Annotated in this window: 39 protein-coding genes and 1 pseudogene; 29 read left to right on the top strand and 11 right to left on the bottom strand. The window is 67.2% G+C overall.

The window, feature by feature from the left end; all coding sequences use genetic code 11:
* Window positions 1–67 precede the first annotated feature (67 nt).
* Window positions 68–928 carry a pyridoxal kinase PdxY gene (gene pdxY, locus C7H84_RS20270; RefSeq protein ID WP_121860468.1) on the bottom strand — a complete coding sequence of 287 codons (861 nt, stop codon included), beginning with the start codon at window positions 926–928 and terminating at the stop codon, window positions 68–70.
* A gap of 27 nt (window positions 929–955) precedes the next feature.
* Window positions 956–1,180 (bottom strand): hypothetical protein, encoded by a 225-nt coding sequence (locus C7H84_RS20265; protein WP_162999332.1) that lies wholly within the window; start codon window positions 1,178–1,180, stop codon window positions 956–958.
* Between C7H84_RS20265 and C7H84_RS20260 the strand changes: the two genes are divergently transcribed.
* A complete protein-coding gene (locus tag C7H84_RS20260; RefSeq protein WP_121860466.1) occupies window positions 1,164–2,225 on the top strand; it encodes an alpha/beta hydrolase in 1,062 nt (353 codons plus the stop codon). The two genes, C7H84_RS20265 and C7H84_RS20260, sit on opposite strands and share 17 nt — an antisense overlap.
* A 45-nt stretch (window positions 2,226–2,270) precedes the next feature.
* Here C7H84_RS20260 and C7H84_RS20255 read toward each other — a convergent pair whose 3' ends face one another.
* On the bottom strand, window positions 2,271–3,269 hold the full coding sequence (locus C7H84_RS20255) for an LLM class flavin-dependent oxidoreductase (RefSeq protein ID WP_121860705.1): 999 nt from the start codon (window positions 3,267–3,269) through the stop codon (window positions 2,271–2,273).
* Between the two features lie 641 nt (window positions 3,270–3,910).
* Between C7H84_RS20255 and hpnI the strand changes: the two genes are divergently transcribed.
* The 16 genes from hpnI to C7H84_RS20160 all read left to right on the top strand — a co-directional run bounded on the left by hpnI (window position 3,911) and on the right by C7H84_RS20160 (window position 22,178).
* Complete coding sequence (gene hpnI, locus C7H84_RS20250) at window positions 3,911–5,086, top strand: bacteriohopanetetrol glucosamine biosynthesis glycosyltransferase HpnI (RefSeq protein WP_121860465.1); 1,176 nt, start codon at window positions 3,911–3,913, stop codon at window positions 5,084–5,086.
* Window positions 5,087–5,258: 172 nt separating this feature from the next.
* Window positions 5,259–6,701, top strand: coding sequence for a hopanoid biosynthesis associated radical SAM protein HpnJ (gene hpnJ, locus C7H84_RS20245; RefSeq protein ID WP_346428388.1), 1,443 nt, complete (start codon window positions 5,259–5,261; stop codon window positions 6,699–6,701).
* A 3-nt stretch (window positions 6,702–6,704) separates the two neighbouring features.
* A complete protein-coding gene (gene hpnK, locus C7H84_RS20240; RefSeq protein WP_121860463.1) occupies window positions 6,705–7,589 on the top strand; it encodes a hopanoid biosynthesis-associated protein HpnK in 885 nt (294 codons plus the stop codon).
* Entirely contained in the window at window positions 7,586–8,629 is a 1,044-nt protein-coding gene (locus C7H84_RS20235) for a lysylphosphatidylglycerol synthase domain-containing protein (protein ID WP_121860462.1), read from the top strand. Before hpnK ends, C7H84_RS20235 begins: the two co-directional genes overlap by 4 nt.
* Before the next feature lie 87 nt (window positions 8,630–8,716).
* The gene (locus C7H84_RS20230) at window positions 8,717–9,274 is read left to right on the top strand and encodes a hypothetical protein (protein ID WP_121860461.1); all 558 of its coding nucleotides are present in this window, start codon (window positions 8,717–8,719) and stop codon (window positions 9,272–9,274) included.
* Between the two features lie 266 nt (window positions 9,275–9,540).
* Window positions 9,541–10,230, top strand: a complete 690-nt coding sequence (hisQ, locus tag C7H84_RS20225) for a histidine ABC transporter permease HisQ (RefSeq protein ID WP_121860460.1) — start codon at window positions 9,541–9,543, stop codon at window positions 10,228–10,230.
* Window positions 10,227–10,940: an ABC transporter permease gene (locus C7H84_RS20220; RefSeq protein ID WP_060109908.1), complete on the top strand. Its 714-nt coding sequence runs from the start codon at window positions 10,227–10,229 to the stop codon at window positions 10,938–10,940. The genes hisQ and C7H84_RS20220 overlap by 4 nt, the downstream gene beginning before the upstream one ends.
* Before the next feature lie 20 nt (window positions 10,941–10,960).
* On the top strand, window positions 10,961–11,767 hold the full coding sequence (locus tag C7H84_RS20215; RefSeq protein WP_121860459.1) for an ABC transporter ATP-binding protein: 807 nt from the start codon (window positions 10,961–10,963) through the stop codon (window positions 11,765–11,767).
* Window positions 11,768–11,788: 21 nt separating this feature from the next.
* Window positions 11,789–12,829: a GlxA family transcriptional regulator gene (locus C7H84_RS20210; protein WP_121860458.1), complete on the top strand. Its 1,041-nt coding sequence runs from the start codon at window positions 11,789–11,791 to the stop codon at window positions 12,827–12,829.
* 960 nt (window positions 12,830–13,789) lie between these two features.
* Complete coding sequence (locus tag C7H84_RS20195; protein WP_121860457.1) at window positions 13,790–15,022, top strand: aspartate aminotransferase family protein; 1,233 nt, start codon at window positions 13,790–13,792, stop codon at window positions 15,020–15,022.
* A 30-nt stretch (window positions 15,023–15,052) separates the two neighbouring features.
* Complete coding sequence (gene aruF, locus C7H84_RS20190) at window positions 15,053–16,105, top strand: arginine/ornithine succinyltransferase subunit alpha (RefSeq protein WP_121860456.1); 1,053 nt, start codon at window positions 15,053–15,055, stop codon at window positions 16,103–16,105.
* Window positions 16,102–17,133 (top strand): arginine N-succinyltransferase, encoded by a 1,032-nt coding sequence (gene astA / locus C7H84_RS20185; RefSeq protein ID WP_121860455.1) that lies wholly within the window; start codon window positions 16,102–16,104, stop codon window positions 17,131–17,133. Before aruF ends, astA begins: the two co-directional genes overlap by 4 nt.
* A gap of 7 nt (window positions 17,134–17,140) precedes the next feature.
* Window positions 17,141–18,604, top strand: coding sequence for a succinylglutamate-semialdehyde dehydrogenase (astD, locus tag C7H84_RS20180; RefSeq protein ID WP_121860454.1), 1,464 nt, complete (start codon window positions 17,141–17,143; stop codon window positions 18,602–18,604).
* 14 nt (window positions 18,605–18,618) lie between these two features.
* Window positions 18,619–19,959, top strand: a complete 1,341-nt coding sequence (gene astB / locus C7H84_RS20175; RefSeq protein WP_121860453.1) for an N-succinylarginine dihydrolase — start codon at window positions 18,619–18,621, stop codon at window positions 19,957–19,959.
* Between the two features lie 7 nt (window positions 19,960–19,966).
* Window positions 19,967–21,028: a succinylglutamate desuccinylase gene (gene astE, locus C7H84_RS20170; protein ID WP_205611445.1), complete on the top strand. Its 1,062-nt coding sequence runs from the start codon at window positions 19,967–19,969 to the stop codon at window positions 21,026–21,028.
* Window positions 21,029–21,383: 355 nt separating this feature from the next.
* Complete coding sequence (locus C7H84_RS20160) at window positions 21,384–22,178, top strand: ABC transporter substrate-binding protein (RefSeq protein ID WP_121860450.1); 795 nt, start codon at window positions 21,384–21,386, stop codon at window positions 22,176–22,178.
* A gap of 133 nt (window positions 22,179–22,311) precedes the next feature.
* Here C7H84_RS20160 and C7H84_RS20155 read toward each other — a convergent pair whose 3' ends face one another.
* Together C7H84_RS20155 and cdpA are read right to left on the bottom strand one after the other, a co-directional pair.
* Window positions 22,312–23,829 (bottom strand): HDOD domain-containing protein, encoded by a 1,518-nt coding sequence (locus tag C7H84_RS20155; RefSeq protein ID WP_121860449.1) that lies wholly within the window; start codon window positions 23,827–23,829, stop codon window positions 22,312–22,314.
* A gap of 27 nt (window positions 23,830–23,856) precedes the next feature.
* Complete coding sequence (cdpA, locus tag C7H84_RS20150; protein ID WP_205611444.1) at window positions 23,857–25,596, bottom strand: cyclic di-GMP phosphodiesterase CdpA; 1,740 nt, start codon at window positions 25,594–25,596, stop codon at window positions 23,857–23,859.
* A gap of 276 nt (window positions 25,597–25,872) precedes the next feature.
* Between cdpA and C7H84_RS20145 the strand changes: the two genes are divergently transcribed.
* Window positions 25,873–26,424 (top strand): peroxiredoxin, encoded by a 552-nt coding sequence (locus C7H84_RS20145; protein WP_121860447.1) that lies wholly within the window; start codon window positions 25,873–25,875, stop codon window positions 26,422–26,424.
* Window positions 26,425–26,526: 102 nt separating this feature from the next.
* Here C7H84_RS20145 and C7H84_RS20140 read toward each other — a convergent pair whose 3' ends face one another.
* Window positions 26,527–27,156, bottom strand: a complete 630-nt coding sequence (locus C7H84_RS20140) for an NAD(P)H-binding protein (protein ID WP_121860446.1) — start codon at window positions 27,154–27,156, stop codon at window positions 26,527–26,529.
* 260 nt (window positions 27,157–27,416) lie between these two features.
* On the opposite strand from C7H84_RS20140, the gene C7H84_RS20135 reads away from it, so the two are divergent.
* The gene (locus tag C7H84_RS20135) at window positions 27,417–28,979 is read left to right on the top strand and encodes an NYN domain-containing protein (protein ID WP_121860445.1); all 1,563 of its coding nucleotides are present in this window, start codon (window positions 27,417–27,419) and stop codon (window positions 28,977–28,979) included.
* Between the two features lie 131 nt (window positions 28,980–29,110).
* Here C7H84_RS20135 and C7H84_RS20130 read toward each other — a convergent pair whose 3' ends face one another.
* From C7H84_RS20130 to C7H84_RS20110, 5 genes are all read right to left on the bottom strand, one after another.
* On the bottom strand, window positions 29,111–29,494 hold the full coding sequence (locus C7H84_RS20130; RefSeq protein ID WP_121860444.1) for a VOC family protein: 384 nt from the start codon (window positions 29,492–29,494) through the stop codon (window positions 29,111–29,113).
* Between the two features lie 294 nt (window positions 29,495–29,788).
* On the bottom strand, window positions 29,789–33,097 hold the full coding sequence (locus tag C7H84_RS20125) for an efflux RND transporter permease subunit (RefSeq protein WP_121860443.1): 3,309 nt from the start codon (window positions 33,095–33,097) through the stop codon (window positions 29,789–29,791).
* 3 nt (window positions 33,098–33,100) lie between these two features.
* A complete protein-coding gene (locus C7H84_RS20120; RefSeq protein ID WP_121860442.1) occupies window positions 33,101–36,220 on the bottom strand; it encodes an MdtB/MuxB family multidrug efflux RND transporter permease subunit in 3,120 nt (1,039 codons plus the stop codon).
* 15 nt (window positions 36,221–36,235) lie between these two features.
* On the bottom strand, window positions 36,236–37,639 hold the full coding sequence (locus tag C7H84_RS20115; RefSeq protein WP_121860441.1) for an MdtA/MuxA family multidrug efflux RND transporter periplasmic adaptor subunit: 1,404 nt from the start codon (window positions 37,637–37,639) through the stop codon (window positions 36,236–36,238).
* A 278-nt stretch (window positions 37,640–37,917) separates the two neighbouring features.
* A complete protein-coding gene (locus tag C7H84_RS20110) occupies window positions 37,918–38,742 on the bottom strand; it encodes an IclR family transcriptional regulator (RefSeq protein WP_121860440.1) in 825 nt (274 codons plus the stop codon).
* Window positions 38,743–39,473: 731 nt separating this feature from the next.
* Here C7H84_RS20110 and C7H84_RS20105 point away from each other — a divergent pair.
* From C7H84_RS20105 to C7H84_RS20060, 10 genes and pseudogenes are all read left to right on the top strand, one after another.
* A complete protein-coding gene (locus C7H84_RS20105; protein ID WP_121860439.1) occupies window positions 39,474–41,042 on the top strand; it encodes a multicopper oxidase family protein in 1,569 nt (522 codons plus the stop codon).
* An 85-nt stretch (window positions 41,043–41,127) separates the two neighbouring features.
* A complete protein-coding gene (locus tag C7H84_RS20100; protein ID WP_240462064.1) occupies window positions 41,128–42,660 on the top strand; it encodes a multicopper oxidase family protein in 1,533 nt (510 codons plus the stop codon).
* A 17-nt stretch (window positions 42,661–42,677) separates the two neighbouring features.
* Window positions 42,678–50,948, top strand: a complete 8,271-nt coding sequence (locus tag C7H84_RS20095; protein WP_162999331.1) for an Ig-like domain-containing protein — start codon at window positions 42,678–42,680, stop codon at window positions 50,946–50,948.
* A 14-nt stretch (window positions 50,949–50,962) separates the two neighbouring features.
* Entirely contained in the window at window positions 50,963–51,469 is a 507-nt protein-coding gene (locus C7H84_RS20090) for a hypothetical protein (protein WP_121860437.1), read from the top strand.
* Window positions 51,470–51,511: 42 nt separating this feature from the next.
* Window positions 51,512–52,336: an outer membrane lipoprotein-sorting protein gene (locus C7H84_RS20085; RefSeq protein WP_240462060.1), complete on the top strand. Its 825-nt coding sequence runs from the start codon at window positions 51,512–51,514 to the stop codon at window positions 52,334–52,336.
* 26 nt (window positions 52,337–52,362) lie between these two features.
* Entirely contained in the window at window positions 52,363–53,181 is an 819-nt protein-coding gene (locus C7H84_RS20080; RefSeq protein ID WP_121860436.1) for a hypothetical protein, read from the top strand.
* Window positions 53,178–54,905: a cytochrome c gene (locus C7H84_RS20075; RefSeq protein WP_121860435.1), complete on the top strand. Its 1,728-nt coding sequence runs from the start codon at window positions 53,178–53,180 to the stop codon at window positions 54,903–54,905. The genes C7H84_RS20080 and C7H84_RS20075 overlap by 4 nt, the downstream gene beginning before the upstream one ends.
* 149 nt (window positions 54,906–55,054) lie before the next feature.
* Window positions 55,055–56,440, top strand: a complete 1,386-nt coding sequence (locus tag C7H84_RS20070) for a cytochrome C (RefSeq protein ID WP_162999330.1) — start codon at window positions 55,055–55,057, stop codon at window positions 56,438–56,440.
* Between the two features lie 70 nt (window positions 56,441–56,510).
* A complete protein-coding gene (locus tag C7H84_RS20065; RefSeq protein ID WP_121860434.1) occupies window positions 56,511–57,182 on the top strand; it encodes a c-type cytochrome in 672 nt (223 codons plus the stop codon).
* A 162-nt stretch (window positions 57,183–57,344) separates the two neighbouring features.
* Window positions 57,345–57,671: pseudogene (locus tag C7H84_RS20060) on the top strand (hypothetical protein); the annotation flags it as partial.

Raw genomic sequence — 57,671 nt, 5'->3', positions numbered from 1 at the left:
CGCACACCGGCGACGTAGCGGCGATACGGGGCATCAGGGGCGATGCGTACGACGGTTTGCGATTGCGTCAGGCGTCGGTCACCCACGCGCCGAACCATTCGCTCGGCCGCGCGATTTCGTCCTGCGCGGCGACGAGCTCGAGCTCGTAGCGGCGCGCATCATAGGTGGCCTTCACGACCGCGTGCACGGCCGCGAGCGTGTGCTCGAACGCGCCGCGCACCGAGTCGCCGCGCAGCCGGCGCGCGACGAAAATCGCGCTGGTGAGATCGCCGACGCCGACCGGATGGCGCGGAAACGCATATAGCGGGCGCTGGCCGATCCACGCTTCGGTTTCGGTGACGGCGAGCATGTTGAAGCGGTCGGCCGGACTGTTGCGGTCGTGCAGGTGCTTGACGAGGATGACCTGCGGGCCGCGCCGGATCAGCGCGCGGCACGCTTCGACGGCTTCGGCGACGGTCTCGATGCGCCGCCCGGCGAGCTTCTGCAGCTCGGTGTGGTTCGGCGACATGCCGTCCGCGAGCGCCGGCATCTCCTGGACGATGAATTCCTCGACGCCGGGCTCGGGCCGGATCCCGCCTGTCTGGCCCAGCGCCGGATCGCAGAAGTACCATGCGTTCGGGTTCATCGCCTTCACCGAACGCACGATCTCGACCGTCGCGCGCGCCTGCGCCGGCGAGCCGACGAAGCCGGACAGCACCGCGTCGCAGCGCTTGAGCGCGCCGATCGCGGCGACGCCGTCGACGAGCTGCTCCATCTTCGCGGCGTCGATCGCGCTGCCGGCCCAGTTGCCGTACTGCATGTGGTTCGACAGCTGGACGGTATTGAGCGGCCAGACGTTGACGCCGAGGCGCTGCATCGGGAACACGGCCGCGCTGTTGCCGGCGTGTCCGTAGATCACGTGCGACTGAATGCTGAGGACGTTTTTCATGGATGGCCGCCTGCAGGCGTTTCAGGGTCACGTCACACGATACCCGAGTTCGTCGCGCGCGCGGAAGTCGCGCGGCCGTCGAGTGTTGCGCGCCGTCGTCAGCCCGACCGCGTAGAATCGCGGGGGCGCGAGGCCGTCCGGGAGCCCGTATGCCGGGAGCCCGTACGCCGGCTGCCCGTACGCCGGCTGCCCGTATGCCGACTGCCAGCGTGCTTCTCCCATTACCGTGATCGCCATGCCTTCGATTTGCAAGATGTTGTCCCTCGTGCGCGTCGCCATGCTCGGCGCAGGCGTCGCCGTTGCATGCGCGACCTCCGTCGTGGCCGCGGCCCCGGCGCCGGCCGGCAACGACGGGCCCGCATACGGCCCGCGCCTGGAAGGCTTCGACTATCCGGAGCCGGTGCACCGCTACGCGTTCGTGTCGCAGCGCGAAACCCTCGAGATGACGTACATGGACGTGCAGCCCGTGCACCCGAACGGCCGCACCGTCGTGCTGCTGCACGGGAAGAACTTTTGCGCGGCGACCTGGGAAGACACGATCGGCGTGCTGAGCCGCGCCGGCTATCGCGTGGTCGCGCCGGACCAGATCGGTTTCTGCAAGTCGTCGAAGCCCGAGCGCTACCAGTACAGCTTCCAGCAGCTCGCGCGCAACACGCATGCGCTGCTCGAGTCGATCGGCGTGAAAGCGGCGACGATCGTCGGCCATTCGACGGGCGGGATGCTCGCGATGCGCTACGCGCTGATGTACCCGAAGGCGACCGACCAGCTCGTGCTGGTGAACCCGATCGGCCTTGAAGACTGGAAAGCGCTCGGCGTGCCGCCGCTGTCGGTCGACCACTGGTATGCGCGCGAGCTGAAGACCACCGCGGACGGAATCCGCCGCTACGAGCAGGCGACCTACTACGCGGGCAAGTGGGCGCCATCGTACGAGCGGTGGGTACAGATGCTGGCCGGCATGTATCGCGGCCCGGGCCGCGACGCGGTCGCGTGGAACTCGGCGCTGATCTACGACATGATCCTCACGCAGCCGGTGGTCTACGAACTCGGCGCAATCCGCGTGCCGACGCTGCTCCTGATCGGCGACAAGGACACGACCGCGATCGGCAAGGACATCGCGCCGCCCGACGTGCACGCGAAGCTCGGCCGTTATCCGGAACTCGCGAAGCGCACGCAGGCGGCAATCCCCGGTGCGCAGCTCGTCGAGTTCCCGGCGCTCGGCCACGCGCCGCAGATCCAGGATCCCGACGCGTTCCACAAGGCGCTGCTCGACGGGCTGGGTGCGGTGCACCCGCAGTGACGCAGCGGCGGACGTGCGCGCGCCGGCGCGCGCACGCGCGTTTGCTCAGCGGGTTTCGTTCGCGAGGTCGTCGCGAATCTGCGCGGCCAGCTCGAACGAGCGTACGCGCGCCGCGTGATCGTAGATCTGCGCGGTGATGATGACCTCGTCCGCGCCCGTTTGCGCGATCCGGTCGCGCAGCTTGTCGCGCACCGTGTCGCGCGAGCCGACGGCCGCGAACGACAGCGCGTGCGCGACGTTCGCGAGTTCGAACTCGCTCGCCTCGAGCGCGTCGACGGGCGGCGGCAGCTTGCCCGGCGTGCCGCGGCGCAGGTTGATGAACTGTTGCTGCAGCGACGTGAAGAGTCGCCGCGCCTCGTCGTCGGTGTCGGCCGCGAACACGTTGACGCCGACCATCGCATGCGGCTTCGGCCACGCGGCCGACGGGCGGTACTGCGCGCGGTAGATCTCGAGCGCGCGCATCAGGTAGTCCGGCGCGAAGTGCGACGCGAACGCGAACGGCAACCCGAGCATCGCGGCAAGCTGCGCGCTGAAGAGGCTCGAACCGAGCAGCCACACGGGCACGTCCAGCCCCGCGCCGGGCACCGCGCGCACGCGCTGGCCGGGCACCGGTTCCGCGAAGTAGCGCTGCAGCTCGGCGACGTCGTCCGGAAACGAGTCGGCGCTGCCGATCAGGTCGCGGCGCAGCGCGCGCGACGTGGTCTGGTCGGTGCCGGGCGCGCGGCCGAGCCCGAGGTCGATGCGCCCCGGATACAGCGACGCGAGCGTGCCGAACTGTTCGGCGATCACGAGCGGCGCGTGGTTCGGCAGCATGATCCCGCCCGAGCCGACGCGGATCGTCTTCGTCGCGCCCGCGACATGGCCGATCACGACGGCGGTCGCCGCGCTCGCGATGCCCGGCATGTTGTGGTGCTCGGCGAGCCAGTAGCGGCGAAAACCGAGGCGCTCCGCATGCTGCGCGAGATCGACGGTATTGCGGAACGCCTGCGCGGCGTCGGCGCCGGCGGGAATGGGGGCGAGGTCGAGTACGGAAAACGGAATCATCGGATGGCCTTCGAAAGGGAGGGGCGCGGTGATGCGCATGCGCAACAGATGCCGACGATTTTGCCAAAGGGTTCCGGAACGCGCTGGCGCCGCGCGGATACCCATGCGCCTTACAGGGATGCAAGGCAGCACACGTCGATCGTTGCAAAAATCGAGCTAATCGCCGAATAATTACCGTTCTTTACGGCGATTGCACGCGTCCCCGCATCGATGTACAAATTTCCACGAAACGTTTGATTTACAAGACTGCAATACGCCTGCAAACCGCTTACGCTAGCGTGAACGTCGTTGCACCAGAATGGTTCCCCGGCCGCACAGCTTTGCCGAAATCGCATCAGTCCGTTTCCACCAAGTGCTGAGCGCGAGGTGGCGCAGACTGCTAAAATTCGGCGCCTGCCCATGTTGTGCCGATGGTAGCCATTCGAGTCTTCCCGTATCCCGCCAGGGCCGCGCGTGAGGATGTGCCACGCGAAGCCGGACATGGCCGCTTGCGAGAATGGGCCGTGCCTCTCCCATTACACAGACGCTGCTGGAACAAGGAGTCGGGTCGTGCCCGCGTTCGTTGCTGTCGGAATTTCCCATCACGTTCAACCAGGTTCGCTCGATCGGCATGACGCCCGGGTGGCCGGGGAGCGTCGCGCATGACGCCGACCGTCACACTGCTCGACTGGCTCCTGATCGTGTTTGCGCTGGCCGCGGCCGGCTATGCGCTCGTCGCCGCGTTCGCGCCGCGCCCGCGCACGCCGCGCACCGCCGCGCGCGACGGCTTCGAGCCGGTCAGCGTGCTGAAGCCGCTGTGCGGCGCGGAGCCGCACCTGTACGAGAACCTCGCGACCTTCTGCGAGCAGCGCCATCCGCGCCATGAAGTGCTGTTCGGCGTCGCGTCGGCGGCCGATCCGGCGATCGCCGTCGTCGAGCGCCTGCGCGCCGACTATCCGGAATGCGACATCACGCTCGTGATCGACGCGCGCGTGCACGGCAAGAACCTGAAGGTCAGCAACCTGATCAATCTCGCCGAACGCGCGAAGTACGACCGCATCGTGATCGCCGACAGCGACATCGCGGTGAAGCCGGACTATCTGGAGCGCGTGACGGCGCCGCTCGCCGACGCGTCGGTCGGGGTCGTCACGTGCCTGTATCATGCGCGCAGCGTCGGCGGGTTCTGGACGCGGATCGGCGCGCAGTTCGTCGACGCGTGGTTCGCGCCGTCGGTGCGGATCGCGCACCTCGGCGGCTCGAGCCGCTTCGGCTTCGGCGCGACGCTCGCGGTTACGCGCGACACGCTCGACCGGATCGGCGGCTTTCCCGCGCTGAAGGACGAACTGGCCGACGATTTCTGGCTCTCCGAGCTGCCACGCCGCCTCGGCCGGCGCACCGTGCTGTCCGAAATCGAGGTCGCGACCGACGTGATCGAGCCGTCGTTCGGGCCGCTGTGGCACCGCGAGACGCGCTGGCTGCGCACGATCCGTTCGCTGAGCCCGTCCGGCTTCGCGTTCCTGTTCATCACGTTCACCGCGCCGTGGCTGGCGATCGGCGCGGCACTCGCGCTGCGTCTGGACGGCACGTTCGCCGGCACGCTGGCGGGCGGTGCGGCCGTCGTGGGCACGTTCGGGCGGCTGGTGCTGCATGCGCGCGGCGAGGACGGCTGGCGTGCGTTCTGGCGCGATTTGCCGCTCGTCGCGGTGCGCGACACGCTGCTCGCGCTCGAATGGCTCGCGGCCGCGTTCGGCACGCAGGTGGTGTGGCGCGGCGCGCGGATGACGGTCGTCGGCGCCGAACGCGCGACGGTGATCGCGGAAGGCGCGGACGGCCGCTGACGCCCGTTCGGCAACGGGGAACCAGCCGGCCATGAGCTCGTTCCCGATCGAATCCGGCCCGCGGGCCGAGACGCGCCGCGCGGCCCCGCCGCGCGACGCGACATGACAAAGAGGCGGGCGCCGGCAGGGCGGCCCGCGGTTGATTGACTGAATCGTTGAAACGAATCGAACTATGCAGGCTACCGGAGCATTCATGAAAACGCTGTTCTTGCAGGCCCCTTCGTATGACGGCTTCGACGGCGGAGCCGGTTCGCGCTACCAGGCGAAGCGCGAAATCCGTTCCTTCTGGTATCCGACGTGGCTCGCGCAGCCGGCCGCGCTCGTGCCGGGCAGCCGTGTCGTCGACGCGCCGGCCGACGGCCTGTCGGTCGAAGAGACGCTGAAGATCGCCAACGACTACGACCTCGTGATCATCCACACGAGCACGCCGTCGTTCCCGACCGACGCGATGTTCGCGCAGGACCTGAAGAAGATGAAGCCGTCGATGCTGGTCGGCATGGTCGGCGCGAAGGTGATGGTCGATCCGCACAACTCGCTGACGGCGAGCGACGCGATCGACTTCGTGTGCCGCGAGGAATTCGACTACACCTGCAAGGAAATCGCCGAAGGCAAGCCGTTCCCGGAGATCAAGGGCTTGAGCTGGCGCGCGAAGGACGGCTCGATCGAGCACAACGAAGCGCGTCCGATCCTCGAGAACATGGACGAGCTGCCGTTCGTCGCGCCCGTCTACAAGCGCGACCTGAAGATCGACAACTACTTCATCGGCTACCTGAACTATCCGTACGTATCGATCTACACGGGCCGCGGCTGCAAGTCGCGCTGCACGTTCTGCCTGTGGCCGCAGACGGTCAGCGGCCACCGCTACCGCACGCGCTCGGTCGAGAACGTGCTCGCGGAAGCGAAGTGGATCCGCGACAACATGCCGGAAGTGAAGGAACTGATGTTCGACGACGACACCTTCACCGACGACCTGCCGCGCGCCGAAGCCATCGCGATCGGCCTCGGCAAGCTCGGCATGACGTGGTCGTGCAACGCGAAGGCGAACGTGCCGTACAAGACGCTGAAGGTCATGAAGGAAAACGGCCTGCGCCTGCTGCTGGTCGGATTCGAATCCGGCGACGACCAGATCCTCGTGAACATCAAGAAGGGCGTGCGCACCGATTTCGCGCGCCGCTTCAGCGCGGACTGCAAGAAGCTCGGCATCAAGATCCACGGCACCTTCATCCTCGGCCTGCCGGGCGAGACGCAGGACACCATCAAGAAGACGATCGAGTACGCGAAGGAAATCAATCCGCACACGATCCAGGTGTCGCTCGCCGCGCCGTATCCGGGCACGACGCTCTACAAGCAGGCCGTCGAGAACGGCTGGATGGAAGAGAACAAGACCATCAACCTGGTCAGCAAGGAAGGCGTGCAGCTCGCGGCGATCGGCTATGCGCACCTGTCGCGCGACGAGATCTATCACCATCTCGAGCAGTTCTACCGCCAGTTCTACTTCCGCCCGTCGAAGATCTGGGAAATCGTCCGCGAGATGCTGACGAGCTGGGACATGATGAAGCGCCGTCTGCGCGAAGGCGTGGAGTTCTTCCGCTTCCTGCGCGCGCACGAGGCCTGATTCGTGACGACGCAGCGGGCGGCGCGGGCGCTGATCTTCACCGCGGACGACTTCGGGCTGCACCCGCGCGTCAACGCGGCGGTCGAGCGCGCGCATCGCGACGGCGTGCTGAACGCCGCCAGCCTGATGGTCGGTGCGCCCGCCGCGCAGGATGCGATCGAACGCGCGCGGCGCCTGCCGTCGCTCGCGGTCGGCCTGCATCTGGTGCTCGCGGACGGCCCGGCCACGCTGCCTGCGCGTGAGATTCCCGCGCTCGTCGGCCCCGACGGGCGCTTCGGCGACGCGATGGCGAAGGACGGCTGCCGCTTCTTCTTCCTGCCGCACGTGCGTGCACAGCTGCGTCGCGAGATCCGCGCGCAGTTCGACGCGTTCGCGGCGAGCGGCCTGCCGCTCGACCACGTGAACGCGCACAAGCATTTCCACCTCCATCCGACCGTGCTGTCGATGATCATCGAGATCGGTCGCGATTACGGGCTGCGCGCGGTGCGGCTGCCGTACGAAACGAACGCGCCCGCGCTGCTGAAGCCGTGGATCGCGCTGGTGCGCGCGCGGCTCGATCGCGCGGGGCTCGCGCACAACGATTACGTGGTCGGGATCGAGCACACGGGTGCGATGGACGAGCGCGTGCTGCTCGACGCGCTCGCGGCACTGCCGGCCGGGGTCGGCGAGATCTACTGTCACCCGGCCGAAGCCGGCGACGGGCCGATCACGCCGACGATGGCCGCTTACCGTCCGGTGGACGAACTCGACGCGCTGCTGTCGCCGCGCGTCGCGGCCGCGCTGAAGGCGGCCGGTGTCGCGACCGGCGGCTTCGCGGACGTGTTCGGCCAGCGCGCGACGCCGCGCGGCATGCGCGCGTCGCCCGAGGCGGGGGCGCAGCCGTCATGACCAAGTGGATCAAATGGCTCGGCTGGCCGATCGGCATCGGGATCCTGCTCGTGCTGGGGCTGCATGAAGGGATCGGAGACGTGTCGCAGATGCTCGCGCGCGCCGGCTTCGCGCTGCTGTGGCTCGTGCCGTTCCACGCGCTGCCGCTGCTGCTCGATGCCTATGCGTGGCACCAGTTGCTCGACCGGCGCGCGTCGCTGCCGTTCCTGTGGTGGATCGCGACCGTGCGCGAAGCGGTGAACCGGCTGCTGCCCGTGGTCGGGATCGGCGGCGAGCTCGTCGGGATCCGGATGGCGCGCTGGCAGGTGCCCGACGCGAGCCGCGTGACCGCGTCGGTGATCGTCGAGGTGCTGGTGACGATCGTCGTCCAGTATGCGTTCGCGGCGCTCGGCCTCGTGCTGCTGCTCGCGACCACGCACGACATGGGCGGCGGCACGATCGGCCTCGCGCTGCTGCTGACGCTGCCGTTGCCGGTGCTCGGCGTCGTGCTGATGCGGCGCGGCGGGATCTTCCATGCGATCGAGCGGTTCGCGGGGCGCCTGCTCGGCGATTCGCACCGGTTGCTGCAGGGCGTCGACGGCCGCCGGCTCGATGCCGACATTGACGCGCTGATGTCGCGCACGGCGCTGCTGTTCAGCGCGTTCTTCTGGCAGCTGGCCGGCTACGTGCTCGGCGCGCTCGAAATTTATTGGGCGCTCGCGCTGCTCGGCCATCCCGTGTCGATCGGCGGCGCGATCGCGATCGAGGCGATGACGCAGGCCGTGCGGCATGCGGCGTTCATGGTGCCGGGCGGCCTCGGCGTGCAGGAGGCGACCGTCGTGCTGCTCGCGCAGATGTTCGGCGTCGATCGCGACACGGCGCTGTCGCTCGCGCTCGTCAAGCGCGGCCGCGAGGTGCTGTTCGGCTGCGTCGCGCTGGGTTCGTGGCAACTTGCCGAACTCGTGCGCACGCGGCGCCGGATCCGCGAGGCGCCGGCCGTCGCGCGTGCCCCGCAGGCGGCGCGCCGCGACGCCGAGACCCACACCGAAACGACGCATTGAACACGAGACGGGCCGTGCGGTCCGTCTCGCGCTTTTGGCGTGGCGCGGGTATCCTTGCCGCGTGTTTCTTCACGCGCATTTCTTCCGATGATTTTCCGTTTCCGGCTGCTTCCCGTGACGATGTTGGCCGCCGCGCTTGCGTTGGCGGGCTGCGACGACAAGCAAGGCAATCTCGACGTGCAACGTATCAGGGATTTTTTCAACGCGATCAAGCCCGCGCCGCTGCTGCTCAAGGGGCTGAAGGTCGGCGTGTCGACCGAGGCCGACGTGCGCGGCACGATGGGCAAGCCCGAGACCGAGCGCACCTTCACCGACGGCTCGAAGCGTCTCGAATATCCGCGCGGCCCGATGGGCAACCAGACCTGGTTCGTCGATCTCGACGCGAGCGGGCACTACACGGGCGCGACGCAGGTGCTGACCGCGGAGAACTTCGGGAAGGTGCGCCCCGGGATGAACGAGGACGAGGTCAGGCGCCTGCTCGGCAAGCCGGGCGACATCGCGCAGTATCCGCTCAAGCCCGAGACGGTATGGAGCTGGCGCTGGCTCGAGGACGGCGTGAACACCGACGCGTTCTTCAACGTCCATTTCGGCCCGGACGGGCTTGTCTATACGACTTCGCGCTCCGACATCCTGAAAGGGCGGTAAACCCGCCGCCGGCGCTATATCGAAAAAGCGACCGGAAAATTGCAAAAAACCCGCTTGGCTGGCTGTCATCCGACTGTCAGGAAGCGGGTTTTTCCCTTTTGAAACAGCGGTGTAGGCCCCGCGCGGAAATGGTGCGACGAATTGTTGCGACGCAGCATCCGGATGTGCAGTGATTTGAGGCAATCAATTTCGCTTGCGACTATCCGCGTCAGCCCGGCGCCGGACAGGTATGCGCGCCGGTGTTCCTATCAACACTGGAGACGCGCGTGTTCCTTTACGGCTTTGGTCCCGTCCTATGGGCCGGCACCGTGCAGACCATCGAGCTGTCGGTGCTGTCGCTCGCCACTGCGGTGGCGCTGGGGCTGATCGGCGCGGTGGCGAAGTTGTCGCACAACCGGGTGCTGCGAGCGATCGCGACCGGTTATACGACACTGATCCGCTCGGTGCCCGATCTCGTCCTGATGCTGCTGTTGTTCTACAGCATCCAGATCTGGCTGAACCAGTTCACCGACCTCGTCGGCTGGGATCAGATCGACATCGATCCGTTCGTCGCCGGCGTGCTGACGCTCGGCTTCATCTACGGCGCGTACTTCACCGAGACGTTTCGCGGCGCGTTCCTGTCGGTGCCGCGCGGCCAGCTCGAGGCCGGCAGCGCGTACGGGATGAGCGGGCTGCGCGTGTTCGTGCGGATCATGTTTCCGCAGATGATGCGCTTTGCGCTGCCGGGCATCGGCAACAACTGGCAGGTGCTCGTGAAGGCGACCGCGCTGGTGTCGATTATCGGCCTCGCGGACGTCGTGAAGGCCGCGCAGGACGCCGGCAAGAGCACGTTCAACATGTTCTTCTTTATCCTCGTTGCGGCGCTGATCTATCTCGCGATCACGACCGTTTCCAACCTCGTGCTGATCCAGCTCGAGAAGCGTTATTCCACGGGCGTGCGGCACGCAGAACTATGATCGAGATCCTCCAGGAATTCGGCAAGGCGTTCCTTTACTGGGACGGCCAGCGCCTCTCCGGCCTTGCGGTGACGCTGTGGCTGCTCGTTGCATCGATTTCGCTCGGCTTCGTGTGCGCGGTGCCGCTCGCGGTCGCGCGCGTGTCGAAGAAGAAGTGGCTGTCGATGCCGGTGCGGTTCTACACGTACGTGTTCCGCGGCACGCCGCTCTATGTGCAGTTGCTGCTGATGTACACGGGCATGTACAGCCTCGAGTTCGTGCGGTCGCACTCGCTGCTCGACGCGTTCTTCAGGAGCGGCTTCAACTGCGCGATTCTCGCGTTCGCGCTGAACACCTGCGCGTACACGACCGAGATCTTTGCGGGTGCGATTCGTGCGATCCCGCACGGCGAGGTCGAGGCGGCGCGTGCGTACGGGATGTCGCCGTTCACGATGTACCGCCGCGTGATCCTGCCGTCGGCGCTGCGCCGCGCGCTGCCGCTGTACAGCAACGAGGTGATCCTGATGCTGCATGCGACCACCGTCGCATTCACGGCGACCGTGCCCGACATCCTGAAGGTCGCGCGCGACGCCAATTCCGCGACCTACATGGCGTTCCAGTCGTTCGGAATCGCCGCGCTGATCTATCTTGCGGTATCGTTCGCACTCGTCGCGGCATTTCGCCGGGCGGAGCGCCACTGGCTCGCGTATCTCGCGGCCGGCCGTCATTGAATTCATTCGAGGAGAGCCAGATGGCCGAGATCACTCAAACGAGCGCGTCCGCTTCCACTTCCACCAAGCTTGCGGCGGTCGACATTCACAAGCGCTACGGCGACAACGAGGTGCTCAAGGGCGTATCGCTGAACGCGAAGGCCGGCGACGTCATCAGCATCATCGGCGCGAGCGGCTCGGGCAAGAGCACGTTCCTGCGCTGCATCAATTTTCTGGAGCGGCCGAATGCCGGGCAGATCGTCGTCGACGGCGAGACCGTGCGCACGAAGACCGACCGCGCCGGTGCGCTCGAGGTTGCCGATCACAAGCAGTTGCAGCGCATCCGCACGAAGCTCGCGATGGTGTTCCAGCACTTCAATCTGTGGGCGCACATGAACGTGCTCGAGAACGTGATGGAAGCGCCGGTGCACGTGCTCGGCATTTCGAAGAAGGAAGCCGAGGAGCGCGCGCGTGAATATCTCGAGAAGGTCGGCCTCGCGCCGCGCGTCGAGAAGCAATATCCGTCGCATCTGTCGGGCGGTCAGCAGCAGCGTGTCGCGATTGCGCGTGCGCTGGCGATGAATCCCGACGTGATGCTGTTCGACGAGCCGACGTCCGCGCTCGATCCGGAGCTCGTCGGTGAAGTGCTGAAGGTGATGCAGAAGCTGGCCGAGGAAGGCCGCACGATGATCGTCGTCACGCACGAGATGGGTTTCGCGCGCAACGTGTCGAACCACGTGATGTTCCTGCATCAGGGGCGGACCGAGGAAGAGGGCGATCCGAAGGAGGTGCTCGTGCGTCCGCAGAGCGAGCGTCTGAAGCAGTTCCTGTCGGGCAGTCTCAAGTAACGCGAAGGGCGGATTTCATACGTGGTCCCGGTGTCTCGTCCCGTAGGCGCCACCCGCACGGCGCAGGTGGCGATCGTTGCATTGCCGCCCGTGTCGATGTCGGGTGTGGGGCCGATCGTCGATGCGTTGAATCTCGCGAACGAGATCGACGGGCGCTTGCTGTATCGCTGGCAGGTGTGTTCGTGGGACGGGCGGCCGGTGCCGCTTGCCGGCGGCGCGCAATGGCATGCCGATGCGGCGTTCAACGATGCGATCGCGTGCGACTGGTTGATCGTCGTGTCGGAGCGGTTTCAGCAGTTTGCCGACTATCGGATGTTTCTCGCGAGTCTCGCGCGGGTCGGGCAGCGCACGCCCGTCGTGACCGGGATTCATCATGGCGTGTGGTGGCTCGCGATGGCCGGGCAGCTTTCCGGGTATCGCGTGAGCGTGAACTGGGAGACGTATCAGCAGTTCGCCGAGCAGTTCGAGCGGTCGATCGTCACGCAGCAGATCTTCGAGATCGATCGCGACCGGGCGACCTGTGCCGGTGGGCAGGCGACGGTCGACTTCATGCTCGCCATGATCGGGCGGGAGCATGGGGCCGATCTGGCCGAGCGGATTGCCGATGCGCTTGGGGCCGGCACGCTGCGCAGCGGCGAGGAGCGGCAGCGGATTCCGTTCGTTACCGCGCCGGGCGAGCGGCATCCTCGGTTGAATGACGCGTTGCTCTTGATGGAAGCCAATGTCGAGGATCCTCTCACTACCGATGAGATCGCCGGGTTGGTCGGCGTCTCGCGCCGACAGTTGGAGCGGCTCTTTCGACAGTATCTCGGGGCGATGCCCTCCAAGTATTACCTCAATCTTCGACTGCTCAAGGCTCGGACTCAGTTGCAGCGGACCAGCAAGTCGGTTGTTCAGGTTTCTCTCGCCTGTGGGTTCTCTTCTGCTGCGCATTTTTCTAATGCTTATCGGGAGAGGTTTGGGGTTACGCCTCGGGAGGATCGGCGAGCGTGGCTCGAGAAGCAGACCGGCGGCGGCAGCGAACCTCGTGGGGGCGCGCTTGTCGAGCGCGGGAAGGACTGAGTTTTGTTTTGACGGTGCGCTTTCGTTTGACGTGAAGCACCTGTGATCGTGTCGGTCTATTTGCGTCGCCCCTGCGCGGGGCAGCGGTCACTTTTCTTTGTCTTGCCAAAGAAAAGTAACCAAAAGAAAGGCGCTCGGACAACGCATGACCTCCCGGTGCCATAGCCCGCTCGGTGGCACTCGCCTAAGTGTCCGCGCCAGGACACAAACCCGGAGTGGTTCGAGCAATGGTTCTGACACCTCTCACTACCCCCCGGAGCGGTATACCGCCCGCTAGCTCCGTCCTCGCTTCGCTCGGCCGACAGGTCCATCCATCCCCCTTTCAACGCTGTCGATAGATTGGTTGCCGCAATCGCGCCGGAGCGCGTGCACCCACAAAGTCGAGATCGTCGCGGCTGCGTAGCGGCGCCGCGCTGCCTTACTGATTTGGGGAACTGGGCAGTGCAGTGCTCTCTGCCGATGTTGCGCGGGCGCGTGAATTGCGGCTGAACTACCTTGCGGCCGAGCGAAGCGAGGACGGAGCTAGCGGGCGGTATACCGCTCCGGGGGTGGTGAGAGGTGTCAGAACCATTGCTCGAACCACTCCGGGTTCTCGGCTGGCGCGGACACTTAGGCGAGTGCCACCGAGGGTGCTATGGCACCGGGAGGTCATGCGTTATCCGGGCGCCTTTCTTTTGGTTACTTTTCTTTGGCAAGACAAAGAAAAGTGACCGCTGCCCCGCGGAGGGGCGACGCAAATAGACCGACACGATCACAGGTGCTTCACGAAAAAGCGAGCGCACCACCCAAACGAACCCCCAAAAAAGGAACGCCCCGACAAAAGAGCCCCCCGCCGGGAAGGCAAAATAAAGCGCACTATCCGCTTCCGATAGAACCCGTCGCAATTCCGCAAGACGCTTGCGTCGCCCTTACCTAAACTTGATCCTGTTGAACCCTCTTACGAAACCGAAAGGAACGACCATGACGACCTCGACCGTGACCCGCCAGACATTCGACGAAGTGATGGTGCCGGTATTCTCTCCCGCGCCGTTCGTGCCGGACCGTGCAGAGGGCTCGCGCGTGTGGGACACGGCCGGCCGCGAGTACGTGGATTTCGCGTGCGGCATCGCGGTCACGTCGCTGGGCCACGGCCACCCGGAACTGCTGAAGGTGCTGGACGAACAAGGCCGCAAGCTCTGGCACATCGGCAACGGCTACACGAACGAGCCGGTGCTGCGCCTCGCGAAGCGCCTCGAATCGCTGACCTTCGCCGACCGCGCATTCTTCGCGAACTCGGGCGCGGAAGCGAACGAAGCCGCACTGAAACTCGCGCGCCGCGTCGCCTTCGACCGCCACGGCGCCGACAAATACGAAATCGTGTCGTTCGTCCAGTCGTTCCACGGCCGCACGTTCTTCACGGTCAGCGTCGGCGGCCAGCCGAAATACTCGGAAGGCTTCGGCCCGGTGCCGGAAGGCATCAAGCACCTGCCGTTCAACGACATCGAAGCCGCAAAGGCCGCAATCGGCCCGCAAACCTGCGCGGTGATCGTCGAGCCGGTGCAAGGCGAAGGCGGCGTGATCCCGGCCGATCCGGCGTTCCTGAAGGCACTGCGCGAAGCATGCGACGCCAACGACGCACTGCTGATCTTCGACGAAGTGCAAACGGGCGTCGGCCGCACGGGCCAGTTCTACGCATACATGGACACGGGCGTCACGCCGGACATCCTCACGACCGCCAAGGCGCTCGGCAACGGCTTCCCGATCGGCGCGATGCTGACGACGAACGAGCTGGCCGCGCACTTCAAGGTCGGCGTACACGGCACGACGTACGGCGGCAACCCGCTCGCGTCGGCGATCGCCGACAAGGTCGTCGAACTGATCGGCGACCCGGCACTGCTCGAAGGCGTGCGCGAACGCAGCGTGCGACTGAAGGGCGCGCTGGAACGCATCAACGCACGCTTCGGCATCTTCAAGGACATCCGCGGCAAGGGCCTGCTGGTCGGCGCCGAACTCACCGCCGCATTCGACGGCCGCGCGAAGGACTTCGTCACGGCCGCCGCCGAGAACGGCCTGATCATGCTGATCGCCGGCCCGAACGTGCTGCGCTTCGTGCCGTCGCTCGTGATTCCGTTCGACCTGCTCGACGAAGGCGCGAAGCGCTTCGAGAAGGCAGTCGAGCACGTGCTCGCGGCCCAGGAAGCCACCGCGCGCTGATCGGCGCGCCCATCGCAGACAGGAACGACGATGCTATTTGTTCGCCCCGGCAAACTCACGGATCTCGATGCGCTCGCGCACATGGCGCGCACCGCGCAGCCGGTCCTGCACTCGCTGCCGCACGACCGCGCGGCGCTCGAAGCGCGCGTGGCGCTCTCCGAGGATTCGTTTCGCGCGGACGTCGACTTCGCCGGCGAAGAGTTCTATCTCTTCGTGCTCGAGGATTCGTCGACGGGCAAGCTGCTCGGCACGGCGAGCATCGTGGCCGCGGCCGGCTACTCGGAACCGTTCTACGCGTTCCGCAACGACGCACTGATCCACGCGTCGCGCGAGCTGCACGTGAACCGCAAGATCCACGCGCTCACGATGTCGCACGAGCTGACCGGTAAAAGCCGGCTGGCCGGCTTCTACGTCGACCCGTCGCTGCGCGGCGACGCGGCCGCCCACCTGATCTCGCGGGCGCGGATGATGTACATCGCCGCGAACCGCCGCCGCTTCACGCCGGAAGTGTTCACGCTGCTGCTCGGCGTGAGCGACAACACGGGCGCCTCGCCGTTCTGGGAAGCGGTGGGCCGCAAGTTCTTCGGCCGCGACTTCACCGACGTCGACATCGCGTCGGGCGGCCGCAGCCGCACGTTCATCGCGGAAGTGATGCCCGCGTATCCGCTGTACGTGCCGCTCTTGCCGGAAGCCGCGCAGCGCGTGCTCGGCGAACCGAACGAAACGGCGCTGCTCGCCTACGACATCCATCTCGAGGAAGGCTTCGAGCCGGACCGCTTCGTCGACATCTTCGACGCAGGCCCGGTGCTGACCGCGCAGGTCGATCGCACCGCGTGCGTGAAGCACGGCGCGGAGCGCACGGTGCGCGAAGCGGCGCATCAGCACGGCGACGTCGCGTACATGGTGTCGACGGGCAGCGGCGAATCGTTCCGCTGCGTGCTGGCCGACCTGCCGGGCGACACCGCCGATGCACCGCTCGCCGGCGACGTGCGCGCGGCACTCGATGTGAAGGATGGCGATGTCGTGCGCTGCGTGCCGCTGCACCGCCGCGACGATGAAGAAACGAAGGGAGACGCAGCATGATCGTCGTTCGGGTCGTACAAACGGGTGACGTTGACGCGCTCGTGTCGCTCGCGAAGGAAACCGGGCCGGGCCTGACCACGTTCAAGCCCGACCGCGACGCGCTCGCCGCGCGCATCGAACGCTCGCGCCGCACGCTCGAGGGCAACGCGGCGCCCGGCGAAGCCGGCTACTTCTTCGTGATGGAAGATTCGCAGACGCACGACATCGCAGGCGTGTGCGGGATCGAGACACAGGTCGGTCTCGAACAGCCGTTCTACAACTACCGCGTGAGCACGGTCGTGCACGCAAGCCAGGAACTCGGCGTGTGGACGCGGATGTCCGCGCTGAACATCTCGCACGACCTGACGGGCTACGCGGAAGTCTGCTCGCTGTTCCTGAGCCCGCGCTATCGCACGGGCGGCGTCGGCGGCCTGCTGTCGCGCTCGCGCTTCATGTTCATCGCGCAGTTCCGCGAGCGCTTTCCGGAACGTATCTGCGCGGAACTGCGCGGCCACTTCGACGAGGACGGCACGTCGCCGTTCTGGCGCGCGGTCGGTTCGCACTTCTACCAGATCGATTTCAACGCGGCCGATTACCTGAGCTCGCACGGCCGCAAGTCGTTCCTCGCGGAACTGATGCCGCGCTATCCGGTGTACGTCGACCTGCTGCCGCAGGACGCGCAGGACGCGGTCGGCCTCACGCACCGCGACACGCTGCCGGCCCGCAAGATGCTCGAGGCGGAAGGGCTGCGCTACCAGAACCACGTCGACATCTTCGACGCGGGCCCGGTGCTCGAATGCCACGTGAACGACCTGCGCACGGTGCGCGAGAGCGTCGTCGTGCCGGTCGCGATCGGCGTGCCCGATGCAGCGGAAGGGGCGCCGAAGTCGCTCGTGTCGAACACGTCGCTGAACGATTTTCGCGTCGGCGTCGCGCCGGGCGTGGTCGCGAACGGTGCGTTCGTGCTGTCGGCCGACGATGCCGCCGCGCTCGACGTGAAGGCCGGCGATCCGGTCCGCGTGCTGCCGCTCAAAGTCAAACAGGGATAAACGAATCATGACGGAACTCTTCATCGACGGCGCCTGGGTCGCAGGCTCGGGCCACGTCTTCGCTTCGCGCAACCCGGGCACCGACGCGATCGCGTGGCAAGGCGCCAGCGCGTCGGCGGCCGACGTCGACCGCGCGGTCGCGAGCGCGCGCCGCGCGTTCGCCGGCTGGTCGGCACTCGACTTCGAAGCGCGCTGCGAAATCGTCAAGCGCTTCGCCGCGCTGCTCACCGAGCGCAAGGAAGCGATCGCCACCGCGATCGGCCGCGAGACCGGCAAACCGCTGTGGGAAGCGCGCACCGAAGTCGCGACGATGGCCGCGAAGGTCGGCATCTCGATCCAGGCGTACCAGGAACGCACCGGCGAGAAGCGCCAGGACATGGCCGACGGCGTCGCGGTGCTGCGCCATCGTCCGCACGGCGTCGTCGCGGTGTTCGGCCCGTACAACTTCCCCGGCCACTTGCCGAACGGGCATATCGTGCCGGCGCTGATCGCCGGCAACACGGTCGTGTTCAAGCCGTCCGAGCTCGCACCTGGCGTGGCGCGCGCCACGGTCGAGGTGTGGCACGAGGCCGGGCTGCCGGCCGGCGTGCTGAACCTCGTGCAGGGCGAGAAGGACACGGGCATCGCGCTCGCGAACCATCGGCAGATCGACGGGCTGTTCTTCACCGGCAGCTCGGACACCGGCACGCTGCTGCACAAGCAGTTCGGCGGCCGTCCGGAAATCGTGCTCGCGCTCGAGATGGGCGGAAACAACCCGCTCGTGATCGGCGAAGTGGAAGACGTCGACGCGGCCGTGCATCACACGATTCAATCGGCATTCCTGTCGGCCGGCCAGCGCTGCACCTGTGCGCGCCGCATCTTCGTGCCGCAGGGCGCGTTCGGCGACCGCTTCCTCGCACGCTTCACCGACGTCACGTCGAAGATCACGGCCGACGTGTTCGACGCCGATCCGCAGCCGTTCATGGGCGCGGTGATCTCGGCGCGCGCGGCCGCGAAGCTCGTCGATGCGCAGTCGCGCCTGGTCGAGCAGGGCGCGAAGCCGATCATCGCGATGACGCAGCGCGATCCGCGCCTCGGCTTCGTGAACGCGTCGATCATCGACGTGACCGGCGTCGCGAACCTGCCGGACGAAGAGCACTTCGGCCCGCTCGCGCAGATCGTCCGCTACGCGACGTTCGACGAAGCGATCGAGCGCGCGAACGATACCGCGTTCGGCCTGTCGGCCGGGCTGCTCGCCGACGACGCGAACGCATGGGATCACTTCCGCCGCACGATCCGCGCGGGGATCGTCAACTGGAACCGCCCGACCAACGGCGCATCGTCGGCCGCGCCGTTCGGCGGCACGGGCCGCTCGGGCAACCACCGGCCGAGCGCGTACTACGCGGCCGACTATTGCGCGTATCCGATGGCGTCGGTGGAAAGCACCCAACTGACCTTGCCCGCGAGCCTGTCGCCGGGCCTGCATTTCTGATCGAGGGAACGACGATGAACGCACAAGAAGCCAATTTCGACGGACTCGTCGGCCCGACCCACAACTACGCCGGACTGTCGTTCGGCAACGTGGCGTCGCTCAACAACGAGAAGTCGGCCGCGAACCCGAAGGCCGCCGCGAAGCAGGGGCTGCGCAAGATGAAGCAGCTCGCCGATCTCGGCTTCGCGCAAGGCGTGCTGCCGCCGCAGGAGCGCCCGTCGCTGCGCCTGTTGCGCGAGCTGGGCTTCTCCGGCAAGGACGCGGACGTGATCGCGAAGGCCGCGAAGCAGGCGCCCGAACTGCTCGCCGCGGCGAGCTCGGCGTCGGCGATGTGGACCGCGAACGCGGCGACCGTCAGCCCGTCGGCCGACACGAGCGACGGCCGCGTGCACTTCACGCCGGCCAACCTGTGCAGCAAGCTGCATCGCGCGATCGAGCACGAAGCGACGCGCCGCACGCTGTCGACGCTGTTCGCGGACCCGGCGCACTTCGCGGTGCACGAGGCGCTGACCGGCACGCCGGCGCTCGGCGACGAAGGCGCGGCGAACCATACGCGCTTCTGCGCGGAATACGGCCAGCCGGGCGTCGAGTTCTTCGTGTACGGCCGCGCCGAATATCGCCGCGGCCCGGAGCCGAAGCGCTTCCCGGCGCGCCAGACGTTCGAGGCGAGCCGCGCGGTCGCGCATCGCCACGGTCTCGCGGAAACCGCGACGGTCTACGCGCAGCAGGATCCGGACGTGATCGATGCGGGCGTGTTCCACAACGACGTGATTTCGGTCGGCAACCGCGACACGCTGTTCACCCACGAGCGCGCGTTCGTCAACAAGCAGGCGATCTACGACACGCTGACGGCCACGCTGGATGCACGCGGCGCGCGGCTGAACGTGATCGAGGTGCCCGATGCGGCGGTGAGCGTGAACGATGCGGTCACGTCGTACCTGTTCAACAGCCAGCTGCTGTCGCGCGCGGACGGCTCGCAAGTGCTCGTGGTGCCGCAGGAATGCCGCGAGAACGCGAACGTCGCCGCCTATCTCGACCAGCTCGCGGCCGGCAACGGCCCGATTCGCGACGTGCTCGTGTTCGACCTGCGCGAAAGCATGAAGAACGGCGGCGGCCCTGCGTGCCTGCGCCTGCGTGTCGTGCTGAACGACGCCGAGCGTGCGGCCGTCACGTCGAACGTGTGGATCAACGACACGCTGTTCGCGTCGCTCGATGCGTGGATCGAAAAGCACTACCGCGACCGCCTCGCACCGGAAGATCTCGCCGATCCGACGCTGCTCGACGAATCGCGCACGGCGCTCGACGAACTCACGCAGATCCTGCGCGTCGGTTCGCTGTATGACTTCCAGCGCTGAGTCGCGCATGCCGGCCGCCGCGCTGCTCGACGACTTCCTCGCGTTCACGCTCGCGGGCGACACGCCGGCCGTGAAGGACGGCGCGTGCGCAGGCGACGCGGTGCGCTGGCAATGGCTGGGCGACGGGTTGCTCGCGCTCGAGCCGGTAGCAGGCGCAGCCGTTGATGCGGCGCGTGCGGCGGCGCGTGCGAGCGTGCTCGTGTCGGCCGGCGTGCATGGCGACGAGACCGCGCCGATCGAGCTGCTGTCGATGCTCGTGCGCGATGTCGCCGCGGGCACGCTGCCGCTCGCGTGCCGGCTGCTCGTCGTGCTCGGCAACGTGCCCGCGATGCGCGCGGGCGAACGCTATCTCGACGACGACCTGAACCGGCTGTTCAGCGGTCGTCACGCGCACGTGCCGACGAGCCGCGAAGCGCCGCGCGCCGCGCAGCTCGAAGCGGCCGCCGCCGCGTTCTTCGCGGCCGCGCCGGCGGGCAGCGTGCGCTGGCACATCGACATGCACACGGCGATCCGCGCATCGGTGTTCGAGCAATTCGCGCTGCTGCCGCACACGGGCACGCCGCCGACCCGCACGATGATCGAATGGCTCGGCGATGCGCGCATCGCGGCCGTGCTGCTGCATACCGCGAAGGGCAATACGTATTCGCATTTCACCGCGGAACATTGCGGCGCGCTCGCGTGCACGCTCGAACTCGGCAAGGTGCGGCCGTTCGGCCAGAACGACCTGTCGCGCTTCGCGCCGGCCGATCGCGCGGTGCGCAAGCTCGTGTCGGGTGAGCGGCGTGATAGCGACGCCTGGGACGGCCATCCGTCATTGCCGCGCGTGTTCACGGTGATCGACCAGATTACCAAGCAGAGCGACGCGCTCGAGCTGTTCATCGCGCCCGACGTCGCGAACTTCACCCCATTCGCGCGCGGCACCGTGCTCGCGCAGGACGGCGACTATCGCTACACGGTGAAGCACGACGAGGAGCGCATCGTGTTCCCGAATCCGACCGTGAAGCCGGGTTTGCGCGCAGGCCTGCTCGTCGTCGACACGACGCGCGACACGCTCGCCGCACTGGTCTGATCCAGCGCAACGCTGCGCGTGGCCACGGGATTCGCAGCCACGCGCAGCGTCGCGCGTCATTTCCTTTTTGCGCCGACGTGCTCCCGCCACGCGGCCGGCCCGCGCGTCGCGCTTGCGTATTTGCGACATCGTCTTGCAAGTTCAACGCTTCACCTGGCGGCCGTCGCGCCCGCACCGCAGCATCGTGCGCGGGTAGCCGCTTTGCCGTATCGGGCCGCGCGGATTGGTACAATCGCGGCCTTGCGGCTGTTGCGCCGCATCAAGGCGCGGCATCGGGATTGTCGGTGTCATTCGGCCCTGCAATGATGCATGCGCCCGTAGTTCCGGAACATTCGAGTATCGAGGAGAACACCTGATGAAGTTGGATTGGCGTAAAGTGGCCGCGCACGCGGTAGTGGCGGCATCGGCCGTGGCGGCAGGCAGCGCGTTTGCCGCGGATCTGAAGGAGATCCGGTTCGGCGTCGAGGCCTCGTACGCGCCGTTCGAATACAAGACGCCCGACGGCAAGCTGACCGGCTTCGACATCGACATCGGCAACGCGGTGTGCGCGAAGCTGAAGACGAAGTGCGTGTGGGTCGAGAACGACTTCGACGGCCTGATCCCGGCGCTGCAGGCGCGCAAGTTCGACGCGATCAACTCGGACATGACGATCACCGACCAGCGCAAGCACGCGATCGCGTTCACCGATCCGATCTACACGATCCCGAACCAGCTGATCGCGAAGCAGGGCAGCGGCCTGCAGCCGACTCCGGCAGCGCTGAAGGGCAAGCGCGTCGGCGTGCTGCAGGGCACGATCCAGGAAGCGTACGCGAAGAAGAAGTGGGCGCCGGCCGGCGTCGAAGTCGTGCCGTACCAGACGCAGGACCTGGCGTACGCCGACCTGAAGTCGGGCCGCCTCGACGCGACGTTCCAGGATTCGGAAGCGGGTTCGAAGGGCTTCCTGTCGAAGCCGCAAGGCCAGGGCTTCGGCTTCGCCGGCGGCACGGTCAGCGATGCGGAGATCCTCGGTTCGGGCGTCGGCTTCGGCCTGCGCAAGAACGACGCGGCGCTGAAGACCGCGCTCGATCAGGCGCTGAAGGATCTGAAGGCCGACGGCACGATCGACAACCTCGCGAAGAAGTACTTCAGCGTGCCGGTCACGCTCAAGTAAGCGTTTCGATCCGTCGTACGATGCAGCCGGCCGCTTTCGCGGCCGGTTTGCTTTTGGAGCGCTGCTTTTGAAGGGAGGGCAATCGCGCCGTGCATCGCGGCGAGCCGAGCGCCGGATGCACGCAGCGCCGGCGTTATGACGGGAAGAACCGCCCCAGTTCGCGTGCGAGCTCGTTGAGCACGCTCATCTCCTGCTGCGTGATCTTGCGCGCGGGCTGCGCGCCCGCCCAGTCGCCGTACAGCAGCGCAACGGTCGTCGCGCCGACGCGCACCGGCAGCAGCACGAACGCGCGCGTGTCGGGCAGCGCGTCGAGATACCACGCGGGCAGCCGCTTCACCATCTTCGGGTCCTGCGCCTGCTCGATGAAGATGCCGACCGAGTTCGTGATCGCGAGATGGAACACGTCCGGCTCGAAGCGCTCGTCGAAGGACAGCCGCTCGAGCGCTGCATCGACGCCCGGGCCGAAGCCGAGGCGGCCGGCGAACCTGCCGTCGTCGCGGCGCACGAACATCACGGTGCGCGTGAACGCGAGCCCCGCCAGCAGGCTTTCCGACGCGAGCGCGAGCACCGGCGTCAGCACGTGCTCGGACGGCAGCGCGCGCAAATCCGCCAAGCCCGCTTCGAGGCAGGCCTCGGGTGCGCCTTGCGCCCGCGCGATCGCGTCGGCGTTCGCGCGCAGCTCGACAATCTCGCGCATCACGGTGTCGCTCGCTTCCTCGCGGGCGAGCCGCTCCGCGATTTCGACGAGCGCGGTGGGTTCGATCTCCAGCTCCAGCCCGTAGTGCTGTGCGAGCAGCTCGATGTGCGCGTCGCGCTGCGGGCCCGCGGGCATCGCGAGCGCACCGGCGACGTCGGTCGAGCAGCGGCTGACCGAGCGCAGCCAGCGCACGCGCTCGGCGCCGTCGTCGACGCGCACCTCGTGCGGCCGCGGGAAGTTGTCGCCGGCGTCGTCGGGGTCGTCGTCGACCACGGCGGCGCGCGCCGGGCGCTTGTCGTCGTCGGCCATGCCGGCGCGGATCACGTCGGGCAATCGCCAGCTCGCGGCGGCCTCGAGACCGATTTCATCGAAGCCGACGCCAAGCACGTCGATGCATGCGGCCTCGTCGTCGCCGTTCAGCTCGGCGGCGCGGCGGCGAATCCGGTCCCATTCGCTGTCGAGATAGCAGACCACCAGCAGCTTGCCGACCTGGCGCATCAGCGTGCAGACGACGGCTTCCTCGCCGCCGCGCAGCTCCGCATGCTCGGTGAGCTTGCGTGCGACGCAGCCCGACAGCAGCGCGCGGTTCAGCTCGAGCTTCGCGTCGATGCGGCGCGGCGTGCTGTGGTGGAAATGGTCGACGAGCTTCAGCCCGACGACGAGATGGCCGACCGTGTCCATGCCGAGCACCATCAGTGCTCGCGTGACGGTCGTGATATTGCCGCCGAACGCCATGTACATCGCGGAGTTCGCGAGGCGCAGCACTTTCTGCGTGAGCGCGAAGTCCGACAGCACGACGCGCACGAGCGCGGTGAAGTCGAGCTCGTCGTTCTTCATGGCGGCCATCGTCGCGCGCAGCGATTCCGACAGCAGCGGGAAATCGCCCCGTTCGTTCATCCGGGCCCACAGCTTGTCGAGCAGTGCCGTGCGGGGCAGGTGTGCGGTGATTGACATACGGATCCGTCCGGTTCGCCGCGTGTGTCAGGCGGCGTGCAGGCGCAGCTGCTGCGCCTCGAAGCGCCGCGCGAGCTCTTCGGACGGCAGCGCCTGGCACACGAGCCAGCCCTGGATGTGGTTGCAGCCCATTTCGGTCAGCAGCTCGCGCTGCGCCTCGGTCTCGACGCCTTCCGCGACGAGTTCGAGATCGAGCGTCTGCGCCAGGCCGACCACGGCCGACACGATCGCGCGGTCGTTGCGCGACGTGAGCAGGTTCTCGACGAAGCTGCGGTCGATCTTCAGCTTCGCGAGCGGGAAGCGCTGCAGGTAGGCAAGGCTCGAATAGCCGGTGCCGAAATCGTCGATCGCGAAGCGGATGCCGAGCTCGGTCAGCTCCTCGAGCAGCACCTTGGCCTGCGCGGGGTCGTGCATCAGCAGGCTTTCGGTGATTTCGAGCACGATGCGGCGCGGGTCGATGCCCGTCAGCGCGATCGCCTCGCGCACGCTCTGCGAGAAGCGCGGGTCGCGGAACTGCTGCGGCGACACGTTGACCGCCACATATTGCAGCGCGAGCCCCTGGCGATCCCACGCGACGAGCTGCATGCACGCGGCCTTGAGCACCCAGTTGCCGAGATAGTTGATCAGGCCGATCGATTCGGCGAGCGGAATGAAGGTCGCCGGCGGCACGAGGCCGTGCACCGGATGGCGCCAGCGGATCAGCGCCTCGACGCCGTCCACCGCGCCCGACTGGCTGCGCGTGATCGGCTGGAAGTGCAGCGAGAATTCGCCGTTGCGCACGCCGTCGTACAGGTCGGCTTCGAGCTTGAGCCGCTCGGCGTCGGCCGGATCGTCGACGGGCGCATGAAACGCGAGCGCATTGCCGCCCGATGCCTTCGCCAGCGCGAGCGCATGGTCGGCGCGGCGCAGCAGCGGGCTGTGATGCTGCGCGCGATGGGCCGCTGCCCGTTCGTCCGGATACAGCGCGATGCCGATGCTCGCGGACAGGTGGACCGTCTGCCCCTGATGCACGTAAGGTTCGCGCACCGCGGCCTGCAGCCGGCGCGCGAGTGCGTCGGCGGCGTCGGTTGCGCGCGTGCGGTCGGCGGCGGTGAACACGATCGCGAACTTGTCGCTCGCGACGCGCGCGAGCTGCTCGTCGGGCGTGACGAGCGCCTGCAGCCGCTGGGCGGTCTCGCGCAGCAGCGCGTCGCCGGCGTCGTAGCCGAGCGCGCGGTTGATGCGCTGGTAGTCGTCGAGGTCGAGCAGCAGCAGCGCCGCGCAGGTGCCGCTTTCGTCGGCGGTCTGCTGCGCACGCATCAGCGCGGGAATCAGCGCGGACAGGTTGTCGAGCCCCGTCATCGAATCGTGGTGCATCTCGTACGTGAGGCGCGCCTCGAGCGCGCGCCAGGCCGATACGTCGAACGCCGCGATCGCGAAGCCGTCGACGCCGTGATGGCGGCTCTTGAACGCGCGGATCTCCACGTCGAGCGGATAGGTGAGCGACTTGACGACGCACATCGTCGCCTTCTCGACCTGGCCGGAACGCGCGGCGCGCGCAAGCAGGTCTTCGAGCGCCGCGGTATCCTGTTCCGCGATCAGGTCGCGCAGCGTCAGCGTGTGCAGGTAGTCGCGGTGGTAGCCAATGAAGCGCAGGCTCGCGTCGGACACGTACAGAAAGCGCAGCTCGCGGTCGACATGGGCGAGGAAATCCACCGTGCCGACCGTCTGTTCCAGCCAGTTGCGCACGGTATCGTCGCGCCGCGGCGCGCCGGCGCGCGCAGGCATCAGCGCGCCGCCCGACCATGCGAAGCGGCGCAGCGTATGCAAGGCGTTACGCCAGGAGCCCTTGCGTGGCGTCTGTTTCCTGTTGGCTTCCATGTTTCTCGCTGACGTGAAGGGCTGGAACCGGTTGTCCGGAAAGAATAACGGCAGCCTGCGCGGAATCTTTAACCGGCCGGCCGGCAGCAGCAGCCGCTCGGCCGGGTCGTCGATGCGGTGTTCGGCAGCCGAACACCGGCATGGCCTACATTGAGGCCGACTTTATAAGAAATGAGGACGCAGATGAAGCGAAAACTATTGGTGGGCGCCGCGGCGGCGCTGCTGGTGGCCGGCCATGCGCTGGTCGCGCAGGCGCAACTGAAGCCGGGCGACACGGCGCCCGGGTTCACGACGCAGGCGTCGCTGGGCGGCAAGACTTACACGTACTCGCTCGCCGATGCGCTGAAGCATGGGCCGGTCGTGCTGTACTTCTATCCGGCGGCGTTCACGAAGGGTTGCACCATCGAGGCCCACGCGTTCGCCGACGCGGTCGATCGTTACAAGGCTTACGGCGCGACGGTGATCGGCGTGTCGGCCGACAACATCGACACGCTCACCAAGTTCTCGGTGAGCGAGTGCCGCAGCAAATTCCCGGTCGCGGCCGATCCGGACGCGAAGATCATCCGCGAATACGACGCGAAGCTGCCCGCGCTCGATCGCGCGAACCGCGTGTCCTACGTGATATCGCCGGAAGGGAAGGTGCTGTACGAGTACACGAGCTTGTCGCCCGACAAGCATGTCGAGAACACGCTCGGCGCGGTGAAGGCGTGGGCCGACGCGCATCCGAAGCAATGAGCCGCTAATCGTCGGCGCACGGCAAGCCAGGGTAAAGCGGCCCGCGGCGCGGGTCGCCGGCGCGCCGCAACGCGCCGCCACGGCGGCGGCGCGGCGCATTCGTTACGCGCGCAGGGCTTGTTCGATCGGCACGCTGCCGCCGACGAAGCCGATGACCTTGCGCGAGATGCCAAGCTTGATCGCCTCGATCGCGGCCCAGGCGACATCCTGGCGCGACACCGGCGGCGCCGCGTCGAGCGGCTCCTCGGTCAGCGCGATCTTGCCGACGCCCGGGCGGTCCGCGAGCGGGCCGGGGCGCAGGATCACGTAGTCGATGCCCGACGCGATCACGCGGTCGTCGCCTTCGCGTTTCATCTGCGAGTAATGGCGCAGCGCATCGCCGCTGCGCTCCGGCCAGTACGCGGTCAGCGAACTGATCACCACCAGCTTCTGCACGTTGTAGGCCAACGCATGCTCGGCCGCGCGCGCGACCGCGTCGCGGTCGACCTGCTCCTCTTCGGCGGCGCCTTCCGATTCCGCCGAGCCGGCCGCATAGATCACATGGTTGATGCCCTGGAACGCGTGCGAGAAATCGCCCGTCAGATCGGCCTCGACGACCTTCGCGCCCGGCAGCGCATAGCCGTGCCGGCGCACCAGCGCAGTCACCTCGAATTCCGGCTGCTTGAGCAGCAGATCCGCGCAGGCCAGGCCCGTGCGGCCGGTCGCGCCAATCAGCAGTACCTTCGTCGTCATGAAACCGCTCCTTGCTCGATGCGTCATCCTTCCAGATAGGGACGGACGACCGTTACTCAAGTGTATGTCGATTTGGGGAGGCGGCGCACAGGTAATGAGGGCCGCACCGTTCGTGGCGGGCGGGCGCGGTCGAGCGGGGCTGCATCGATGTGACGTCGCGCGCAAGGATTGCGGGATCGACCCGCCGACCGGCTATCATGTGCGCGATGCATTTTTCGCCGCTCGCAACACAACGCGGCGACCAACCGGTTGGAGTACACATGGCATTACCCCTGGACAACGTCAGCATGGCCGTGTTCTGCGACTTCGAGAACGTCGCGCTCGGCGTGCGCGACGCGAAGTACGAGAAATTCGACATCAAGCCCGTGCTGGAGCGGCTGCTGCTGAAGGGCAGCATCGTCGTGAAGAAGGCGTATTGCGACTGGGAGCGCTACAAGGGCTTCAAGGCGTCGATGCACGAGGCGAGCTTCGAGCTGATCGAGATTCCGCACGTGCGCCAGTCGGGCAAGAATTCGGCCGACATCCGGCTCGTCGTCGACGCGCTCGATCTCTGCTACACGAAGTCGCACGTCGATACGTTCGTGATCATCAGCGGCGACTCGGATTTTTCGCCGCTCGTGTCGAAGCTGCGCGAGAACGCGAAGAAGGTGATCGGGGTCGGCGTGAAGAAGTCGACGTCGGACCTGCTGGTCGCGAACTGCGACGAATTCATTTTCTACGACGACCTGGTGCGCGAGCAGCAGCGCGCGCTCGCGAAGCGCGAACAGCAGCAGCGCGCGGGCAACGGCGGCGCGAAGCGGCCGGACGAGCCGTCGCGCAAGCCGGAACTGGAAGTGCGCCGCAGCGAGGCGATCGCGCTGGCGGTCGAGACCTTCGACGCACTGGCCTCGGAGCGCGACGACGTCGGCAAGATCTGGGCGTCGGTGCTCAAGAGCGCGATCAAGCGGCGCAAGCCGGACTTCAACGAGTCGTACTACGGCTTCCGCGCGTTCGGCAACCTGCTCGACGAAGCGCAGGCGCGCGGCCTGCTCGAAGTTGGGCGCGACGACAAGTCGGGCGCGTTCGTGTCGCGGCCGCGCCAGTCGGCTTCGGTCGAACCGGTGATGGCGGCTCGCGATTCGGGCGGCGCGCATCATGGTCACGGCGGGCGCCACGCGGAGCCGGCACCGGCACCGGCACCGGCACCGGCGCAGCGCGAGTCGCGGCGGCGCGGGCGCCGCGCAGAAGCGGTGGTGGATGAGCACGTCGTCGAGGTCGATGCCGAAGAGCTGGCGGGCGTCGACGTGACGGACGACGTGACGGACGACGCGGCGGTCGTGCCGGCGGCTACGGTCGACGCGAGCGAGGCCGCTGAAGCGGCTGAAGCGGCCGACACGCACGGCGACGCGAAGGACGGCCGCAAGCGCACCCGCAAGAGCGCCGCGAAGAAGGCAAGTGCGAAGAAGGGCGGCGACGCGAAGAGTGCCGGCCGTCAAGCCGCGGCGAAGCCGGACGAGGCCGCGCACGGCGGCGCGAAGCACGGCGGCGACAAGCATCCGCACGGCACGCATGCCGAAGCGGCCCGTCGCGACGCGGAGCAGGGTGACGACCGGCATGGCGCGGCGCAACACGCGGCGCCGACGGCCGGCGAATACGGTGCTTCGGCGGCTGCCGCACAGCCGTCGCACGAAGCGGCGCCGGCCGCCGAGTCGGCCGGCGAATCGGCAGGCGAAGCAGCCGGTACAGCCAGTGCAGCGACGAGCGACGCCAAGCCGAAGAAGCCGGCCCGCAAGACGGCGACCCGCGCGCGTCGTCCGCGCAAGACCCCGGTCGCCGCCGAGTAACGGCGGCAGGACGGGCGGCACGGCGGCACGGCGGCACGGCGGCACGGCAGGACGGTGTGCGAACGCGGCCGCCGCCCGTGTCGCCGCTCGCGTCGCGCGTCGGCCGGTGCAATGCCGGTCGACGCGGTCCGTTATCCGTTCAGCACGTACGGCTGCGTCATCACTTCGAGGAAGTGGCCGTCCGGATCGTCGAAATACACGCCGCGTCCGCCGTTGTGGCGGTAGATGTCACCGGGTTGCCGCTTCGCCGGATCGGCCCAGTGCGGCAGCCCTCGCTCGCGAATGCGCGCATACACGCGATCGAAACCGGCTTCGTCGGTCAGGAAGGCGTAGTGCTGCGCCGTGATCTCCCCCTGCTTTTCATAGAAATCGAGCGACACGCCGTTCTCGAGCGGGACGACCAGCATCGCGCCGAACGGCGTCGGCGCCGGCAGTTCCAGCAACTCGGTGAGAAAGCGGCTCGACGCGTGCTTGTCGCGGCACCAGACGATCGTATGGTTCAGCTGGACGTTCATGGCGGGTTCCCGGGAGGGGAAAGGGTGGGCATGGACTCACGATAGCCGATCGTTGCCGGCATGCAAGCCGGCGCTGCGCCGAACGCGGGCCGAAGCGTGAACCGTCGGCGGAAACGATCCGGGGTTCGGGAACGCAGGCTCGCGGAGCGATACGGGTGGAGGACGGAGCGCGGAGCTGGGACGTACGAGCGCGACGTACGCCCCCCGCGCGATCGGCGTCGCGCAACCGGCACCGGCCGGCACACGGAGCAGGGCGGTGCCGCCAACCCTTCCCCCGTGTCCGGCCGCCTGCCGTTACTCGCCGGCCACCGCCGGCCCGCCCGAATTGCCGCGGCGGTTGCGGCGCTTCTCGCCCCACACGCGGAACCGGTCCATGTACAGATAGACGACCGGCGTCGTATAGAGCGTCAGCACCTGCGACATGATCAGGCCGCCGGCGATCGCGATCCCGAGCGGCGCGCGCAGCTCGGCGCCGTCGCCGTGGCCGAACGCGAGCGGCAGCGCGCCGAGGAGTGCCGCCATCGTCGTCATCATGATCGGCCGGAAACGCAGCAGGCACGCCTCGTGGATCGCGTCGAACGACGACTTGCGGGCGTTGCGCGTCTGCTCGATTGCGAAGTCGACCATCATGATCGCGTTCTTCTTCACGATACCGATCAGCAGGATCACGCCGATCAGCGCGATGATGCTGAACTCGGTCTTGAACAGCAGCAGCGCGAGCAGCGCGCCGACGCCGGCCGACGGCAGCGTCGACAGGATCGTGATCGGGTGGATGTAGCTCTCGTACAGGATCCCGAGCACGATGTAGACGGCCAGCAGCGCCGCCAGGATCAGGATCGGCTGGTTGCTCAGCGACTGCTGGAACGCCTGCGCGGTGCCCTGGAAGCTGCCGACGATCGTCGGCGGCACGCCGATCTGCGCCATCGTCTGGTAGATCACCTGGGTCGCCTCCGACAGCGACACGCCCGGCGGCAGGTTGAACGAGATCGTCGTCGCGACGAACAGGCCCTGGTGATTGACCGACAGCGGCGTCGTGCTCGGGCCGAAGGTCGCGATCGCGGACAGCGGGATCATCGTCGACTTCGACGTCGACACCGCCGCGCCCGACGACGCACTCGACTTGCCGCTCGACGCGATCGAGTTCAGCGCCTGGTTGCGCGCGGAATCGGATGCGATCGCCGCGGCGCTGGTGGCGCCCGTGCCCGCGCTCGACGTGCCGGCCGACGTCGCGACGAAGGTGCCGGCCGCCGCGTTGGTCGTCTGCGAGCCGTTCGCGCTGCCGCCCGACGTGCTGATCCACACTTCGTTCAGCATCTGCGGGCTCTGCCAGTATTTCGGTGCGATTTCCATCACGACGTGGTACTGGTTCAGCGGGTTGTAGATCGTCGAGACCTGGCGCTGCCCGAACGCGTCGTACAGCGTGTTGTCGATCTGCGCGGGCTTGATGCCGAGTCGCGCGGCGGTCGCGCGGTCGATCGTCACCATCGCCTCGAGGCCGCCTTGCTGCTGGTCGGAGTTCACGTCGGTCAGTTCGGTGCGCTTCTGCAGCGCCTCGGTCAGGAGCGGCCCCCACTTGTACAGCTCGGCGCTCGAATCGCCGAGCAGCGTGAACTGGTACTGCGCGCTGCTCTGCCGGCCGCCGACGCGGATGTCCTGCGCGGCCTGCAGGAACGTGCGTGCACCCGCGACGTCGGACAGCGGCCTGCGCAGCTGCTGGATCACCTGGTCGGCCGACATGTTGCGCTCGGTGCGGTCCTTCAGCGTGACGAACATGAAGCCCGAGTTGGTCTGCGTGCCGCCGGTGAAGCCCGCGACGCTCTTCACGTTCGGATTCGCCTGCACGATCCGCATCATCTCGGAGAACTTCAGCTTCATCGCCTGGAACGACGTCGACTGGTCGGCCTGGATGCCGCCGATCATCAGCCCGGTGTCCTGCTGCGGGAAGAAGCCCTTCGGCACGACGATGTACAGGTAGACGTTCAGCCCGATCGTCGCGAACAGGATCAGCAGGATCAGCAGCGGGCGGCGCAGCGCCCACGACAGCGAGCGCTCGTAGCCGCGCTGCATCCGCGTGAAGCAGCGCTCGAGGAAACGGCCGACGCGGCCTTCCTCGTGCGCCTCGTGCGATTCGCGCAGCAGCCGCGCGCACATCATCGGCGTGACGGTGAGCGACACCGCGAGCGACACCGCGATCGCGAGCGACAGCGTCAGCGCGAACTCGCGGAACAGCCGGCCGACGATCCCGCCCATCAGCAGGATCGGCAGGAACACCGCGACGAGCGAGATGCTCATCGACAGCACCGTGAAGCCGACCTCGCGCGCGCCGTCGAACGCGGCCTGCATGCGCGGCTTGCCGTTCTCGATGTGGCGCGTGATGTTCTCGAGCACGACGATTGCATCGTCGACGACGAAGCCGGTCGCGACGATCAGCGCCATCAGCGACAGGTTGTCGATCGAGAAGCCGAGCAGGTACATCGCGCCGAACGTGCCGACGATCGAGATCGGCACCGCGACGCTCGGGATCAGCGTCGCACGCCAGTTGCGCAGGAACAGGAACACGACCATCACGACCAGGCTGACCGCGATCAGCAGCGTGCGCTCGGTATCCTTCAGCGACGCCCGGATGGTGGTCGACCGGTCGAGCACCGGCGTGACCGTGATGTCGGCCGGCAGCGACGCGGTGAGCTGCGGCAGCGCCGTGCGCACGCGGTCGATCGTCTCGATGATGTTCGCGCCGGGCGAGCGGTAGAGGATCACGAGCACCGCGCGCTTGCCGTTCGACAGGCCGAGGTTGCGCAGGTCCTCGACCGAGTCGACGACCTCGGACAGGTCGGACAGCCGCACGGCCGCGCCGTTGCGGTACGCGACGACGAGATCGCTGTACTGCGATGCCTGCGACGCCTGGTCGTTCGTATAGAGCTGGTAGCGCTTCGGGCCGAATTCGATCGCGCCCTTCGGGCTGTTCGCGTTCGCGGACGCCAGCGCGGCGCGCACGTCCTCGAGGCCGATCCCGTAATGGAACAGCGCATGCGGTTCGAGCTCGACGCGCACGGCCGGGTTCGCGGAACCGCTCACGCTCACCTGGCCGATCCCGTCGATCTGCGACAGCGACTGCTGCAGCACCGTCGACGCGGCGTCGTACAGCTTCGCGGGCGACGATGTTTCGGACGTGAGCGACACGATCATGATCGGCGAATCGGCCGGGTTGACCTTGCGGTACGTCGGGTTGCTCTTCAGCGACGCGGGCAGGTCGGCGCGCGCCGCGTTGATCGCGGCCTGCACGTCGCGCGCGGCGCCGTCGATGTCGCGGTTCAGCCCGAACTGCAGGGTGATCCGCGCGTTGCCGACCGTGCTGGTCGACGTCATTTCGCTGACGTCGGCGATCGAGCCGAGGTGCCGCTCGAGCGGGCTCGTCACGCTGGTCGCGACGGTCTCGGGGCTTGCGCCCGGCAGCGACGCCTGCACCGAGATGGTCGGGAAGTCGACCTGCGGCAGCGGCGACACCGGCAGCTTGATGAACGCGAACAGGCCCGCGAGCGCGACGCCGAGCGCGAGCAGCGTCGTCGCGATGGGGCGGGTGATGAAGGGGCGCGCCAGGTTCATCGCTTAGGCACCCGTGTGCTTGCCGGCGTCGGCGCCCGGGCCGTGCCGCTCGAACCAGCCGCGCACGCGGCGCGCGAGACCGTCGAAGCCGAGGTAGATCACCGGCGTCGTGAACAGCGTGAGCACCTGCGACACGATCAGGCCGCCCGCGATCGCGATCCCGAGCGGCTGGCGCAGCTCGGAACCGGCGCCCCCGCCGACGATCAGCGGCACCGCGCCGAGCAGCGCGGCGAGCGTCGTCATCAGGATCGGCCGGAAGCGCAGCAGGCAAGCCTGGTAGATCGCCTCGCGCGGCGGCTTGCCTTCGACGCGTTCGGCCTCGAGGGCGAAGTCGATCATCATGATCGCGTTCTTCTTCACGATGCCGATCAGCAGCACGATGCCGATGATCCCGATGATGTCGAGGTCGTGCCCGGTGATCATCAGCGCGAGCAGCGCGCCGACGCCGGCCGACGGCAGCGTCGACAGGATCGTGATCGGGTGGATGTAGCTCTCGTACAGCACGCCGAGCACGATGTACATCGTGACGACCGCCGCGAGGATCAGGAACAGCTGGTTCGACAGCGACGCCTGGAACGCGAGCGCGGCGCCCTGGAAGCGCGTCTGGAACGAGCCGGGCAGGCCGATGTCCTGCTCGGCGGCGGCGATCGCCTTCACGGCCTCGCCGAGCGACGCGCCCGGCGCGAGGTTGAACGAGATCGTCGTCGACGGGAACTGCGACAGGTGCGCGACGAGCAGCGGCGACGGCCGTTCGTGGAACGACGCGATCGACGACAGCGGCACCTGGCCGCCGCCGGCGGACGGCAGGTAGATGTCGTTCAGCGATTCGGCGTAATGCTGCTCCTTCGGCTCCGACTCGAGAATCACGCGGTACTGGTTCGACTGCGTGAAGATGGTCGACACGATGCGCTGGCCGAACGCGTCGTACAGCGCGTTGTCGACGGTCGCCGGCGTGATGCCGAAGCGCGCGGCGCTCGCGCGGTCGATCTCGATGTAGACCGACTGGCCGTTGCTCTGCAGGTCGGTCGCGACGTCGGCGAGCGACGCCTCCTTCTGCAGCCGTGTGACGAGCTTCGGCACCCAGGTCGCGAACTCGTCCGGGTTCGGGCTCGTCAGCATGAACTGGTACTGCGTCGGGCTCACGGTCGAATCGATCGTCAGATCCTGCACCGACTGCATGAACAGCGTGATGCCGGTCACGTTCGCGACGCGCTGCTGCAGGTCGCGGATGATCTGCGCGGCCGGCTCAGCGCGCGCGTCGCGCGCCTTCAGGTTGATCAGCATCCGGCCGCTGTTCAGCGTGATGTTGCTGCCGTCGACGCCGATGAACGACGTCAGGCTCGCGACGTTCGGATCCTTCAGGATCTCGGCCGCGAGCGCCTGCTGGCGTTCGGCCATCGCGCCGTACGAGATCGACTGCGGCGCCTGCGTGATCGCCTGGATCACGCCGGTGTCCTGCGCGGGGAAGAAGCCCTTCGGTATGTACACGTAGAGCAGGGCGGTCAGCGCGAGCGTCAGCAGCGCGACGACGAGCGTCGAGCGCTGCCGGTTCAGCACCCATTCGAGCGCGACCGCGTAGCGCGCGATCACCCAGTCGATCGCGCCGTGCACGCGCGCCTCGAAGCGATGGCTCTCGGGCGGCGGCGAATGACGCAGCAGCTTCGCGCACATCATCGGCACGAGCGTGAGCGACACGATCGCCGAGATCACGATCGTCACCGCGAGCGTGATCGCGAATTCGTGGAACAGGCGCCCGACCACGTCGCCCATGAACAGCAGCGGGATCAGCACCGCGATCAGCGACACCGTCAGCGAGATGATCGTGAAGCCGATCTGCCTCGATCCCTTCAGCGCGGCCTCGAGGCCCGTGTCGCCTTCCTCGACGTAGCGCGCGATGTTCTCGATCATCACGATCGCATCGTCGACGACGAAGCCGGTCGCGATGGTGAGCGCCATCAGCGACAGGTTGTTCAGCGAGAAGCCGGCCATGTACATCACCGCGAGCGTGCCGATCAGCGACAGCGGCACCGACAGGCTCGGGATGATGGTCGCGTAGACGTTCGCGAGGAACAGGTACATCACCAGCACGACCAGCGCGACGGCCAGCAGCAGCTCGAACTGCACGTCGCGCACGGCCGCGCGGATCATCGTCGTGCGGTCGGTGACGATCTGCACGTCCAGCGCGGCCGGCAGCGTTTCCTGCAGCTTCGGCAACTGCGCCTTGATCGCGTTGACGGTCGCGATCACGTTCGCGCCCGGCTGGCGCTGCACGTTCAGGATGATCGCGGGCTCCGAATTCACCCACGCGCCGAGCTTGGTGTTCTCCGAGCCGGCGACCACCTTCGCGACGTCGGTCAGCATCACCGGGCGGCCGCTCTTGTACGCGACCACCGCGTCGTTGTACTGGTCGGCGCTGGTCAACTGGTCGTTCGCGTTGATCGTGTACGCGCGCGTCGGGCCGTCGAAGTTGCCCTTCGGCGTGTTCACGTTCAGGTTCGAGATCGTCGTGCGCAGGTCGTCGAGGTTCATCCCGTACTTCGCGAGCGCGGTCGGGTTCGCCTGGATCCGCACGGCCGGCCGGTTGCCGCCCGACAGGCTGACGAGGCCGACGCCCGCGATCTGCGAGATCTTCATCGCGAGGCGCGTGTCGGTCAGGTCCTGCACCTGCGTGAGCGGCAGGGTCTTCGACGTGATCGCGAGCGTCAGCACCGGCGCGTCGGCCGGGTTCACCTTCGCGTAGATCGGCGGCGCCGGGAGGTCGGACGGCAGCAGGTTGCCGGCCGCGTTGATCGCCGCCTGCACTTCCTGTTCGGCGATGTCGAGCGGCAGGTCGAGCGAGAACTGCAGCGTGATCACCGATGCGCCGGCCGAGCTTTGCGACGACATCTGGTTCAGCGACGGCATCTGGCCGAACTGCCGCTCGAGCGGCGCGGTGACCGACGACGTCATCACTTCGGGGCTCGCGCCCGGATAGAAGGTCTGGACCTGGATCGTCGGGTAGTCGACTTCCGGCAGCGCGGCGAGCGGCAGGAAGCGCAGCGCGACGAGACCGGCCAGCATGATCGCCGCCATCAGGAGGGCGGTGCCGACCGGCCGGAGAATGAAGAGACGGGAGGGGTTCATCGAGCGGCCCGCGCGTTACTGGGCCGCGGAGGCCGCTGCGTGCGACGCGCCGTGCTGGTGTCCGCCGTGGCGGGCGGCCGCATCCGATGCGCTCGATGCGCCCGCTGCACCGGACGCCGCGCGGGCGCCGTGCGCACCCGACGCGCCTTTCGGCTTGTCGGCCGGGATCGTGATCTTCGAGCCTTCGCGCAGCCGGTCGGAGCCGTCGGTGACCACGCGCTCGCCGAGCGCGACGCCGCTCACGATGCTGGTGCGTTCGCCGTCGACCGGGCCGATCTTGACCTTGCGCACCGTCACCGTGTTGTCGGGCTTCACGATGTAGACGAACTGGCCGATCGAGCCGGTCAGCACGGCGGCGGTCGGCACGATCGTCGCATTGCGCATCACGTCGACGAGCAGGCGCGTGTTCACGAACTGATTCGGGAACAGCAGCCCCTCCTTGTTCGCGAAGGTCGCGCGCAGCTTGACCGTGCCGGTGCTGGTGTCGATCTGGTTGTCGAGCGTTTCGAGCGCGCCGGTTTCGAGCGGCACCGTGTTGTTGCGGTTATACGCGGTGACCGACAGCTTCTGGCCCGCGTTCACCTGCTTGACGATCTGCGGCAGGTTGTCTTCCGACGTCGTGAAGATCACGCTCATCGGCTGCTGCTGCGTGATCACGACGATCCCGTTCGTGTCGCCCGGCGTCACGTAGTTGCCGGGGTCGACCTGGCGCAGGCCGACGCGGCCCGACACCGGCGCGGTGATGCGCGCGTACGTGAGGTTCAGCTTCGCGGAATCGATCGCGGCCTGGTCGGTCTTCACCGTTCCTTCGTATTGCTTGACGAGCGATGCCTGCGTGTCGACCGTCTGCGACGCGATCGAGTCCTGCGACAGCAGCGTCTGGTAGCGCTTGAGGTCGATGCGGGCGGTCGCGAGCAGCGCCTCGTCGCGCGCGTGCGTGCCTTCGGCGTTCTCGAGCGCGACCTGGTACGGGCGCGGGTCGATCTGCGCGAGCAGGTCGCCTTTCTTGACGAACTGGCCTTCCTGGAACGCGACCGACTGCAGGTAGCCCGACAGTTGGGTCTTGACCGTCACGCTCGCGAGCGGCGTCACGGTGCCGAGCGCGGACAGCACGATCGGCATCTCGCCTTGCGTCGCGGTCGCGACCGACACGGGCTGCGGGACGTTCGCCATCGCGGCGGGGCCGCCGCGGCCGCGATGGCCGCCGCCGGCAGCGCCGCTGGCACCTGCGCTGGCCCCGGAGGCCGCGCTGCCCGCCGCAAGCGCATCGGCCGGCGTACGGTTCCACGGGTGCCACCACAGCAGGCCGCCGATGACGGCGATCGCGAGCGTCCCGATCACCAGCGTGCGGCGCGGGCGGCGGGCGGCGGGCGAAGCGGGATCCTTCGAAGGGGGCGTGGGCTTTTGTTGATTGTCCATCGTGTTTCTGTCAGGGAGACGGCGCGGCGTGCCGGGAAACGGGCGTAAAACGGGTGTAAAACGGGTGTGAAGCGGGCGTGAAGCGGCCCATGTCAAGGCGGTGCGGAAGGGCCGGCTCGGTCCGGGCCCTTCCGGTTCGCGCGGGAAAGAGCGCTGCGCACCGCGACCGCGGCGCGACGATGGGCATGATGCTACGTCCCGTCCCCGTGAGAGTCCAGCGCGCTATCTTTCAACGGGTTACGGTCGTTACAGAACGCGACAGGACGATGACGGATCGCTTACGCGGCGCTGCGCCGGGCCGGCGCGCCACCGATCTCGCGGGTGATTTTCGCGATGCATTCGTGCAGCGCCGGCACCACGTGTTCCTGCAGCCATTCGGGCGAACACTGGCTCGATGCGCCGCCGCAGTTCACCGAATAGCGCTGGCCGGACGGGCCGACGAAGCCGGCCGCGACCGCGTTCAGCCCTTCGCGCCATTCGCCGATCGCGATCGCATGGCCGGCGCGCATTGCATCCTCGAGGCCCGGTTTCAGGCGTGCCGACACGTGCGGCCAGTCGTCGCCGGCCGTCGCGCGCAGCGCGTCGAGCAGCGTGCGGCGCTCGTCGTCCTCCAGCGCCGCGAGATACGCGCGGCCGACCGCGGTGCGCGCGATGTCCATCCGCGAGCCGATCTCGAGGCGCGTGACCAGCACGGCGGAGCGCGGGCGGATCACGTCGATCGCGACCATGTCGAGCCGGTCGCGCACCGCGAGGTGCACCGACAGCGACGTGCGCTCGGCGAGCTCGATCATGAACGGCCGCGAGCGCGCGCGGATGTCGAAGTTGCGCAGGAAGCCGTGGCTCAGCTCCAGCACCGACGCGGTCAGCACGAAGCGCTCGCTGTCGGGCAGCTGGAACAGGAAGCCGGCGCTGACGAGCGTCGCCGTGATGCGCGACACGGTCGGCTTCGGGATGCCCGTCAATTCGGTCAGCTCGCGGTTGCTGACCGGGGCGTCGGCGGCCGCGATGCGACGCAGCACGGCGAGGCCGCGCGCGAGCGCGGTGATCTCGTCGGGCGACGATTCGCGGTCTCGGGGCGCGGAAGGCGTTACAGGTGTCGACACGAGGGGTTCTCTCTATTTCCGAAACTCGATTTCAATTTTGTTGGTATTGTAGGATGATTGTCAAAAGATGCATGTTCCGTGGGTGAATCGGTCATCGGATGGGATTTTACGGGTTCACCCTTGGTTTATTAGGAAAACGCTCAAATGGGCATTACCGGAAAGTGCAGGAACCGGTGCAAATACCGCTTGACTTGTCGGGCGGAAACGGAAAGAATGTCTCACGTTTTCGAAACATCGTTTCAGGAGTTTAACCGGCAACGGTGTTTCGCGCAGTCTCTCAGGTTCTAGCACGGCCCTCGGAATGGCTAGAACTTTTTTAGCGCCACGGTCTCCGTGGCGCTTTTTTTTGCCCGTTGCCTTTCCGTCGCGGGCCGGCGAGCCCGCCATCACGGCCGAAACGCAGCCGTTGCGCCACAGCGAAGTCTACCGCGTCCCCAGCCATCCTTCCCCAGATCGCCGCGTCGTCCGGCGCCGGACCATCGTTTTCGTCATTTCAATCGTCGGCTGGCCGTGCCGCCGGCCTCCGCGCGCCGTGTGCGCCGAACGTGCGGCAAATGATGCCGTCCGATCGCCGGGGACCCCCTATGCAAAAGTAGGGGGGTGACCCATCCCGGCCTTGCGTGCGCGTCCGCAGAATGCCGGTACGGGCCGTGAAAGCTTCGCGGTCCGCGTCTGCAGCAGAGCATGACGGCCAGCGCGTGTCGCTGGCGGACCCCTTGGATGGAGGTCATATGTTCAGTACCCGCGCGTGTTGCAACAGTGTGGCGGCACTGTTGCTCCTGATGTGCGCCGTTCCCTCGTTTGCCCAAACGTTTCGCGTTCAATGTCCGTTCACCACGCCGTCGCATCCGAGGGCGCTGCCGGCCGGCGGTGCGGAACCCGCCTACATCGGACCGTCCTTCACCGGGCCGACCTCAACGCCGACCGGGCGCGTCAACGGCGCCATCAAGTGCCAGCAGATCTCGGGCGGCGACGGGTACGCCACCATGGCCGACGGCACGCAGACGTATCTGTTTGCGTTCGGCCCGTTGTCCGGCATTGCCGACATCCAGGCCGGCCGCGCCGGTACGGAATTCGCGGCGGTGTTCAACACGGTCGGCGATCCGAGAACCGACCCGACCTACAACGGAGCGGTCGGCCTCGTGCCCGACCCGGAATCGTCGCCGCCGGGCCAGCTCACCGGCCACGTGGATCCGCGGCCGATCATGGATATCGGCGTGATGAACGGCAACATGCCGGCGCCCGAGATGGCGATCGACGAGGACGACGAGTTCTTCCTGACGCTCACGAACGTCGGCATGATCATGCGTCCCGACCTGTTCGAGCAGCACACGGTGCACTTCCACGGTTATCCGAATGCGTCGTCGTTCTATGACGGCGTGCCGGATGCGTCGGTGGCGATCAACATCGGCGCAAGCTTCACCTACTACTATCTCGCGCCCGATGCAGGCACCTACTTCTGGCACTGCCACATCACGCCGCCGGAGCACCTCCAGATGGGGATGGTCGGCCAGGTCTTCGTGCGGCCGCGCCAGAACCGGGTGCCGTCCGGCAGGTCGCTGTACGCCGCGCTGGTCGCGCAGCAAGGCGATCTTCGCACCCGGTGCGGCAACGACATTCTGTGCTCGACGCCCCTGCCGCCTTCGAATGGCGTGCTGCACGTCAACGACAAGAGCGGCAAGCCGACGCTCTACGCATACAACGACGGCGACGGTTCGACCGCGTACGACGTCGAGTATCCGGTGCAGATCCACGGCTTCGATCCGGACTTCCATTTCGTTGGGATGACGTTCAATCCGGAACCGTTCACCGACATGAAGGACAAGTACTTCATGCTGAACGGGCGCAGCTATCCGGACACGGTGACCCAGGGGCCGATGCAGACCCCGGTGGCCGACGGCACGGCCCATGTTTCCCAGCCGCTGCCGACCATCATCAATATCCCGGCCGGCGGCCGCGCGCTGCTCAGGATTTCCGATCTCGACGTCACCGAATTCCAGACGCTCGCGTCGCTGGGCGTGACGATGCACGTGATCGGCGTCAACGCCCGGCTGCTGCGCGACATGGCCGGCAACGACATGACTTACTACACGAACTCGATCACGCTCGGCGGCGGCGAATCCATCGACGTGATTCTCGATGCGAGCGACACGACGAAGTACGCGCCGGGGTCGGTCTACTACCTCTACACGCCGAATCTCGATCACCTGTCGAACGACGCCGAGAACTTCGGGGGGCTGATGACGGAGGTCCGCATCTGCCCCGCCGCGCTCAACCCGGCTACGAAGTCCTGCATCTAGGAGAAATATCGTGGGCCATTTCACTGATGACATCCGGACCGCAATGTGCGCGGGTGCCGGACGGCTCGTACGGCTCGCCGTGGCAATGCTTGCCGCATTGCTCTGCGGGCCGGTTCTGGCCGCCGCGCCGGGCATCACCGGCACGCATTTCGACCTGAGCGCGGAAGCAAGCCGGATCAGTCAGCCGGACGGCTCGAGCGTCTATTCGTGGGGCTACGGCTGCCGCACGGCGCCGGCGGGATTCTCGCCGGCGGGCATGACGGGCGCGAACTGCCCGAGCATGCAGATTCCCGGACCGACACTGATCGTGCGGCAGGGCGACGTGATCACGGTGACGCTCACGAACAACCTGCCCGCGGCCGCGGGCAACACGTCGATCCTGTTCCAGGGATTCCAGGTGTGCGCGGCGGCGCTCAATCCCGACGGCTCGTGTCCGGCCGCGCTCACCGGCGTGCCCGGGCTGCTCACGCGCGAGGCGGCGCACGGCAACACGGTCACCTACAGTTTCGTCGCCGCGACGCCCGGCACGCATGCGTACTACAGCGGCACACGGGGCGACCTGCAGATCGAGATGGGCCTCTATGGCGCGATCATCGTGTTGCCGACGTCGGCGCCGGGCGTGCTTGCCGTGCCGGCCGGATGCCGCGCAGTCGCCGCGACGCTGCCCGACGGCCAGCCGGACTACCGCAACGCGGCGGCGGCATACAACCATGTCTCGGCATGCTACGACCGTGAGTATCTTTTTCAGTTCTCCGAAATGGATCCGCGCATCCATGCGCAGGCCGAGCAGGAGGTCGCGAAGGCGTGCACGCTGCCGACGGGCTGCATGACCGTCGCGACCGAGCCTTATCACCCCGCGTACTTCATGATCAACGGCCGCTCGATGCCGGACGACATGGATCCGAACTATGCGATGCAGTATCCGCATCAGCCCTACAACGGCAATCCGCACATGCACCCCGGCGAGCTGGTGCTGTTGCGAATCATCGGCACGGGGCGCTGGCAGCATCCGTTCCACGAGCACGGCAATCACGTCCGCGTGCTCGCGCGCGACGGGAACCTGCTGCTTTCCAAGACGGACGCGACCAAGGTTGCCGGCCCGCTGCTGTTCACCACGACCACGACGCCGGGCGAAACCCTGGACGGCATCTTCTACTGGACCGGCAAGGGGCTCAACTGGGACGTCTACGGGCACAAGCCTGGCGACGGCAGCGTCTGCATTCCCGATGCGAACGGCTACTACACCGCGGACCCGACGGCGCCGAACTACTACGAATGGTGCGCGGACCACAACAAGGCGCTCGAAGCGCATCCGTTCGGAAACGTCGGCAGCGGCGGACCGGTCACGCTGCCCGACTCGCACATCCTGACGAACGGTGCGTGGTATGGCGGCAGTCCCTATCTCGGGCCGGATGCGACGATCCGCGCGACCTCGCCGACCGGCACGACGCCGCCGAGCGGCACGATCGCGAATCCGCCGGGAAGCGAAGCGGGCTTTGCATTCATGTGGCATTCGCACAATGAACGCGAGATCACCACGAACAACATCTTCCCGGGCGGAATGATGATGATGATGCTCGTCGATCCACAAGTCTTCGTGATCAACGAAGGCAACTAGAGGCGGGGAGAACGGAAATGCCATTCATCCAGTTCAAGGCGACGTTTCTCAGCCTGGCCAAGGCGAGCCTCGCCGCGTGCATTCTGCTGGCAGCGAGCGAGGCAACGCTCGCCCAGACCGTGAGCCTGACGGCGAAGGCCATGTCGGCCACGATGCCCGACGGCGAGATCGTGCCGATGTGGGGCTACACGTGCTCGGCGGCCGCCGTGGCGCCGGCCACCTGTGCGGCGGCCAATCCCGGCGCCGGCTCGGGCTGGTCGCCGGTGGTGATCACCGTGCCGTCGGGCGCGACGCTGACGGTCAACCTCACGAACAGTCTGCCTTCGTCCGTGCCGACGTCGCTCGTGATCGTCGGCCAGCTGGGCGGCGGTCTCGGCAAGACGGCGACGTCGACCCCGAGCCCCGTGCATCCGGCACAGACCTCGACGACCTGGCCGATCGCCGGCACCGGCAGCGGTGCGACGTTTACGCCCCCCGCGCAAGGGCCACGGGTTCAGTCGTTCTCGACCGAAGTGGCTCACGGCGCGACAACGGCGCTGACGTGGAACAACCTGCGGCCCGGCACCTACCTGATCGAATCGGGCTCCCATCCGTCGATCCAGGGGCCGATGGGCCTCTATGGCGTACTCGTGGTGCGGACGCCGCCGGCGACCGCGACGTCGCGACCGATCGCCTATCCGGGCGTGCCGTACGATGCCGACATCCCGCTCGTACTGAGCGAAATCGATCCGGTGCAGAACGCCGCGGTCGCCGCGGCCGTGGCGACTACCGGCTTCAGTGAAACCAAGGTCTGGTCCGGCCTTTCTGGCGGCTGCGGGGATTCGCACTCCTCATCGTTCGGCACCTGCTATCCGCCGGCCGTGAACTACGATCCGCGTTATTACCTGATCAACGGCGTCGCCTTCGATCGTACGCATCCTGAGCGATCGTCGTTCCCCGCAACGGCCTCCGTGTCGACCGGCCAGGTTCTCCTGCGCTTCGTCAACGCGGGCCTGCGGATGCACGTGCCGTCGGTGGTCGGCGCGCAAAGCGGCAACCCGTCGGTCTCCGGCTTCACGCTCGTCGCGGAGGACGGCAATCCGCTGCCCGGCAATCCGCGCGTGCAGTCGTCCGTATTCATGGCGGCCGGCAAGACTTACGACGTGATGATGACCGCGCCGGGCCTGAATGCGCCCGCGCTGCCGGTGTTCGACCGGCAACTGAGCCTGTCCACCAACAACCAGCGCGACGGCGGCATGCAGGCGTATCTCAGCATCAACAGCGGCGCGCTTCCGTCTGCCGGCGGCGGCGGCCAGAACGTCGTCGCCAATCCCGACAAGTACTTCCTCGTGGCGGGCAACACGCTGAGCGTGGCGGACCCCGGGAAAGGGGTGATCGCCAACGACGTCGGCGTCTATGGCGTGCAGCTCGTGACCAAGCCGGCCAACGGCACGGTGACGCTGAACCCGGACGGCACGTTCAGCTACGTGCCCAACGCCGGTGCGACTTCCGACAGTTTCGTGTATCAGGCGAACGGCAATCCCGCGGTCACCGCGACGGTGACGCTGGCCCCGTGCACGCAAGCCGCCGGCTGCCTGTCCGGTCCGCCCGTCGCCCACGACGACAGCTACACCAGCACCATCGCGTCGCGGCTGCAGATCGGCGCACCGGGCGTGCTCGTCAACGACACGGACCCGAGCGGCCTGCCGCTCGCGGCGGCCGTGGTGCCGAACAGCGCCAGCGGCGGCACGGTCACGCTGAACGCGGACGGTTCGTTCAGCGTGACGCCGGCCGCGCCGCCGGTCGGCAGCGCAACCGCGGGCGTGACCTTCAAGTACACGGCGGTCAACTCGCAGAACACGGCGAGCGCGCCCGCGACCGTTACCGTCACGTTCAAGGGCGGCAGCGGACTCGCCGTGAAGGTGCTGGACGCGCCGAGCACGGCCGCGGGCAAGACGCCCGTGCAGCTCACCGACTACCGCTGGATCATCGAGGAAGACCGCACGTTCCAGATCGACCCGGCCTGCCAGGTGAACACGACGCCGCGCCCCGCGAACTGTCCGCCGCTGCCGGTGCCGAGCCTGGGCACGAGCTTCCATTCGAGCTACATGCCGTTGATCGCGGCGGGTTGTGTCGGCACGGTGGCGTGCGAGTCGGGGCAGACGGTGTTCGATCCTGCCACCAACACGCATGTGCCCGCGGTATGCGACATCGGCGACGGCGCGTGCCGCACGAATGCCGCGCAGCAGGTGCCGGTCGATCCGAGCCAGGTTTCGCTCGATCCGGCCAAGCACTACTACATCTCGATTCTGCCGGGCGACGCGGGCAACAGTTTCTCGAACGGAGCAGGCGCACCGCAACCCGTCGACCCGAACAACCCGACCGGCGCGAAGCGGCAGTTCGACATTTCGAAGGATTGCCCGTCGGGCCCCGGCGGCGCGGATTTCGCGCCGGGCACGGGCGCCTGCGGTCACACGATGGGCGGCGCGCCGATCGCGCCGGGACAGAAGAACGTCAACGTGCTCCTGCAGGAGACGCCGCTGCAGACCGCGAAGATTTCGGTATTCGTGTTCGAGGACGACGCCCCCGTCAACGGCGAAGTGGACGTGAGCGGCGGCAACGACGCCTTCGGCACCGCGCATGAGCCGGGTCTCGGCGGGTTCGAGATCAAGCTGTTCGACGACGCCGGCGGCACCGGCGACGCCACCGGGCAGATGACCTACGACATGTTCAACATGCCGCTGTCGAATTCGCTGCAGGGCACCGTCGATCCCGCCACGGGCCTGAACGCCTGCCCGATTTCGACGACGTCGACCGACGGCCTCATCGGCATGATCCCGACCTGTCCGAAGTACGAGTCCGACGGCAAGACGCTGTCGCCGCTGGTCGGCCAGGCGGTCATCGCGAACCTGATGCCGGGACGCTATGGCGTCGTCGCGACGCCGGGCGCCGACCGGAACGGCCGCGGCGAGGAATGGCTGCAGACCAACACACTGGACGGACAGAAGGCGCACGACGCATTCATCAAGGTCGGCGGCCCGTCGTACTTCCAGGAGTTCGGGCCCGCGGGCTTCCACGTGTCGATCGGCTTCGCGAATCCGAAGATCATCAACGACCGGCTGCCGCTGGTGTGCGCCGGCACGACCTGCAACAACTCGCTCGCCGGCCGGATCACGAATCTGCACTACAGCCGTCCGCCGAACGAGAACCTGTACGGCTCGGGCTCGCGTGATTCGCTGGGCTTCACGCAGTGCTACGTGAGCGTCGGTGATACCGACGGGGAGGACATCGCCTTTACCAAGTGCAATCCGGACGGCACGTTCAGCATCAGCGGCCTGCCGGACGGCACGTTCCGCATCACGGTCTTCGATCAATGGAACGACCAGATCGTGGACGGGCTGGCGACGGCGACGCAGTTGAAGGGCGGACAGTCCAAGAACCTCGGCGACATCCCCGTGCTGCAGTGGCATACGAATCTGTATACGCGGACCTTCTTCGACCAGAACGGCGACGGCGTGTCGCAGGACAACGAGGCCGGGCTCGCGCTCGTGCCGACCAACATCCGATTCCGCGACGGGAGCTATTCGAACTTCAACAACACGGACCTGAACGGCTTCGCCGGATTCAACGAAGTGTTCCCGCTGTTCAATTGGTATGTGGCCGAAGCCGACACGACGCGCTACAAACAGACGGGCGTGCACGTGGTGTATGACGCGGGCGGTCCGGTCGACGGCACGCCTGGCGGAGGCAACTCGAACATCGCGGCGAATTTCGCGAACACGGTCGAATCGTCGACGGCGCATCTGCCGACGAACCTGCGCGTGCCGGGCGCCAAGTACTGCAACGACGCGGACTGCACCGACCAGTCCGGCACGAACCCGTCGACCGCGCGGATCGACCCGCCGTGGGTGACGACCGAAGGCTGGCAAGGCTTCTCCGGCCAGAATTCGTTCATCGAGTTCGGCAAGAAGCCGTTCGGCCCGACCGAGAACGGCGGCATCAAGGGCGAGATGATCTACGCGTCGACGCGGCCGTTCGACGACCCGGCGCTGCTCATTCACACGAGCTGGACGCCGAACATTCCGAACGTGACGGTCAACCTGTACCGGGAGGACACGGCAACCGACGGTACGACGACGCTCGCGCTCGTCGATACGACGAAGACGAGCAGCTGGGACGACTGGGCGCAGGGCTTCCGCACCGACGGCATGCCGAACATGAACTGCCCGGGGCAGGAGGCGAGCGACCCGTTCTTCTTCACGCTGAAGGACAGCCCGCAGTGGCTCGACCCGACGCATCGCGCGTTGCCCGCGCACTCGCAATTCAAGTGCTATGACGGCATGCATGCGTTCAACCAGGTGCAGCCCGCGCCATACGACGGGATGTACCAGTTCCCGAGCGTGACGACGCGCGATCCGTCGACGGGCCTGCCGACGGGCACGAACTGCACGATCTGCGTGGCGAATCCGTCGGGAGACGGCACGCGGATGCTGCCGACCGGGAAATACGTCGTCGAGGTGGTGGTGCCGCCGGGCTACGAGCTCGTGAAGGAGGAGGACAAGAACATCCTGATCGGCGACAACTACATCGCCCCGGTGACGCAGCAGTTCGGCGGTCTCGGCAACATCTTCATCCTGCCCGACCAGGCCGCGATGAATTCGACCTTCAACCCGAACAATGCGCAGAACCCGACGTCCGATCTCGGTTCGTCGCCCCGGCACGAAGGCGACACGGGCAGCGTCGAGACGTTCTGGCCGTGCGTCGGCGCATTGCGCATCGTGCCGGACTACATCAGCCTGTTCCCGGGCTCGAAGGAGGTCGCGCCGTTCGCGGGTGCATCCCGCCACCTGTGCGACCGCAAGGAGGTCACGCTCACGAACGAAATGTCGGTGCTGGCGAAGTTCTGGCTGTTCAGCTCGACCCATGTCGCCGCGCACTTCACCGGCTTCATGCTCGACGACTTCTCGTCCGAGTTCGACCCGTACTCGCCGCAGTTCGGCGAGAAGTTCGCCGTGCCGAACGTGCCGATCTCGATCAAGGATTTCGGCGGCAATGAAGTCACGCGCATCTATTCGGACTCCTGGGGCATCTTCAACGGGTTGAACTATTCGACGTGGCAGGTCAATCCGCCGAATCCGACCGGCTATGCGCCGACGATGATGGTCGCGTGCATGAACGATCCGGACATGCCCGACCCCGCGCATCCGGGGAAGACGATGCGTGATCCGTTGTTCAACCCGGCATACAGCCAGTTCTGCTACGAGATCCCGTTCATGCCCGGACAGACCCAGTACATGGACACGCCGGTGGTGCCGGTCCAGGCGTTCGCGTCCGGCTACAACCCGCCCGACTGCGCGTACCCGGACGGCACGCCCGCGATCGCCAGCGTGACCGGCGACGCGAGCGGCGGCGGCGCGGGCCCGTGGGTCGGCGCGGTCGGTCACCAGCTGACGATCAAGGCGCTCGGCGACCAGGTCGTGCCGAACAACGCGTACAACGGGCCGGGCGCGACCGCTGCGCCGTACAACCAGAAGTTCGTCAAGCGCCATTACGGCTTCGGTCAGGCGCAAGGCAAGGTCACGATCGGCGGCAAGGTGGCGTCGGTGCTGTCATGGACCGACTCGGAGATCCACGTCGCCGTGACGTCGCTGGTCGGCTCGAGCTGCACGGTTCAGCAGAGCGGCGTGCTGACGCCGACGTCCTGCGGCGAACTGGTCGTCACGACCGCCAGCGGCAAGAACACGATCGACACGGTCACCGTGACGGTAGGGGGCAAGGCGCCGACTTACGTGAACGGCGAGAACGCGACCAACGACGCGATCCAGACCGCGATCGACAACGCGACCCCGGGCGACCTGATCATCGTCGGTCCGGGCACCTACAACGAAATGGTCGTGATGTGGAAGCCGGTGCGGCTGCAGGGCGTCGGCGCGCCGTCCGTGGTGATCAATGCGAACACGCATCCGTCGGGCAAGATGGACGCGTGGCGCAGGAAGGTCGACTGCCTGTTCGGCGTCGCGGTCAACGGCGCGATGATCTCGTCCTCGAACCCGTACGACCCGAGCGGCACGTACACGTGCCCGACGGCGATGCAACGCAAGGTCGACCCGATCCCGTTCGAGCCGACCGTGGGGTGGGACTCGACCCTGAACGGCAATCTCGGCGAAATGCTGCTCGAGCCGACGCTGATGGGCGCGTACGAAGGCGCCGGCATCACGGTGCTCGGCAAGGGCGTGAGGGACGTGCTGGTACGCGGCGTGCCGCAGGCCGACCCGAACTGCGTCGCGAACGGCATTTGCGTGCCGCTCACGGGCAGCCCGCGGGATTGCAGGAATAACCCGAGCAACTTCCTGTGCAATCCGTCGCGCATCGACGGCATCACGGTCACGAACAGCTCGCAAGGCGGCGGCGGGATTTTCCTGCACGGCTGGAACCATCTGATGGAGGTGTCGAACAACCGTGTGTTCTCGAACGCCGGGACGCTCGCGGGCGGCATCTCGGTCGGCCAGGTCGAAGTGCCGGACGGCACGATCGCGGCCAACGGGATCACCCAGCTTCCGTTCGGCTTCAACAAGGACGTGAACGTGCACCACAATTCGGTGACGTCGAACGCGGCGTACGGCGATGAAATCAATTCGAGCACACCGTCGTCGGCCGGCGGCGTCGTGTTCTGCTCGGGCGCCGACAACTACCACTTCAACTACAACTGGGTGTGCGGCAACATGAGCAGCGGCGACGGCGGAGGCATCGCGCACTTCGGCTTCAGCTATGCCGGCGACATTTCGCACAACTGGGTGCTGTTCAACCAGAGCAACAACCCGACACTGCCGACCTACGGCGGCGGCATCATCGCGCAGGGCGTGCCGCCGGACGGCACCTTCTGCGAGAACTCGACGGTCGACGTCGACTGCGCGCCGCAACTGTCCGACGGTATCGGGCCGCAACTGGTGATCGACGGCAACCTGATCATGGGCAACACGGCGGAGAGCGGCAAGGGCGGCGGGCTGCGGCTGCAGCAGGTGAACGGCACGGACGTACAGCGCAGCCCCGGCAACGCGGCGAACTGGTACGCGGTTCGCGTGATCAACAACATCATCGCGAACAACGTCGCGGGCTGGGGCGGCGGCGGCGTGTCGCTGCAGGACGCGGTGCGCGTGAGCTTCGTCAACAACACCGTGATGTCGAACGACGCGACGGCGTCCTCCGGCGTGCTGTTCAACACGGACGCGGCTACCCAGGCGAACGTCGGGCCGCCGAACTGCACCACGGTCGGCGCGCAAACGACGTGCAACCCGATCACGACGTCGACGTACCAGCCTGCCGGGCTCGAGACCGCGCGGCATACGGCGAACTTCGTGACGGCGTTCACCAACGCCGGGGTGGCGTGTCCGGCGGGCCTGGCGAACTGCACGACGTTCTCGAACCCGGTGCTGACCAACAACGTGTTCTGGCAGAACCGCACGTTCTTCATCACGGTGTCCGGAGCGAATCCGAACATTCCCGGGCTGCAGAACACGGTGACGTTGAACCCGACGTTGAACCAGGCGGGGCATGCGACAGGCTATTGCGATTCGCACGCGGTGTATTGGGATATCGGCGCGTATGGCGACACGAGCCCGAGCAAGCATGATTCGGGTCTTACGCTGAGCCCGCGGTATTCGATCCTGACGGATGTGGGCGACTACCCGGGCGCGAACAACAGCGGGGCCGACCCGGCAGTCGTGAGCCAGTACTGCAATGGCGCACGCGTGCCGCCGGAAGGAGGCGGAAACGGGTTCGCGGTGCCGCCCGGCATCTCGGACACGATCCTGCCGAACCCGCTGTTCACCCTGCTGCCGTCGGCCGTGCCGGATGAGGGCAACCAGTGGATCAACATGTCGTACGGCCCGCTGTCGCTGTTCAACATGTCGATCGTGTCCGGCAGTACCGGTTACGGCGTCCTGCTCGGCAACTACTCGCCGCGCGCAGGTTCGCCCGCGATCAACGCAGGAACGCCGACGGGCGCGCCGAATCATGATTTCTTCGGCACGACGCGTCCGCAACAGGGGAAGTACGACATCGGTGCGGTCGAATTCCTGCCGTCCGGCATCGTGGGCGGCCTGCCGATCGATCCGCTGGCGCTCGGCACGGCGCTGACCGGCGTCGTGGGCGGCCTGCCGATTCCCCCGCTGGCGGTGCCGACCGTACCGGCCGGCGCGGTGGGCGGCCTGCCGATCGCGCCGCCGGCGGCGCCGAACGTGCCGGCCGGCATCGTGGGCGGCCTGCCGGTCCATCCGCTTGGGCTCGGCACGGCGCTGAATCGACCGTAAAAAGGGGGGGGGCCATGAACCGTTCACGTTTGCTGTACAGGCGCGCGGCGCTTTACGCCGTCGCCGCCTGTCTGGCCGCCGCGGCCGTCGCAGAGCCGGCCGCGGCGCAGCAGGGCGCGGCTGCCGCGCCCGGCGCGGGTGCGAGGCATTCGCCATACCGGCCGGGCCTCCCGGGGCGCGCGAGGACCTACTACATGATGACGAGGGGGATCGACAACCTGAAGGTGCACCGCATCTCATCGGACAACCTGATCCGCTTCAGCTATCGCGTGACCGATCCCGCCGCCGCGAAGCGGCTCGCCGACAGGAGCGCGACGCCGTATCTGTACGGGCAGGCGAGTCACGCGCTGCTGGAGGTGCCGGTGATGGACAAGGTCGGCCAGTTGCGGCAAAGCGGCCGGCTCGAGGCCGGCCGCGAATACTGGATGGTGTTTTCGAACAAGGGCAACGTCGTCAAGGTCGGCGAACGCGTGAACGTGATCATCGGATCGTTGCATATCGACGGGCTGCTGGTCGAATGACGATGCGGCCGCGATTCGCGGCACAGGGACAGGAGAAGACTCATGACCCGGTTTCTTTCGGTAGTGATTGGGGCGGCCTCGCTGGCCGGTTTGCTCGCATCGGCGCCCGCTTCGATCGCGGCCTCGGCGGCAGGCACCGCCCAGGCCGGGGCGGCATCGGCGGGGCGCGCGAGCGCCGCGCAGATCGTCGAGCGCAACGTGGCGGCGCGCGGCGGGCTGCAAGCCTGGCGCACGGTCAGCACGCTGACGATGTCGGGGCTGATGGAGGCCGGCGGCAAGAAGAACACCGCGCTGCCGTTCGTGATGACGATGAAGCGTCCGCACAAGAGCCGCTTCGAAGTCCGCTTCAACGGGCAGACGGCGTTCCAGGTCTATGACGGTGCGCAGGGCTGGAAAGTCCGGCCATTTCTCGGCCGTGACGAAGTCGAGCCCTATACGCCGACCGAGGCGAAATCGGCGGCGCAGTCCGCGGAACTGGACGGGCCGCTCGTCGATTACGCGAGCAAGGGCAGCACGGTTCAGCTGCTCGGCTCGGAAACGGTGGAAGGGCATCGCGCGTACGTGCTGAAAGTGACGACGAAAGAGCGGGCGGAGCGTCGCGTGTGGATCGATGCGGCAACGTTCCTCGAGCTGAAGATCGACGGCGAGCCGCGCGTGCTCGACGGCAAGATGCACGGCGTCTCCGTGTTCTTTCGCGACTTCCGGAAGGAAGGGGGGATCGTCGTACCGCATACGCTCGAGACGGCCGTTGCCGGCGTGAAGGGAACGCACAAGTTGACGATCGATCACGTGGCGGTGAATCAGCCGGTGGACGATGCATCGTTCGGCAAGCCGCAGCGCGGTGCGGCCACGGTGACGAGCCGCTAGCCGACAATCGGGCGAGGATCGGGGCCATGAAGCGAATCGAATCGTGGGTGCTCGCCGGCTGCATGGCGGCAGCCTTGTGCGCGTGCAAGCAAGTACCGGGGCAGGGTCTCACCGCGGACCAGATCGTCGAGAAGAATGTCGCCGCGCGGGGCGGGCTCGATGCGTGGCGCAAGGTCCGGACGATGGTCTGGTTCGGCCATGTCGACAGTGCCAACACCCCCGTGCGGGACATGCCGTTCGTCCTCGCGATGAAGCGCCCGAACAAGACGCGCTTCGAGTTGACGGTATTGAACGACAAGAGTGTGCGCGTCTTCGACGGCAGGGAAGGCTGGAAGCTGGGCGCGAGTCCGCGGCCGTATTCGATCGAAGAGGTCAGGTCGGCGCGTGAAGAGCAGGTGATCGACGGCCCGCTGATCGATCATGAAGCGAAGGGCGTCGGCGTGACGCTGGAAGGGGTCGACCCGATCGGCGGGCACGATGCATACCGCCTCGCGGTGACGCTGCCGTCCGGCGCGGTTCGCCATGTGTGGATCGATGGTCGCACGTTCCTGGACGTGAAGTTCGACCGTCAGTTGCATGGCCCGCGCGGCACGGTCACCGTCGAAGTGAGCTACAGCGATTTCAAAAGTGTCGACGGCCTGCAGATCCCGCTCAGGATCGAAAGCCACACGGTGGCTTCCCCGAACAAGGACACGCTGGTCATCGACAAGGTGGCGCTGAATCCGCCGCTCGCCGATGCGATCTTCACCCGGCCCATGTCGCCCGGCGGACGCCGTTCGGTCGCGATCGATGCGAGCGTGTCGCCGGCGCCGCCGGGTACCGGCCTGCCGACGCCACGGCCATGAGCGGCATCCGGCTGCCACGGCTGCTGCGGCGGGCTCTCGCGGCGGCGCGTCCGCTTGTCGCGAGCCGGCGGCTGGCGCGCTGGATGTTGCTGGCCGCGCTGTGCGTGCCCACTGGTTACGCGCGCTGCGACGAGGTGGCGGCCGAGCCTGTCGCGTCCGCGCCCGTCGCGCCGGCGGACGCGGGCGAGGCGATCTTCCAGCGCGGCATCCTCGGTTCGGGCGCGCCGCTCGAAGCCGTGCATCCGGACGGCGTGCGCCTGCGTGGCGCGGCCGCCGCGTGCATCAATTGCCACCGGCGCAGCGGCCTCGGCTCGAAGGAAGGCAACAACACGGTCCCGCCAATCACGTGGCGCTATCTCTCCCATCCTCGCGCGCAAACCGGCGAGGATCTCGACATCCCGTACGTTTCAGGCATGCGCACCGATCGCGAACCGTACACCGAGGAACGGCTCGCGCGGGCCGTGCGCGACGGGACCGACCCGGATGGCCGGCCGCTCGGCAGGCTGATGCCGCAGTACGCGCTTGGCGATGCCGACATGGCTGCGCTGACGGCCTATCTGAAGCGTCTCGATCGCCGCCGGCCGTCGGGTGTGACCGATACGGTGCTGCATTTCGCGACGATCGTCACGCCCGATGCGGACCCGGTGAAGCGGGCGGGCATGCTCGACGTGCTGCAGCACTACTTCGCGGACAAGAACGCCTTTCCGATCGGCGCGACGCCGCCGCTGCGCTCGACGCGAAAAATGATGTTCATGGTCAATCGGCGCTGGGAGCTGCACGTCTGGTCGCTCACGGGCCCGCCCGACACATGGCATGAACAGCTCAGGCAGTATTTCGCCCGACAGCCGGTGCTGGCCGTCGTGTCGGGCATCGGCGGCGGGAACTGGGCGCCCGTTCACGACTTCTGCGAACAGGAGGCCGTGCCGTGCCTGTTTCCGAACGTCGAGGTGCCGGTCGAGACCGATCACGATTTCTATTCCGTGTACTTCTCGCGCGGCGTACTGCTCGAGTCGGACCTGATCGCGAAGCGCATCCTGGATGAAGCCGCCGCGCGGCCGGCGTCCCGGGCGGTGAAGACGGTCCGGCAGGTCTATCGCGGGGGCGACAACGGCGAGCGGGGCGCACAGGCGCTGGCCGCCGCGCTGAAGGCCCACGGCATCGCGGTGTCGAATCGCGCGCTCGCGCCTCGCGAGGGTGTCGCGCATGCGTTGCACGGGATCACGCGCGACGATGTGCTCGTGCTGTGGCTGCGGCCGCCCGACCTCGCGGCGCTCGAGCATGTGTCGCCCGTGTCGGACACGGTGTTCATGTCGGGGCTGCTCGGCGGGCTCGACAGTACGCCGCTGCCGACGCGCTGGCGCGGCATGACGCGCGTCGCCTATCCGTTCGACTTGCCCGAAGCGCGGCGCGTGCGCGTCGACTACGCGTTCGGCTGGTTCACGATCCGGCACATCCCGATGGTCGCGCCGCAGGTGCAGGCAGACACGTATCTCGCATGCGGCCTGCTCGCCGAGACGCTGAGCCACCTCGTCGATGCGTTCGTGGGCGAGTATCTCGTCGAGCGCATCGAGGACATGCTCGAACGTCGCATCCTGACCGGCTACTACCCGCGCCTCACGCTCGCGCCCGGGCAGCGCTTCGCATCGAAGGGCGGCTATATCGTGCGGTTCGCCGGGCCCGATCGTGCGCGGCTTGCCGCCGACGGCGGCTGGATCGTCCCCTGAGCGGCTGCGCGCGTCGAGATGGAGTAGGAATCAGACCGCGCATGGAGGAGGTGTCCCCATGCCGGTTTTCGCGGGCGCTTCGCACAATGAAGGCATTGCGCGAGGTTCCGGCCCGGCGCGGGTCACACGGCGTGAGGAGGGAAACAGTCATGACAACGCTTCTTGTCGGGCATGACGCGCGCCGTCGCTGGGCGCATCGCGGCTGGATGATCGTGGTCGCGGCACTCGCGATGCTGCAGGCGTCCGTCGCGCACGCGCTGCCGATCTTCGCCCGACAGACCGGGCAGAGCTGCGTCGCCTGCCATGCCGGCGGACAGTTTCCCGAACTGACGCCGTACGGGCGCATGTTCAAGCTGAACGGCTATACGTTCGGCGAACGCACGATTCCGGTTGCCGCGATGGCGGTAGGCGATCTGACCAAGACGCGCTACAACAGCGACACGAGCGGCAATCCGGTCAGTCCCAAGGACGGCCTGCCGATCTTCGACTTCGCGAGCGTGTTCCTCGCCGGCAAGATCACCGATCATCTCGGCGGCTTCGCGCAATTCACCTATGCGAACTACGATCATCAGGATGCCAACGGAAAATGGAAAGGGTGGTGGGCATCGGACAACACCGACTTCCGCTTCGTCGACCGGATCATCTCGCCCGCCAACGACCTGATCCTCGGCCTGACGCTGCATAACAACCCGACCGTTCAGGACGTGTTCAACACCGCGCCGGCCTGGAGCTATCCGTACATCGGCTCGGCGATCAGCCCGGTTGGCGGCGTTCCGGTTACGCCGATGATCGAGGGCGGGCTCGCGATGCAGGTCGTCGGCATGGGCGGGTACCTGTACTGGAACAAGACGGTCTATGCGGAGCTGACCGCCTACAGCACGGCCGACGGCATCTGGTCATTCCTGAGCAAGGGCAACCACGCGGGCAACCCGGACCACCCGCAGGTCTACCTGCGGGGCTACAACCCGTATGCGCGCATCGCACTGACGCGCGACTGGGGGCCGCACAGCCTGATGGTCGGCGCATTCGGGTTGAGCGTCGACATCTATCCGAACGACCCGAACAGCTTCCCGATCTTCGGCACGGGTGTGACGCGCTATCGTGACTACGGTTTCGACACGCAGTATCAGTACCTGCTGGAGCCGCACACGATCACCGCGCAGGCGCGCTACGTACGTGAAAACATTCACGATCCGAACAATTTCGTCGTGAGCGACAACTCGGCCGCGAACCTGAATTCGCTGCGGCTCAAGGCGTCATACGTGTACCAGTCCAAGTATGGCGTCAGCCTGTCGTTCTTCAATACGACGGGCACCGCCGACAGCACGGCCTATGCGGCGAGCGCGAACTTCCATCCGAATTCGCAGGGCTGGACGCCCGAGATATTCTGGATTCCGGATCAACACATTCGCGTCGGCATCCAGTACACGCACTTCACCAAGTTCCTCGGCGCGACGACCAACTACGACGGCAACGGACGCAATGCAAGGGACAACGACACGCTGTTCATCTATCTATGGATCGCGTCGTTCTGACATCCGGCGGGACACTGGACGTGGCCGACGTCGCGGACGTCGCGGACGTCGCGGCAGGGAGAGCACTGAAATGAACAAGCTGACCCATTTCGCTTCGCTTGCGCTGGTGCTGGCGGCAGCGGGTTGTCACGACCTCGAGCGGTCGCGGGAAGTCGACAATCCGTCCGTGTCGGGCAAGACCATCGCGCTGCAGGTGTGCTCGAACTGTCACGGCGCGACCGGCGTGTCGGTATCGCCGATGTTTCCGAAGCTTGCCGGACAGGGCAAGGAATACCTCGTCGATCAACTGACGGATTTCAAGCATCACGCGCGCACCGATCCGAACGCGAAGCGGTTCATGTGGGGCTTCACGCATCTGACCGACGCGCAGATCGACGAGCTGGCAGTTTATTTTTCGAGCCAGCCGGCGACGCTCGGCGCGACCGGCGACCCTGCGCTCGTCGAAGCGGGCCGGGCGATCTTCATGGCGGGCCTGCCGGACAAGGGCGTCGCCGCATGCATCGGATGCCACGGCCAGCATGGCGAGGGGCAGAGCGCGTTTCCGCGTCTTGCCGGCCAGCACGCGGACTACGTGATCAAGCAGCTTCGCGTGTTCCGCGAGACCGATACGCGGCCGCGCGGCGCGGTCATGAAGGAGGTGTGCGGGAACATGAGCGAGCAGGACATGCGCGCGGTCGCGGCTTTCGTCGAAGCGTTTCCGGAGACGGGCGACGCATCGGCGAGTAAGCCGGCCAGTGAATGAGCTGACGGCGGTCGTGGCGCCGCGCGTGCGAGCACCCAGGCCGCACCGGCCGCACAGGCCGCAGGCACGCACGACGGACCGGCCGGAATCGTTTCGGTGCACCGTCTCCCCCGGGGCGGGGCGCCGCTTTTTATTCGAGAGGCGGGTTCGTTCCCGAGCACCATGAAAACCATCCGATTCACGCGCAGCGGCACGGTGCCCGCTGCGAGCCTGCCGTACCGGCACCGCCGCAGGTCGCGCGTCGACGTGCATGGCACGCGCTTTTCATTCGTCGCGCGCCTGTCGGTCATCGACTGGCTGTTCGCGCTGGCCCTCGTGGTCGGCGCGGGCCATGCGTTCGTGCATTACAACGAACACGTGAATGACTACGACAAGGCGGTGCTGATCGGCACGGTGCCGGCGCTTGTCGTGCTCGGCTGGCGCTGGAAGCCCGCGCGGCTGATGATGGCGTCGATCGCGGTGCTGTCTCTGCTGTCGATCCAGATCTAC

The sequence above is a fragment of the Burkholderia sp. Nafp2/4-1b genome (assembly GCF_003635165.1).
Lineage (GTDB): Bacteria > Pseudomonadota > Gammaproteobacteria > Burkholderiales > Burkholderiaceae > Burkholderia.
This window is presented reverse-complemented; position numbering and strand designations above follow the sequence as displayed.

What these genes read in the sequence shown, in the direction of transcription:
- pdxY (WP_121860468.1), bottom strand. Translation starts at nt 928, where the DNA reads ATGAAAAACGTCCTCAGCATTCAGTCGCACGTGATCTACGGACACGCC.
- C7H84_RS20260 (WP_121860466.1), top strand. Translation starts at nt 1,164, where the DNA reads ATGCCTTCGATTTGCAAGATGTTGTCCCTCGTGCGCGTCGCCATGCTC.
- C7H84_RS20255 (WP_121860705.1), bottom strand. Translation starts at nt 3,269, where the DNA reads ATGATTCCGTTTTCCGTACTCGACCTCGCCCCCATTCCCGCCGGCGCC.
- hpnI (WP_121860465.1), top strand. Translation starts at nt 3,911, where the DNA reads ATGACGCCGACCGTCACACTGCTCGACTGGCTCCTGATCGTGTTTGCG.
- hpnJ (WP_346428388.1), top strand. Translation starts at nt 5,259, where the DNA reads ATGCAGGCTACCGGAGCATTCATGAAAACGCTGTTCTTGCAGGCCCCT.
- C7H84_RS20235 (WP_121860462.1), top strand. Translation starts at nt 7,586, where the DNA reads ATGACCAAGTGGATCAAATGGCTCGGCTGGCCGATCGGCATCGGGATC.
- C7H84_RS20230 (WP_121860461.1), top strand. Translation starts at nt 8,717, where the DNA reads ATGATTTTCCGTTTCCGGCTGCTTCCCGTGACGATGTTGGCCGCCGCG.
- C7H84_RS20220 (WP_060109908.1), top strand. Translation starts at nt 10,227, where the DNA reads ATGATCGAGATCCTCCAGGAATTCGGCAAGGCGTTCCTTTACTGGGAC.
- C7H84_RS20215 (WP_121860459.1), top strand. Translation starts at nt 10,961, where the DNA reads ATGGCCGAGATCACTCAAACGAGCGCGTCCGCTTCCACTTCCACCAAG.
- C7H84_RS20195 (WP_121860457.1), top strand. Translation starts at nt 13,790, where the DNA reads ATGACGACCTCGACCGTGACCCGCCAGACATTCGACGAAGTGATGGTG.
- aruF (WP_121860456.1), top strand. Translation starts at nt 15,053, where the DNA reads ATGCTATTTGTTCGCCCCGGCAAACTCACGGATCTCGATGCGCTCGCG.
- astA (WP_121860455.1), top strand. Translation starts at nt 16,102, where the DNA reads ATGATCGTCGTTCGGGTCGTACAAACGGGTGACGTTGACGCGCTCGTG.
- astD (WP_121860454.1), top strand. Translation starts at nt 17,141, where the DNA reads ATGACGGAACTCTTCATCGACGGCGCCTGGGTCGCAGGCTCGGGCCAC.
- astB (WP_121860453.1), top strand. Translation starts at nt 18,619, where the DNA reads ATGAACGCACAAGAAGCCAATTTCGACGGACTCGTCGGCCCGACCCAC.
- astE (WP_205611445.1), top strand. Translation starts at nt 19,967, where the DNA reads ATGCCGGCCGCCGCGCTGCTCGACGACTTCCTCGCGTTCACGCTCGCG.
- C7H84_RS20160 (WP_121860450.1), top strand. Translation starts at nt 21,384, where the DNA reads ATGAAGTTGGATTGGCGTAAAGTGGCCGCGCACGCGGTAGTGGCGGCA.
- C7H84_RS20155 (WP_121860449.1), bottom strand. Translation starts at nt 23,829, where the DNA reads ATGTCAATCACCGCACACCTGCCCCGCACGGCACTGCTCGACAAGCTG.
- cdpA (WP_205611444.1), bottom strand. Translation starts at nt 25,596, where the DNA reads ATGCCTGCGCGCGCCGGCGCGCCGCGGCGCGACGATACCGTGCGCAAC.
- C7H84_RS20145 (WP_121860447.1), top strand. Translation starts at nt 25,873, where the DNA reads ATGAAGCGAAAACTATTGGTGGGCGCCGCGGCGGCGCTGCTGGTGGCC.
- C7H84_RS20140 (WP_121860446.1), bottom strand. Translation starts at nt 27,156, where the DNA reads ATGACGACGAAGGTACTGCTGATTGGCGCGACCGGCCGCACGGGCCTG.
- C7H84_RS20135 (WP_121860445.1), top strand. Translation starts at nt 27,417, where the DNA reads ATGGCATTACCCCTGGACAACGTCAGCATGGCCGTGTTCTGCGACTTC.
- C7H84_RS20130 (WP_121860444.1), bottom strand. Translation starts at nt 29,494, where the DNA reads ATGAACGTCCAGCTGAACCATACGATCGTCTGGTGCCGCGACAAGCAC.
- C7H84_RS20125 (WP_121860443.1), bottom strand. Translation starts at nt 33,097, where the DNA reads ATGAACCTGGCGCGCCCCTTCATCACCCGCCCCATCGCGACGACGCTG.
- C7H84_RS20120 (WP_121860442.1), bottom strand. Translation starts at nt 36,220, where the DNA reads ATGAACCCCTCCCGTCTCTTCATTCTCCGGCCGGTCGGCACCGCCCTC.
- C7H84_RS20115 (WP_121860441.1), bottom strand. Translation starts at nt 37,639, where the DNA reads ATGGACAATCAACAAAAGCCCACGCCCCCTTCGAAGGATCCCGCTTCG.
- C7H84_RS20105 (WP_121860439.1), top strand. Translation starts at nt 39,474, where the DNA reads ATGTTCAGTACCCGCGCGTGTTGCAACAGTGTGGCGGCACTGTTGCTC.
- C7H84_RS20100 (WP_240462064.1), top strand. Translation starts at nt 41,128, where the DNA reads ATGCTTGCCGCATTGCTCTGCGGGCCGGTTCTGGCCGCCGCGCCGGGC.
- C7H84_RS20095 (WP_162999331.1), top strand. Translation starts at nt 42,678, where the DNA reads ATGCCATTCATCCAGTTCAAGGCGACGTTTCTCAGCCTGGCCAAGGCG.
- C7H84_RS20090 (WP_121860437.1), top strand. Translation starts at nt 50,963, where the DNA reads ATGAACCGTTCACGTTTGCTGTACAGGCGCGCGGCGCTTTACGCCGTC.
- C7H84_RS20085 (WP_240462060.1), top strand. Translation starts at nt 51,512, where the DNA reads ATGACCCGGTTTCTTTCGGTAGTGATTGGGGCGGCCTCGCTGGCCGGT.
- C7H84_RS20080 (WP_121860436.1), top strand. Translation starts at nt 52,363, where the DNA reads ATGAAGCGAATCGAATCGTGGGTGCTCGCCGGCTGCATGGCGGCAGCC.
- C7H84_RS20075 (WP_121860435.1), top strand. Translation starts at nt 53,178, where the DNA reads ATGAGCGGCATCCGGCTGCCACGGCTGCTGCGGCGGGCTCTCGCGGCG.
- C7H84_RS20070 (WP_162999330.1), top strand. Translation starts at nt 55,055, where the DNA reads ATGACAACGCTTCTTGTCGGGCATGACGCGCGCCGTCGCTGGGCGCAT.
- C7H84_RS20065 (WP_121860434.1), top strand. Translation starts at nt 56,511, where the DNA reads ATGAACAAGCTGACCCATTTCGCTTCGCTTGCGCTGGTGCTGGCGGCA.